Genomic DNA, 57,671 nt, shown 5'->3' with positions numbered 1-57,671 from the left:
AGTCGAGAAAAAAGTGTCGGTCAGCTTCATATTCACCAGGCCGTATAGAAATTTTCTTTTCTTGGGCTCCACCCGTTATTGTTTCTGTTTTGCCCTCCCCCTCTTGCTGTGAAAGTACCGACGTTAATTTCAGTGATCCTAGTTGAGCTATAGATTTAACTCCAAAAAGAGCATTTCCTCCCCGAATTAATGAATTTCCTGTTTGCATTGAAACGTTACCCAACTCCAGGCGCTGGATTATTTCATCATCGTATCCATCATACACAATGTTCAGACGGTTCATAAAATCAAAATCCCGTTCCGTATCCCAATCCGTTTGTATAGAAAGTTTGTCTCCTATAGTCCCTTGTATATTGAGCTTTAAACTCTGTTCAAAAGTAGGATCAATCTGGGTTCGCTGATCTTCAGGGATCTCTGTATTCTCTGTCTTTTGGATAGAGGCCCCCACATTCATATTTGCAGTCCCATTAATACTGAGGTTTACCTCAGGTTTTCCAAAAATAGTTGTGAATGCCGATTCTTCGGCCCCGGGGATATCAAGATTAAAATCCAATAATCCCCCTTTTCTGTCTGTCCTTGACTCTTGTTCAGCTATTAATTGTTGCCAATTTTTTTCTAAGGCATTCTTTTTATTACGAGCAGCATATTCTTCAAAATTCATTACATAGGGATGGGCCACCTGCATTTGATAAAGCAAGCGCTGGCTATAATAAACGCCGGACGAATCATATTGCACATATGTTTTCTCTTGGGGAATTGAGACGTAAAACAACTTGGGTGGCTGGTCTGGAAACGGATAGGAGACTTTGGGCAAACGAATTAGCTGTCCCAATGAATCACTTCTCACTGCCCCTAAAGAGTCTGCCTGCTGCGAATAACCCATTTGCGGATACAGCCACAGTACTCCAACGCAGAAAAAAGATAATATATAAATTGTCTTTGCTTTGAGCTGCACGAAACCGTTGTAGAATAAATTTACGTTACGTCAATAAATCAGTAGTAGCGTTTTCCTATAAACAGCTCCTCTTTACTTATAGATTTGGTCTATGCTGAATGTCGTCGCAATATTATAATGGATAAATACTTTTGATAAAAATATAAAAGCCCAAATTAGAACCTTTTAAATAATTTGTTTTGTAAAATAGGAGTATAGGCCTAATTTTAGGGTTCTTCAACAGAATAATACTATGAGATTTATACCAAATAAGCTACAACTCGACGTACTTAGACGGCATATAGGGCCATTTGTTTTTTGTTTCTTTACCCTGATGTTTTTACTACTGATGCAGTTCTTGATCTTATATATCGACATGCTTGTCGGTAAAGGACTTCCCTTGGGTATCATTCTCGACCTTATTGTAACCAACCTTGCCTCTATGGTAGTATTAGCCGTACCAATGGCTGTGCTTGTTGCCTGTCTAATGGCCTATGGCAAATTCACTGAACTCAATGAACTTACAGCTATTCGGGCAGCTGGTATTAATCCTTTCCACGTTATAACCCCGGTTTTAACCGCAGCAACCCTCCTCTCTATCTTTCTGATATGGTTCTCTAATGATGTACTACCTGATGCCAATCAAAGAGCTCGTTCATTATTTATAGATATCCGGCTTAAAAAACCCGGTTTTGATTTAAAACCCAATGAGTTTTATGAAGGGATAGATAATTATACATTTCTGGTCAAACGCATTACTCACGAATCAGATTCACTCCATGACGTCACGATTTATCAGCACCCCACTCAAAATCGAAAAGAAGCAATTATTAAGGCCCAAAAAGGACGTCTTGACAGTGAAGCCGACGGGCAAACGCTTACTCTTTACCTGAAAGATGGGACCATCCTTCGAAAAATGGATCGAAGAAAAAAATATAAATCCATTGATGTATTTGAAGAAACTGCTTTCGATCGTTACCGCATAAGCTTTGATCTTTCAGAACTTGCCTTTTCGAGGTCAAATCCGGAAGACCGTTCTCGAAACGACCGCACAATGGATATTGAAGCAATGATGACTGTCGTTGATTCCCTGCAAAAAGAAGTGGTTTCCCAAAAAAAATCCATTATCAATAATAAATCCTACATTATTCCATTCCAGGATACCACAAGCAATAAAAGACCAGATCGTATCACCACGACAGATACAACAAGTAAAGCTATGGAAAGCAAGTTTATTGCCCTGCAATACCTAGAAACAAAAAAAGAACAGAACCAACTTAAATCTATCACACTTTCTTTGCTTCGTAGTTATAAATCAACACTCAGCGATGTAGCTACAGACACAGAGTGGCGAATTGGGAAGATTGCACAATACCTAGTTGAAGTACATAAAAAGTTTTCTATACCTATTGCCTGTATCGTTTTTGTCCTGATTGGCGCACCTATTGGTATGTACACTAAAAAAGGTAATCTGGGGTATGCTGCCCTCATCGGAACTGTATTTCTAACTTTTTATTGGATCTCTATTATACAAGGTGAAAAGCTTGCGGACAGGCTCTTCATCACTCCTTTTACGGGAATGTGGTTTTCTAATATATTATTGGGGATAATAGGTCTTTACTTGACTATTCGATTCTGTACTTCCTTTAAATTTTCAAATCTTTGGAAAAATCGTGGCTAAAAAGATAGATAAATATATATTTTCCCGGTTATTGGTCATCACTCTTTTCGTGATCATTGCACTGGTGTTTATTTTTATTGTCATTGATTTCTCTGAAAACAGCGAAGATTTTACCGACAAAGGTGCCACCTTTGCCCAAATATTTGGTACTTATTACCTGAACTATATCCCAGAAATGGTCAGGCTTATTACTCCAGTTGCCGCTTTTATTGCATGCCTGTACCTAACCGGGCAAATGACCGAGCGACTAGAAATTATCGCCCTCAAGGCCGCAGGTATTAGTCTATATCGCCTATTAGTTCCCTACCTTGTTTTTGCTTTTATCGCCTCTATATCTATCAGTTACCTTGATGGTTATGTCATACCTGATGCCAATGAAAAACGGATCGCATTTGAAGCAGAATATCTGCAAGGTAAATCTAATCGGGTAGATCGAAACCAGATTTTTAGACAGGAAAACGAACAATCTATTTTTAAAATAAATTATTATAATCCCAATGACAGCGTAGGTCATCGTGTTGAGGTTACGAACTTCGAAGGAGACAGTATCAGCAGAACATTGTACATTCAAAAGATGATCTGGCAAGCTAAAAGCAACAGTTGGAAACTTGAACAGATCGACGAAAAAAAGTTTACCGCATTAGGTTATCAATCAACTCATATTGATTCGATAGATACAACCCTTAATATTTTGCCCCGTGACTTAGCTCGTAAAACATCTGATGTATATCAACTTACATATCCCGAGGCAGAAAATTACATCTCATCGATAGAACGCAGCGGGGCTGGCAATGTAGGGCTTCCAAAAGTACAGCTATATGGCCGCTATGCCTATCCGTTTTCTATTATAGTAGTGATGATCGTCGGTTTTGCCCTGGCATCAGTAAAAAGAAGTGGTGGCAAAGGATTCTATATAGCAGCCGGCCTTACCGTTAGCTTCCTCTATTTAGTAATGATGAAAGTAATAGAGCCCTTTGGAGGTAAAGGGGAAATAGATCCATTGCTGGCCGCAGTACTGCCTCACCTCATTTTCTTGGTTCTGGGTATTGGCATACTTCTCAATAGCCGTAAATAAAAAAGGTCTGTCTCTTAGCTGAGACAGACCTAGACCTGTATATATAAGCTTCCTTATCAGTAATAAACTAGCTTACTGAATAGTTTGGGGATTCTTTAGTAATTTGAACCGAATGCGGATGGCTTTCTTTATAAGCCGCTGCAGATATCTGTACAAACTCTGATTTCTGCAGTGATGCAATGTTTTCAGCGCCAACATATCCCATTGCTGCTCGTAATCCACCGGTCATTTGGTGAACAACCTCACTTAAATATCCCTTATACGGAACGCGCCCTTCAATACCTTCCGGCACCAGTTTATTAATATTATCTTCAACATCTTGGAAATAACGATCCTTAGAGCCCTGCTCCATTGCCCCAAGACTTCCCATGCCGCGATACGACTTGTACTTTCGTGACTCATAAATAATCGTCTCACCGGGACTTTCATCTACACCGGCAAACATTGATCCCATCATTACAGCATCTGCTCCACCGGCAATCGCTTTCGGGATATCTCCCGTTTGCTTAATGCCTCCATCAGCAATAAGACCAACTCCAGCATCTTGAGCAAACTCTGCCACCTCCATAACAGCACTCAGCTGCGGAACACCAACACCGGTTACCACTCGAGTGGTACAAATTGATCCTGGACCAACACCTACTTTAAGAATATCAGCTCCGGCTTCAACCAAGGCTTCTGCAGCAGATTTAGTTGCGATGTTCCCGGCAATAAGATTAAGATCCGAATATTCTTGACGAATTTTCTTAATCATCTCCAATACTCCAGAGGAATGACCGTGCGCGGTATCTACCGTAATTGCATCAACCCCTGAATCAACCAGTGCTTCAACACGATCCATCGTATCAGAGGTAACTCCTACTGCAGCTCCAACACGAAGGCGCCCCATCTCATCTTTACAAGCATGAGGAAAATTCATTTTCTTTTCAATATCCTTAAAGGTAATCAGCCCCACCAGCTTCATTTCATCATCAACAATGGGAAGCTTTTCAACCTTATGCTCCTGTAGTAACTTTTCTGCCTCCTCAAGCGTGGTTCCTTCTCGGGCGGTAACCAAATTATCGGTTGTCATAATCGTGCTGAGCTTTTTATCCACATAGTGCTCAAAGCGCAGATCGCGATTGGTCACAATACCAATAAGCGTGTTGTCCTTTTTCACAATGGGAATTCCGCCAATCTTGTGCTTTTTCATCAGCCCACGCGCCTCCCGAACTGTAGAGTCCTTACCAAGGGTTACAGGATCTACAATCATGCCGCTTTCACTACGTTTAACCATACGCACCTGGTCGGCCTGATCCTCAATAGACATATTTTTGTGCAGCATAGCAATACCACCTTCACGAGCTAAAGCAATAGCTAACCTATATTCTGACACGGTATCCATTGCCGCACTAATAACGGGCACATTTAATGTTAAATTATCAGTAAGCTGTACACTGGTGTCAACTTCACGAGGCAGTGTTTCTGAGTATGCGGGTACAAGGAGTACATCATCATAGGTAAGTCCTTGCCGAGTTATTCGATCGAAAGGGGAGGAATTTTGCATGATTGATAAAGTCTGCAAGTATTGAATTTCTGGTTTGGGCAAAGATAAAAAAAATGTGAGCGACCTGCTTAACCCTTTTTGAGATAATATCACTCCACAAGCCGGCTCACACTATCATTGTTTTTTCCAAGCAGCGCTCTCAAATACCCATATACAGCAGCACTTTTTACTACTCACAAAGGCTTTATCCGTAAGGCATCAATGGCCGTTCTTAGTGAACAAATGCCATCCATAAAGTTGCTTACCCAATATACGACCCGCTGACGACGACGCTCTACATGTGGATCACAACTGGAATACTGACCACGGAGCTCATCAGCCATAGCCGAAACATCATCTTTTATTTCCATTTTCAGTGCATCCGGCAGCTCGCCCCACCCCAATACTTCAAACATTTCCTGAAGTTCTTGATGTTCGCGTTCTGCCTCTTTTAATACTTTTCGAAGTACAGGTTCGAGATTTGTTATTGATTGTTGGTGCGTAAGTCTGCTCGCTGTATTCATAATAATTTCAGGTGTTTAATTAATGTTCAATCGTAGTATAATTACCACCACTGACACCCTTATGTCACCCCACTTTATAGAATTATTCATTCACTTTATGTACTCCTATTATCAATGATCGAAATAATATTAAACACTAGTTGTTTTTGTGCTTAAAACGATCAATTTTTAGGATCACAAAATATAATACCGGCATATAACTGTTTAAAAGCTTATGAAAGCGCTTACATCACTTTTATTTATTCTTGTCTTCTTTGGGGCCTGCAGTACCAATCCACAAAAAACTGTCACCTCTCCTAACCAACAGGTAGAGCTGGAGTTCTCTCTTTCCGATCAGGGCCAAGCTCAATATCATGTGACCTACCAAAACACTACGCTCATTGACACTTCGACACTGGGATTCGAATTTAGAAACCAACCAAGCCTTAAAAATGGACTCCAGATCACCAAGACAACAGGTAAGTCGGTTGATAAAAGCTGGAACCCGGTATGGGGTGAGCACGAAGAAATCTCTAATCATTACCGGGAACTTCTGGTAGAGTTAGAAGAACAGGAGGCCCCGCATCGCCAAGTCAAAATTCGATTCAGATTATATAATGACGGCCTAGGTTTTAGGTATGAATTTCCTAAACAAGAAGCACTTTCTGACAGCCTGTTCATTATGAATGAGCAAACTGAATTTGCTCTCACCAACGATCATAGGGCGTGGTGGATCCCGGCTGATTATGACAGCTATGAATATAACTACAAACAAAGTGTAGTAAGCAAAATCGATGCTTCTGTATTTGAGAGTGAAAATGATCGGGTAGATCGCCAAATAGATAATTTTAAAGCAGTAAATACCCCTGTTACCTTAAAAACAGATAATGATATTTACCTGAGTTTTCACGAGGCTAATCTCACTGACTATGCCGGTATGACCTTGGGGATTACAGAAGATCTAGAACTGAAAAGTGAATTGGTACCTTGGGCAGATGGCACCAAAGTTAAAGCCAAGGCACCCTTTCATACCCCCTGGCGAACAATTCAAATTGCAGAATCAGCCGGAGATTTAGTAGAATCGTCACTCATCCTCAATTTGAATAATCCCAATAAACTGGAAGATACAATTTGGATTACCCCTTTGAAGTATACCGGCGTTTGGTGGGAACTGCATATCGGAAAAACAGGATGGAATTATAGCAAACAGGCTGATGACTCGTTTGGTCAGCAAGGAGCCACAAAACACGGTGCCAACACAGAAAATGTCAAAGACTATGTTGACTTTAACAAACAAACTGGAATAAAGGGACTCTTAGTTGAGGGCTGGAATACCGGCTGGGAATATTGGGGAACCGACTCGCTGGGATTCTTCGATTTTACCACTCCCTATCCCGATTTTGATCTTAATGAAGTGGCTGAGTATGCTCGCAAAAATGATGTAGCCCTCATTGGCCATCATGAAACATCGGGGCAGGCTGCCCATTATGAAAGCCGTTTGGATACTGCATTTCAATTATATCAAAAACATGGTATTCATCATGTCAAAACAGGCTACGCGGGAGGCATTATCCCAAAAGGTGAATACCATCACGGCCAATGGATGGTGAGACATTATCGTAATGTCGTCAAAACTGCTGCCAAATATCAAATTGGTATTAATGCCCATGAACCCATTAAAGCTACAGGCATTCGCAGGACCTATCCCAATATGATGACCCGTGAGGGCGTGCGAGGTATGGAGTATAATGCCTGGAGTGACGGTATGCCCCCGGAGCATACTACTATCCTTCCCTTTACCCGCGTGTTAGGAGGTCCTATAGACTACACTCCCGGTATTTTTGACATTACATTTGATGAATTCAGAGATAAGGAACAGGTCCACTCTACTCTGGCAAATCAGCTAGCCCTCTACATTGTATTGTACAGTCCCATGCAGATGGCAGCGGATCTTCCGGAAAATTATAGAACTGAAGAAGGAGATATTCACCCGATGTTTCAGTTCATCCAAGAAGTACCTGTTGACTGGTCAAAATCTATCACTCCCATGGCAACCATTGGGGACTACGTGGTAACGGTACGAAAACAAAAAGGAACTGAGGATTGGTACCTAGGAGCAGTTACAGATGAACAAGAACGTACAATAAAGCTATCTCTGGACTTTTTGCAGGGTGCTAAAACATACAGTGCTTCAATCTACCGTGATGGGAAAGAAGCTCATTGGAAAGAAAATCCCACAGACTATGAAATTGAAACACAGGAAGTCACCAAAGAGACCATCCTAGATCTCAGGCTTGCACCCGGTGGAGGTACAGCGATCTCCTTTAAAATAAATAATTAAATAATAGTCAGCCAGGCTTGTGACTTCCGGTTATACCGGTTTTACAGGCCTGAGCTGAATTGAAACTATTTGGGGTAGATAGAGTTTTTGGCCGCGAGTAACGTATTCTTCATTAACATCGCTACCGTCATAGGGCCCACACCACCGGGGACCGGAGTAATCCAGCTGGCTTTTTCTTTTACACTATCAAAGTCACAGTCGCCTACTAAGCTATAACCTTTCTCTTTGGTTTCATCAGCCACACGATTAATCCCGACATCAACGACGACTACCCCTTCTTTCACCATTTCACCTTTAATGAGATTCGGTTGCCCTGCTGCTACAATGAGGATATCAGCAGAAATAGTATGTTGAGTCAAATCTTTAGTAAACTTGTGGCATACTGTAGTAGTAGCTTTTCCTTCTTTTCCTTTCTCTTTATTAAGCAAAATAGATATTGGCCGACCAACGATATTACTTGCTCCAACTACAACAGCATGTTTACCCTTCGTTTGAATGCTATAGTGCTTGAACAACTCAATAATACCGGCCGGTGTACAAGACCGAAAGCTGGGTTGACCTACTGTTAACCTTCCAACATTCATGGGATGAAATCCATCCACATCTTTTCGATAATCAATAGATTCAATCACGTTATGCGACGACAAATGGTTGGGTAACGGCAACTGCACCAAAATACCATCCACCGACTCATCATTATTCAATTCCTGTATCGTAGCTTCCAGTTCTTTAGCTGAAATAGTATCAGGAAGGCGCATGGTATCAGTTTCAATACCTACCTCTTTACACGCTCTGGTTTTTGCTCCTACATATACATCTGAAGCAGGATTATTTCCTACTAAAACCACTTGCAAGAAAGGGGCTCGGTTCCCCGCTTTTATCCAGTCATTTACATCTTTTCTAACTTCATCACGCGTTAATTGTGCAACTTTTTTACCGTCAATGATTTTGGCTGACATATTACCTGCTAAATTATTTTAGATTAATAACCCTAACTGAACAGCAAAACACTTTTGTGCAATCACCCAGTTAAAACAACACAAACCGGTGCTATCTTTGAATATCGTACTTCTTCATCTTGTTATACATATGGCTGCGCTGAATACCGATAGATTTAGCCGTCTGTGATATATTCCAATCGTGTTCTTCTAATTTTCGAAACAAAAATAAACGTTCTGCAGATTCTTTAAAATCCTTAAACTTGTTAATCTCTTCTACTAAATCATCAATCCCGCCTGATTTTTTATGCCCCGACAGTGTTAGATTTTGCACTTTTTCTTTTGAGATTTCCGTACCATCTGCCAGCAATCCCAATCGCTCAATAGCATTTTGAAGTTCTCTTACATTGCCCGACCAATCTTCTTTTGTTAGCGCTTCAAGAGCACCTTTCGAAAATGAAATTCCTGAAAACATAATATCTTTTTCGGCCAGCTGGTTGAGCCAGTTCTTGGCCAGCAATGGAATGTCTTTGCGCCGTTTTCGTAAGGGGGGCACATTGATGGGAATAACATTCAATCGATGATAGAGATCTTCACGAAAATTACCTTCTTCAATCTCATTCAACAACTCCTTATTTGTTGCCGCAATCACCCGTACATCTACAGATATTTTCTTACTACCCCCCACCCGTGTAATTACGTTTTCCTGTAAGGCACGAAGTACCTTTGCCTGAGCATCAGGACTCATATCCCCAACTTCATCAAGAAAAAGTGTACCACCATCAGCCTGTTCAAACTTACCAATACGTTGACTACTGGCACCTGTAAAAGCCCCTTTCTCGTGTCCAAACAGTTCACTTTCAAACAGGTCGGCAGGAATTGCAGCACAGTTAACCTCTACAAAAGGCCCATTACTACGATTACTTTTTTCATGAATCCATCGGGCTACCAATTCTTTACCGGTTCCATTTTCTCCGGTAACCATAACCCGCGAGTTTGTACGGGCCACCTTATCTATGGTTTTTTTTATTTTCTTAATAGCATCGCTCTGACCAATTATTTCCGGGACTTTGGGCAGTCGCGATTTCATAGTCTTATTTTCCTCAGAAAGCCGATATTGATCCAACGCATTTCGTACACTTACTAACAAACGATTTAGGTCCGGAGGCTTCTCAATAAAATCAAAAGCCCCCTTCTTAGTAGCTTCAACAGCAACTTCGATATTGCCATGGCCCGAAATCATAATAACCGGAAAATGATAGTTATTCTCCTTAAGCTTCGATAGAATTTCCATTCCATCCATGCCCTTCATCTTGATATCCAATAACATTAAATCTACGGTCTTCTCCCCCAGCACCTCAAAAACTTGTTTCCCATTCTCTGCTTCAAGAACTGTATAGTCCTCAAACTCTAGAATATCCCGGAGTGAATTCCGTATACTTTTTTCATCGTCAGTAACTAAAACCGTGGGTTGGGCCATTCCTTAAAATCGTTTATATAATTCCCTGATAATTTTATCTTGGACGTAATCAATATAAGAGGTCTTATCAACATAGTTATTTGTTACTACCGAAAAAGCCAAACTCTTACCCGACTTAGCATTCATATAGCCACTTAGTGAACGTACGCCCGACACATATCCCGTTTTGGCAAAAACATTTCCCTCCATGGGGGTATTAACAAAACGATGTTCCAGTGAACCATCTATTCCGGCTATTGAAAAACTATTCTTATAGGTTTTAAAATGAGGGTGCTTTTGCATCTCAATTAACATTTGGCTCAAATCATCCAATGTTACCAACGTACCGGCTGCCATTCCCGAACCATCACTCATTTCCAGTTTTGTTGTGTCCATCTTCATAGAAGCCGCAAAATCTTCTATTAAACTGAGTCCCAACTCGGTATTTCCGGCAGCATTATAATGTTCTGCTGCCATTGTTTTAAGCAACATTTCGGTATAAAAGTTATCACTTTTTTTATTAATCCGGGTTAATAACTTTTCCAGCGGCTTGGATTCATGCTCAGTAAGTTTCTTATATCTTTTAGAGTCCCAATTCACCTCTTGATTATCAATAATAATACGCCCATTCAAAGAAATATCCCCATCTTCGAGATATTTCTTAAAGGTATCCAAGAAAAAACGAGGAGCATCCAAAATAGACAAGGATTCTGTTTCCACGTACCCCTTAGGCAACTTGCTGCGCAATACAATGGTATTCGTGCCCAGAAGTCGGCGGTAATATTCATCGTACTCCGTACCACGAGGTGTAATAACCTGCTCATTAACAAAATCAACATAATCAGTATCAAAAGGGAACCACTCTATTTGAGGCTCCTCTCCTACCTGACCATCAGCATAAACACGCAGATCTACAGCATTATTATTAAATGACAAAGCACTAATTTCTACTCCATAGTAAAAAGATAGATCTTCCCAACTCCATCCCTTGGGATATGGTTGTTCATCAAAAAAAGAAGTATTCCCAATAAGATTCCCGTTTATTTTTTGAATCCCCATGGAATCAATAGCAGAAAAGAACTTATTAAATACATGAAAACGATTTTCATTATAAAACGTACCGCTTATAGAAGGATCACCGGTTCCTCTAATAATGATATCACCCTCCCAAGTGCTCCCTGCCTGGTAACCGATCCCATATACTTTTGTTTTAAATGTATAGTCAGGGCCCAGCTCATTTAAAACAGCAGCTGATGTTAGCAACTTTAAATTTGATGCCGGTTGAACTAATTTTTCTTTATTGTACTGCTCTAAAATCTGTCCCGAAGAATCACGAACAACAACAGACCAAAAAGCATCATTGGCATGACTCTGTTCAACAATTTGTGCAATTTCCGAATTTTCAGGTGTACTTTGGGCCAAGCCATATGCAGGAGCAACTAAAATTACCAGCACCACTAGTGCAATAGCTGAAATAATATTTTTAGCTTTAAACATACTGCATCATTTTTTGATTATCCCTTTTTCAACCACTGAAAGAGACATGTTCTTCATCTTGGAAGCGCTCAATTATATCCTCCGGAGTCTTACACTCTCTCAATGAATTCCGAAAATCACTGTTATTCATCAGTCGTGAAATCCTGCTCAATAACTTTATGTGTAAACTATTACTTGATTGTGGACCCACAAGTAAAAAAACCATATTTACCGGTTTATTATCAATAGCCTCATAATCTACCGGGTCTTTAAGAATCGCAAAAGCCGCATATGTCTCTTGTAGGCCTGCTGTTTTACCATGCGGTATTGCCAGACCTTTGCCTACCCCTGTAGACATTATTTTTTCTCGTTCTATAACTGCTTCTCGGACTCTTTCGATCTCCCCCTCTGATACTTTACCTTCCAGTGATGAAACGAGTTTAGTCAAAATTTCAGCCTTATCCTTAACTTCGAAATCAGGAAATACAGTTTGGGGATCCAATAAGCTGAAAATGTTCATGCGGCAAAAAACTAAATTATCTATTTCAATGCTGTTCAAATATACTCATCGTATAAGATGTGTTCCAACTATTTTAGCAAGTGATTAGCAACTATTTTTTTATAGAAAAAAAGAGCTTATGCTTACTACTTCATCACAAATTTTGTAAACTTCGTCGATGGATTATTTACAAGGAATAACGGCGGTACTTGCCAAAGATTTACAAACTGAACTTCGCTCACGATATGCCATCAATACCGTTCTGGCATTCGTAGGAGCCTCTTTACTGCTTATTCTCTTCGCATTAAACGCTCACCAGTTGTCTCCCACCCCCAAAAGTGCACTTGTCTGGATTATCATTCTCTTTGCTGCACTTTCTAGTTTGTCACGCTCATTTGTGATGGAAACAGATCGTAAAACCTTTAATCTACTACGGCTTCACAGCAAAGCGAGTGAAGTTTTTATAGGAAAATTGTGCTACAATTATCTTTTCACACTTTCAGTAAATATTGCAACATTTTTACTCTATCTTTTTCTTTTGGGGATGCCGATCGCTGATGGATGGGCACTCTTTCTTGTTTTGATGCTGGGAACAGCCGGACTTTCTGGTATAGCAACAATGCTCGCCGCTATTGTTTCACAAGCCGATCGGAAAGGAGCCATTTTTTCGGTACTAAGTATTCCTTTGTTATTTCCACTAATACTAATACTTGTTCGAACGACAAAAGCAGCCCTTATAGAAGGTTTTACTGAAAACTACCTAAACGATTTCTGGGCCCTTTTTGGCTATGCAGGAGTAACTATAACCGCTGGCATCTTACTTTTTGATTTTATTTGGGATGAATAACCAACTATGAAAAACTATAGTGACCTTATATATAATTTTGGTGATCAACGACTGGTAGGTCAAAATTTCGCCCGTGAACAAATTGAAAGAATTTTAGAATCGGGACGCATCAGTCACTCCTATTTATTTTCCGGTCCACCAGGAATTGGCAAAACTGCATTTGCCCTAGCATTTGCGGAGCTTATTAATGGCATCGACAACTTGACCAGCCTAGGCAAACAGGCATTTTCCAAAAAGTCATCGTGGTTTAATCACCCCGATATTCATGTTTTCTTACCAGTCCCTACCAATGTTTCTATTGAGGAGCTTCGCAGCCGACTCGAACTGCTTAAAGAAGATCCTTATGAAATTGTAGACTTTAGCCTTCGCCCCTCACTAACCAACGAAGACAGTACTAAAAACAAAAGGGCCTTTTACCCCATAGACTATTTTCGGGAAGAGATACGCCCAACAGCATATTATAAACCTAACGAGGGGCAAAAAACGGTCGTTATTATGACCGGGATCGAAAACATGCGTAAAGAAGCTGCCAATGCCTTCCTAAAGCTATTAGAAGAACCCTCCGAAGACCTGATGTTTCTGTTGACAACAGATCATACCGAGGCCTTATTACCAACTATTATATCTCGTTGCCAACACATTCAACTTTCAGCTTTAAAAACGGGGGAAATTGAACAAGCATTAATAAAGCAAGACAACTTGCCCAAAGACGATGCTGCCTACCTTGCCCGGGTATCGGGTGGTAATTACGCAATGACCCGTTTTTTTGATGTTGAAACCCTGAAACAAACAAGACAAGAAATTATCGAGTACCTTCGATATGCCTATGTACACGATGCTGTTAACATAACTGAAACTGCACAAGACTGGCAAAGCGGACAGAATCTTGAAGGGCAAATTGCCATACTCAATGTAATGGAAGTATTTCTTCGTGACCTGTTGGTTTATCGATCTACACAAAAGAAGGAACTGATCACTAATGCCGACCAAATTAATGTCATTCAAAAGTTTTGTGACACCCTCAGTGATGCCCGTCTTGAAGATATGATTGCACAAGTTAATAGCTGCAAACCCATGATTTATCAAAATGTGCAGCCTAAATTAGTATTCACTTCATTAGCGCTGCGATTTTCCAGTCTAATGCGAAATATGGATCCTGTCATCTCAGAAGATGATACCTGGAAGCACTTACCCGCATTTACCCAATAACATAAAATATGTCACACTCATCACTTCCCTTTGTAAAAATGCAAGGTGCCGGTAACGACTTTGTCGTGCTCGATAACAGAAATATTGATCTTTCGGAAGAGGATATTGCCTCCTTCGCTCCTAATATTTGTAACAGAAAATTTGGAGTGGGCTCAGATGGTATTTTAGCTCTGAATAACCCTCAAAACACAGAAGTAGACTATACCATGATCTACCGAAATCCTGACGGAAGTAATGCAGGAATGTGTGGAAATGGGGCCCGATGTATCGCCCTTTTTGCTCACTCTCTGGGCTTTGCAGATACCCATACCTTTAATGTTCACAACGAAATATACCGGGCTGAAATCATCACAAAAAATGATGTCCGTATCTCTTTTCCTATGAAAGCTACGGTCAGTGAACAAGTAATAGAAGAGCAACCCATATACCAGATACATACCGGAACTGAGCATATTGTTACTACCGTTGAACAATCCGATCTCAAAAGGGAAGATCACCTGAAAAAGAAGGGAGAATCACTTCGATATCATGAACTGTTTAAACCAAAAGGAACCAATGTTAACTTTATTTGTGGCAGTGGTTCGAAAAGCCTGGAGCTACAAACCTATGAACGGGGAGTCGAAGACTTAACACTTGCTTGTGGTACCGGTGCTATTGCCTCTGCCCTCGTATGGCACCATATACAACAGCAATATCAGTCTCCCGAAAAATACCAGGTCAAGACAGAAGGCGGAACACTTAGCGTTCATTTTTCCTTTGACCCAAATTCTGACACCTATTCAAATATTAAACTTGAAGGTCCTGCTCATTTTGTTTTCAAAGGCATATACTTACAGTAAATCACTTTTTATAACCTTAGTATTATTGGGTATAGGATGTGCCCCAGCAAAGGAAAACGGAGACAATAACAGCTATATTAAACCGTTTCCTAGTGATATAAATAACAGCCTTGCGCTACCCCAACAAAAAGCACCTCCCCGTGATATACAAAGTATACAACTGCATCCGAAGGGAAATCCAAGTGGGGCTCCAATACTGCAATTAAATTCTCAAGAAAAACTCGTTCTATCTTTTGATTACCTGGGAGAAGAAAGTCGTCAGTTTAGGCTACAAATTTCACATCGTACACAAAATTGGGAAAAAAGCTCCATTACCCCTTCTACTTACCTTGACAGTTTCTCACGATCCTATATCCAAAGTGCAAAAGAAAGTTTTAGCCAACATACCTCTTATTGGCATGTAGAGCATGAATTTCCAGGAAAACTTCGTCCGGTTGTGAGTGGTAATTATCTAATGGAAATTTACAGTTATAACAGTGGTGAACTACTTTTTTCAATTCCATTTTTTATTACCGAAAACAAAGGGAGCCTCAACACACGCATCGAAAGGTTATACAGCAAACGCGATGATGGACGCCCTATAGATCAACCTTTTGGCACTTTTCGCTATCCTGACTTTGTAGAATATCCGCAATTTGACCTTTCAATGTCATTTGTCCAAAACCGCTTTTGGGGGCGCATGAAAAAAGCCGGATTCCTCGATACCATAGATCCCGGTCAGCTTCATGGCCACCTTAGACGTAAACATGCTTACATCGGAAATTATGAGTTTAAAATTCTAAACCTGAAGAACCTTTCCCCGAACGGGCAAGAGATTATTGAATACAATCCCAGTCAAACCCCTCCTGCAATTTTGCTTCGGAGAGATTCGCAAAACCTGGATATTAGTACACAAAATCGTTCAGCCTCTTTTTATGGCAATCCTTTAGATACAAGAAACAGCGAATATGCTCGAGTAAAATTCTCATTAGAAACGAATTCTTCCATTACTCCTGCTTCAGATATTTATATCGTTGGGCACTTTAACAATTGGATGATTAATTCATTCAATAAGATGAGATATGATAACAAAGAAAGATTATGGAAAGGGGAAGCACTCATCAAACAGGGACAATATGCCTATAAATACGTGCTCATCAGATCAAACAGGGTAGATGACCTCAGCCTGGATCAAAGCTTTCTATCTACTCAACAAGAGTATTTAACTTTTATTTATTTCAAAGATCCTGACAAAAACTTTGATCGTATTCTGAAAATTAAACGGACAGTTCAGCAGTAAAACATCGATTAGAGCTAACTCCAGTATACAAAACCGGAACCAGCTCAATTTCGAGTAATTTAAAAATCTAAGCCGATCGTTATATAGTGAATAGGGTCATCACCAAAACCATTGCGGTAATATGGCCACCCCACATCATAACGGAGGGGAAATCCAAAGAGTATTGTTCGCAATCCAAATCCAGCCCCCATCAGTATGTCACCTTCAACTGCATCTACTGAGTAAAAGTCAGATGGATTGGATGGTGGCTCTTTTTGTAGGTCCAGAGAGGCCCGATTAACGTAATAGGTAACTTGTTCGCCAACTGCAAAATCGAGTTCCTTACTGTTTAACGTTGCAATTTTTTTATTTTGACCTTGAGGATTAAACGCTTCTAACGGAATATCTTTTCCCCAGGCCATCCCTGCATCAACAAAGGCAACCCCTGTCAAATTATAAAGCGGTAAAATAGGAATAGGGCCTGGTAAGAGTGCCGCAAATAACGGGAATCTAAACTCCGCATTTAGGAGCGTAAATTTATCTCCATACGTAGCATTATATGGGTGCCCGCGCAATGGTAAGGCGGGTTGTGTAAAGAATTGATCACTTAATTCATCAATTGGCAAACTCTGGTTAGAGTATTTTTGATTGATCCAACCTAACATCCCTCCCATGAAAAAGTTCTGTGAATCTTTTCCAAATGAGGCTGCCCCCGATCCTCTTACAGCAAAGGAATATCTTGATCCCAGGTTAAAATACTTTCTATAATCACCTAAGACAGAAACGAACTGAGAAGTATTTGCCGTCAGCGGTGGACTACCACTAATACTTACTGAATACCGCGAACCGCCCCTTGGGCTTAAAAAACCCCTTAATGTTTTATCACTGGTATAAATTACCTGTGGATAAAGAAAGGAAGACGTTCTATTCTGTGAGAAATCAGAAAAAGCAACAGTATAGTCCTGTGCTAATCCAATCATCGATAAACTCACATCGAGACGTCGAAATTTATCAAAGGGATATCGCATATTTACAGCCCCCCCGTAGGAACGAAACCGATATAATCGTCCGGAAAAATCCTGGAAGTTGCTAGAGTTGTGGAAAAAGCTAAAAAGCCAATTAGTACGTTCCTTTAGGTAACCATACTGTAAGAAGTATGTACTATTTCTTAGATCAAGGTTTAAGTTACTACCAAACGCAATTTGATGGTTCCCCAACAGATCACTAATCTGAATTTGAGTTATGCCGTAAGTGCCATAATTCGTTGAAAAATTTCCTCCTGCAAAAATAAGATCAGTAGTAAACTTTAAACGATAATGGCGAGGGGTATAACGGCCGTCTTCTGTTTTATTTCCTTCAAGGTCGAACTTGGCTGCATCTAGGTATTTTTCCTTAAATACCGAATCTTCTTCTACAGAAGATTCAAAAACATAATTTCTAAAATCTACCTCATCTGTTTCTTGCTGATCGTTTACACTCGTATCTTGCGCTGCAACATTTGTTTTTTTAAGAGTATCAACAATTGCTTCTTTCGGCTCTGGATCAACTTTCGAAGCTACCTTTTGTGTTAGACTTGTTGAACTCAGAGGGTTGGTGGTTAACATCTCACGCACATAAGCTGTGGCCGGTACCCGTTCAGCCTCGGTCTCTTGAGCTCTCCGATTTGCCCAGTGATTAGGTTCCAAAGGAGTATCTTTTTTACGTGATAACGGAGACCGGACCATAAAAATATCCAAGTCTCCTTCATTAATTGAGTTAACTGCTAATCGACTACCATCAGCACTTATTGACATCTGTAGTACTCCAGTCTGCAAGTTTGTCAAAGGCTCAGACGTACGATCACTTAGATCCATTTGATAAACATTGGGAATACCATTCTCATCCGAAACATAAAACAAACGTCCATCTCTGGTTGTGGCCGGTTGTTTTTCATTCCATTTAGGAGTTTTAGTTAACCGCTTTGCTTTGGCATCGCCCATTGTTACAGCATAAATATCAGTGCTATAAAGGTCATCATCTAACAACAACCGAGAGGAATTTTTTACTGAATTGAGTGTTACTTCATCACCTCGTGAAGAAGTAAAATAAATGGTCTTTGAATCGCCGCCCCAAGCAGGGTTATAATCGGAAATAACATCATTCGTCACATTATTAAACTCTTTAGTCTGTAGGTTATAGACGTAAATATCCTGATATGGACCAATATTACCGTCGAAAGCAATTTTATTTCCATCCGGCGCCCATGCTACTGAACCAATTGCATCTAGCTTTGGAAACTGAATCATTCGCACTTTACCAGTTTCATAATCTACAATGGCAAGATTATCCTCACCCTTCGATTTTGTAGACAGGGCAATCTTGCTACCATCTGGGGACCAAGTGAGGTTTGGATTTAAAATATTAAGTTCTTCAAAATTAATATTATCCTCTCCCTTGATTAGAGTTTTAATCTTCTTACCCGTTACTGCACTTATAACGACAACATCAAAATACCCGCGCGCATTAGTGATCATTGCAATTTTATCACCTTGGGGAGAAATTGCCGGACTTGTATCATATATCCCTCTCCTATCGCGATCAGTAAGGTTTTCAGAAAAATCCCCTATCTTTTCACGATTTGCCACTTCTGGTAAATATCGCTTGCGATAATAATCATTCCAACGCTCACTAAGTTCTTCGAGTGTTAGTCCTAAAGAACTTTCAAAGGCTCTTTCAAGGCTCCGGGTCCTCTTTAGCGAACCAATAATTTCAGTAATCTTTTGTCGGCCGTATTCTTCAGCAATATAATTCCAAACCGATTGACCACCTCGGTATGCGAAATAGCCACTTAAGCGAGATATGGGTGGTAAGTAATTATTAATAATTGCATCACGGATATACATATCCGTATTGGTATCCCAACCAAGTGAAGTATATTCAGCCATGCCTTCATTAAACCACAAAGGAATTTGAAGAGCATTTCCACTTAGTCGAGACTGTACAGACCCCCCATAAAACATATCATTAATGACAGCATGCTCGAGTTCGTGGTGCAGGGTACTTCTGAACTTCGTCCAATCACCCTCAAAAGGCATCGTAATACGATTTTTATAGGCATCGGTAACACCACCTATTCCTTCCGTATCTACCGGTAACGGAACTACATTCGTTTGGGAAAAATCATTATGTGAATCATAGATAATAACCTGAATACGATCAGAAATTTCGTGGTCGAAATCTTCCCGAAACTGCATAAGAGCCGCCTCGAGTGAATACGCTGTGAAATTTGCTAAATCGTAATTCTTCGAATCATAATAATAAATATCAAAATGTTCCGACTGAATATACTTCCAGTCAAAATCTTTGTATTGTACCCGATTCTTACCGAAGGAGAAATATTGGGCAGAGGCCTCTTGTAATACTCCTCCCCCGCAACCTATTATTAATAGGAATAATAGTGTTCGCCGTAAAATTTGAGATACGTTCATAGCAATATCTATTTATGATATAATAAATTACTCACCGTCATCTACGAGCTTTAGATCAATCTGTCGAGCGTCAATATCAGTTTTAACAACTTTTACTCGGATTTCTTTCCCCAGCTGGTACTTTTTACCTTTATTTCTGCCAACCAAACAATGCTGGTTTTCTTTATACTCATAGTAATCATCACTTAAATCACTTACACGAACCATTCCTTCACAGTGTAAGTCTTTCAAATCAACGAAAATACCACTGCTCATTACTCCGCTAATAACTCCATCAAAGTCTTCACCCAGATGCTGACTCAAGTATTCAACTTGCTTCAATTTAACTGAGTCGCGTTCAGCATCAATGGCCGATCGTTCCTGCTCACTACAATGCGAACCCATCTTTTTAAGTTCATTATATGAATAACTGGGTTTTCCGGTATTATAGCTTTTTAGCAAACGATGTACCAATACATCAGGATAACGACGAATAGGACTGGTAAAGTGTGCATAATTTTCAAAACCAAGTCCAAAGTGCCCGATATTGTCAGGACTGTACTCTGCTTTTGACATTGCCCGCAACATCAAATCATTAACGGTAAGTTCAAGCGAAGTATCCTTAATCTGTTCAAGCAACACATTAATTGCTTTGGAACTCACTGTTGGGCTATCAATATGGAAGTTAATTCCAATAGGTTTCACATTTTCTTCAATATTCTTGAGTTTATCAAGATCTGGTTGATCATGAATACGATATAAAAACGGATACAGGTCCTTATTATTTTTCTTATTAGATTGTTCGCGAATCTTATCTATATACTTTGCCACCGTTTGGTTTGCCATTAACATACATTCTTCGATAAGCCTATGAGCAAACAATCGTTCTTTAAGCTCCACATCAAGAGGCGTACCGTCATCATCTAAAATGAACTTTGGCTCAGGCGTCTCAAAATTGATACTGCCTTCAGCAAAACGCTTATCCAGCAAGGTATGGGCCAGTTTTGCAGCCGTCTTCAGTTGAACTGAAAACTCACTATCTGCCCCATCAATAACTTCTTGGGCCTGTTCATACGTAAACCGCTTATCGGAATGGATTACAGTCTCTTCTATCGAATAGTCTACCAATTTACCGTTCGGAGCAATCTCCATAAAACAGCTATAGGCCAACTTATCATCATGGGGACTCAAGCTACATACTCCATTACTCAGCTTCTCCGGTAACATTGGTATTACCCGGTCTACCAAATAGACACTGGTTGCTCTATTGTAGGCCTCGTCATCCAAAACGGTATTTCGCGGCATATAATGTGTTACGTCCGCAATATGTACTCCTAAGTAATAATTCCCATTATTCAAAACTTTGATACTTAATGCATCATCAAAATCTTTAGCTGTCTCAGGATCAATAGTAAAGACAGTCTCGTCACGAATATCCCGGCGACGATTGATCTCTTGCTGAGTAATGCCGGTTTCCATACTTTCGGCATATTCTAGTACTTCCTCAGGGAAGCCCGGCTTAATATCATTTTCTGCTAAAATAGATAGTACTTTAGCATCATTACTACCCTCTTTCCCTAGTATCTCAATAATATTTGCCTCGGGTAGTGATTTCGGATGAACCCAATCGACGAGTTCGAAAACGACTTTATCTCCCGGTTGAGCATAGCCAATATTATCAGAAAGAATGAAAAACTCTGTATGAGCCGATTTTTCATCGGGCTTTATTAGGTAGTTCTGTTTACCCTGTTTATTTAGAGTACCTACAAAAATACTCTTTCCTCTTTCCAGTACCTCAATCACCTTCCCTTCTTGGCGGTCTTTGCGCCCTTTACTAAACAGCTCTACCTTTACCTTATCATCTTGCAAAGCTGTTCCCAAATGTTTTGAAGGGATACGAACATCCTCATCAAAAGCATCAGTAATTAGGTATCCTGTTCCGCGTCTGCTAATATCAATTTTACCGGTTACAGTATTTGCTCTTGATTCTCTCCCATTATTGGCAAGTTGGATGGCTCCCCCTTTGCGCTTGGTAATGAGATTTCGATCAAAAAGGCTATTTATTACGCTCTTAAGACGTTTGTTATCTTTTCCACTGTTTATTTGCAATATATTTTGCAGAACCTCGAATGGTAGATGTGCATTCGGATTCTTCCGCAAAATCTTGAGGATAATTTCCTCAAATGTTTCTTTTTTACTATTACTCATTGAATATGATCTAAAATCTTTAAAATTCTTACTTCTCTTCTTCGCTTAATTCGCTCGTATTTAATAGTTTCTTTTTGTTTCCTTCGTCCTTGTCTTTCTTTGTTCCAAAAATGCTGTTAAAAAAATCTTTTATCCTTCCTACTAACTCTTTCCAACTATTAAATTGAACTTGGGATTCCAATCCAATACCATCAACACTGGGCGTTACATCTCCGGCTTGACTTCCACCTGTACTCAAACTGTTTAATACTTGGTCTTGGCGGTGAAAAGCAGTAAGCGATAAACCACGTTGAATTCGATAGGTTGCATTAATATCTCCTATACGATCACTGAGTGACTGTTGTGATCCCCCACCTGTAATTTGGCCTTCGCGACGTAAAATAAGTCGATCATTATATAATCGGAGCGCGATTCCCAAATCAACCTCATTATAGGCATTCAAATTAAAGTCTACATCCAGCCTATTTACATCACTGTTAAGTAACGCATTTATTTGGTTAGATAATAATGGACTTATCACCTGATTAGAAATTAACGGGTTCAACACTGTTGCTCCCCTGGTAAGATTTTGGCTTAACGATGCTGTGGCACTACCAGTCCCTTCCGTTGGAATAAACTGCCCGGAAAGCAAAATACTAGTAGCCTGAAACAATTTCTGTTCTTCATCACGATTAATTTGATTTATAGTATATTGCAACGTAGAATTTGAAGATAAATCAATAGAAGATGGTAAACGAAAATAATAGTTATTTTCAACACTATTGAGTGTGCCATTGATTTCCAAAATTAATTCAATGGGTACTCGCTGTCCATTACGTTGGTTTTGAGATTCTAACGTTGTCTCTGAGGTGAGGGTAGCAATATTGGGACGTGCACGATAAACAGCACTGATATCTAATCGTGCATTATCAGGAGGCCCTTCCCAAGCAATAGTACCTCCCGACTCAAGTTCCAAATTCCGACTGATAATTTCACCCGTAACAAACTGGTAATCTCCCCCATTAATATTATAACGTCCAAACATTTGAACATCTTGGTCTTGCATACTAATACGCATCTGCCCGGTACCTTCTGCCGTCAACACTTCGCCTAAGACCGGGTCAAAAATAAGATTTACCGTCACATTTTCCGGAGCATTAAATTGAAGATCCAGATCGAATCGTTCACTAAATGTCATATTCTCCAAGGCCCGCTCCAGCTGCTCATCATCCATCTGTGCCGGGCTAACAGTGGTGCCATTTTCAGCTGTTTCTTTAGGCTGATCAAAAGAATTTACAAATTGAATAAACTTACTATTCTCACTAAGCTCTGTCTCTTCCAATAAAGGAATGGAAACCTCAGAGTCGCTCGTCAAACGTACGGGATTCTCTGTACGCATAAACAAATCGGTATTAGAACCCGTAAGCCGAACTACCCCTGTTCCCGAGACATTACCGAAAAATGGCACATCCGGATCTATTGTATTATTCAAAAACTGTAGTCGCTGCATATCAAGTGTAAGATCCAAATAAGTGATGGGATCAAAGTCATTAAGATCTACAACTCCTGTAACTATTCCTGTCCCCCCTTTGGTATCCATAACTTGTAGTGAGTCAAGTACAACCCCTTTATGGCGATCAAATTCGACAGGCCCACTTACGAAATAGTTGGTATTAACAAAACGAGGTTTAGCAAAAACATTTTCGGTATCGAAATTAGCATTGAAATCGAAATCATCAAGATTTCCAGTGATATACCCATCTCCGAAAGCCTGTCCCTCCATATTTTTGAACACTTTATCCACAATAAGTGGGATAATCCACATATCTATCTGCTTGAAATCTGCATCAAAATAGAAAACTGTATCTTGTTTAATTTCGGGGTTGGGTGTCACGAAATAACCATCAAGGCGGATATTCTGGCCCACGCCGTCATTTGATGCCAGATAATCACTATATTTTAAACTGTCGGTCTCGATATCAATCTGTGTATCAAACTGATCCTTTGCTGAATTATACTCACTATCGAAAGCGAGATCACCCACCAAACGGTCATTCAAATGAAACTTCTCAACATCCAGATTACCCTGTATTGTAGGACTGCGTGTTAAAGAACGAGTTACAAGCGTCCCATTTAAAACCCCACTGAAATTAATTTTCCCATTAATTAATTCTGAAATACGCCCTAATTTTATGTCTCGCAAAATATAGGTTAGCGAATCGGTCCTGTTCTTGCTGAGCATCCCTTCTAGTCGGAAATATTCATTTCTATTCTGGAAACTAAAATCTTGAAACCTAATACCTCCATTCCGATGGTAGGAGAAAGCAGGTTGGTGTTCATTTGTCCATGCATACTTATTATTGCCTACATAGAACTCTGGTATTGAAACCGAAATTGTTGAATCGGATAGTGATGAGTTAAGAACCATATTAAACTCAGCATTATCTGAAATATTACCCACATACTGCTCATACTGGATGGAATCTTGCTTTACAGCTAAACTCACACCTAACGAGTCCATATCTAACGAAGGCGTTTTCAAAACCCCAACATTAGCCTGTAAGTCAACCGTTGAAAATTCTTTAAACGACCTGTCCCTTCTGAAACTTGCAGTCATCTGAGTGCGGGCATCACTGAAGTTAAATTGATTATACTGGAGCGTATCAGCTTGTATTTCAGCTGATAATAATAACCGTGTGCCATCGGTATTTGCACTAAACGAGATTTCTGAATCCGTATTAATTGTAGGAAAACTTGGGATATATCTTTTTATAAGTGTAAGATCTTTTGCTGTTATATTACCCTCCAGAACAATCGATTTGGCAGGCACCTCTTGCTGTGGTGTTTCGGTAACTATTGCAGTATCTAATAACACCTCTTTTTGGAACTGTCGTTGTATAAAGGGGACCCAAAGCTTGGTATGAGACAGTACAACCTTGGGTTCAATATCACCGGATAGATTCATGTCAAAAAGAGAACTTGTAAGCCTAAGAGACCTGTTCTCTTTATCAATATCATTTAAGTCCATATAAAACTGGTGAGCACGTATAGAATCAGCCCCAACCACAGAGGGACGTATATCAAGATTTGCTCTGCCATGTAACTGGTCTATCCTCAGATCTTCGACTTCAGCTTTGTAGTCAAAATTAAGCTGAGTTGATGCAACTGAAGAATTATTGAACAACTTAGCCAGATCAATATTGTCAGCACTACCATTCACAACCAATGAATGTAGTTTTTCACTGAAATCAACACTCCCGGATCCACTTAATTTTTCATCCTCATTGCGGTATTGAAAGTTGTGCTTCCAGATATTATTTGACAGTGATGACGTTACCTCTAACTCCTGAATAGGAACATGATCCACAAAACTATCACGAAAGGAAGCTGAAAAATCACTTTTCGCTTTTTTAAGAGTAATACCATGACCCTCAAGCGTTACGTTGAAGTTCAGCGATGTAGTATCAAACGTTGTCGGAACCAGTGGACTAATATCCAGATTGGACGCCTCCATAAAACCTGTGTATCCGTAGGGAGCTGTTAAATCACTTCGCCCTTTCATTGCCAACTTTCCTAAGGGACTTTCAAATTTCAAGTCTACCGCCACTGAATCTAACGTACCGGCCGCTTTGCCCGATGCACGTAAATTCTCTAAAGCTTGGTATTGTGGGGCAGAAAGAGAAGAGCTGAGCTTATTGATATCCCGTTTTCTCAGTTTTAATTCATCCAAAGAGATATCATAAGAAAACGCTTTCTTAGTCTCGAGCTCTTTAAATAACCCATTTAAACTAATCCGGCTCTCTCCCAAGCCGACTGAGGCATAGTTTACCCCTAGTGAATCTGTAGTTCCTTCAGCCTCAACATCCAAGGTAAAAAGGGCATCGGTCTTGGGAAGTTCAGGAATAATATCACGCAGATCTTTGGGATGTAAACGCTCTGAACGCACCCACAAATTATACCGAGATTGCAATAATTGATTAGTAAAATCCGGTTTCAATATGTTTACACCATCAATCTCACCATTTAAGATAATCCGAGAATCATCTAAATTGATGTAAAAAGAGTTGAACTCCAGGTATCGATCATCATTATACACCTGGCCTGAAAATGATATATCATTGACCCCCAACCCCTGTGGTTTAGCAGAGAAGGTCTCAATATCCAAGTAACGTTGGCGTTCGTTCCAATCAACAAAAAAGTTTGCGTTGATATCGGTTATAGCAAAGGATTGTGGCAGATTACCAATCTGATTTTTCGGTGTCACTGAATGCAGGTAGATCCCCCCATCTTTTACCTCCATTGTTGGGGCAAATACTTCTACTCTACCAAACCAAGAACTGCCAGAAGAACTATCCTTCCTTGTGGCTTTCTTCTTACGCGACTTTAAAAAACGGGTTCTCCCTTTCCGATCTGATTGGACCCAAACATTAGGCTGGTCCATTGAAAATCCAGTAATCGTAATACGATTCTGCAACAATCCCCACAAGTCAATTTTACTATTAAGTGTTTTTATCGTTGCCAGGGTGTCCACTCCCACCGTATCGGTGTTAGTTAATACTACATCTTGCATAGATAGTTGAAATGGCAAAAAACCGTCTAACTCTCCCACTGACAACTCAGCATGGTACGATTTTTCAATATTTGTTTCTATACGATCAACAATATATTCCTGTGTAATATCAAGCTGTAATAATCCCAGCAGGGTACTCACAACTATAACTATTACCAGCAACAGGGAGAGAATAATCCCCCAAAAATATTTCCAACTTTTATGTAACCAGCGAAAAAACACTTATAAATTTAATAAAATCGTTTTAATTGAACCGGGCTAAAGCATATTCCCAAGAATCTTCTAACAACGAATAGTTGGTACATTCGTGAATATAAGGGGAACCCCAGCCATTCAATAACACTAATCGAATGGTATTATTTTTAACTTTCTTATCTGATTTCATTGAATCTATCAACTTGTCTACGTTTCGGGGAAGCTCAGCCATCTGTTCTCGGAAGAATGAAACAAAAGGCGCAAAAGCGTTATCATCTACGGGATGCCCCAGCTGAGAGGAATAGTAGGTAGCGGCAATCATTCCAACAAACACAGCTTCGCCGTGTGATAACTTGCCATAACCTGTAAGATTTTCCAAGGCATGCCCAAAGGTGTGCCCAAAGTTAAGGTATGCTCTTTTGCCTGCTTCCAAAGCATCTTGCTGCACAATATCCACTTTAATACGTACACTTTCACGAATTACTTTTCCCCACTGTTCATTAGGGCTAAGTGATTTTCCAACCAACACTTCTAATTCTTCAAATATATCAGGATTGTCTATGGCAGCATATTTCAAGATTTCAGCCATCCCGGTAATCCATTCTGATTGTTCGAGTGTCTTTAAAAAAGAAACATCGGTAAATACCGCGTCGGGCTGGTAAAATGCGCCAATTAAATTCTTGCCTGTGTTATGATTGATTCCCGTTTTACCCCCAATAGAACTATCCACCATCGCAAGCAGAGAGGTAGGCATATGAAGCAGCGGAATGCCGCGCAAAACTGAGGCAGCAACATATCCACCGAGGTCACCAGTTACTCCTCCCCCCACAGCCATCAGCGGGGTGCTACGCTCAACTCCTTCTTCTAATAAAATATTAATATATTTATTCCATTCGGACAGCGACTTAGAAGTTTCCCCTTCAGGAACCGGTAGTATTCTTACGTTTTCGAAAACCTGTTTACACATTTCCTCAACTCGATTTCCGTGTAATTCGTTAACTTTTTCATCAATCATTACATATATCCGGTCTCCGAAAAAACGATCATTGCAAAAACTGACAAATGATGACGTTAACTGCCTACCAACTACTACTCCATATTCTTGTAACTGTGAAATTTGTACATCAATAGTATTCGACATGATTTTTAATCTTCTTTAATAAGGTCTGCACCAACTGATCCGGCTTCTTATGCCCATCATTACTTATTTTAATAACCGCTTGTTTATAAAGCGACAACCGTTCATTATAAAGCTTCTGTAATTCATTCTGGAGCCTCTCCCTGCTTTTGGGGTTCCCTTCCTCATTTAATAAAAGCGGGCGGTTTTCATCACCGGAAATGCGATCTAAAATAACAGAAATTGGGGTCTCTATAAAGACCAGCAAGCCATTTAATTTAAGATGATCAACCATATGCTGATTTTGTAGGCTCCCTCCACCTAACGCTACCACCCCCTTATAACCTCGCGCTACTTCCAAAAGAGCACGGCGTTCTGCTGTACGAAACCCAGCTTCACCCGATTGCTCAAAAATATCGGAAATAGTACAGCCAGCTTCTTCTTCAATTTTGTCATCAAGATCCAAAAAATTACGTTCCAGGCGTTCTGCCAACAGTCGACCTATCGTAGACTTCCCTGTCCCCATAAATCCGGATAGAAAAATGATATCTGGTAAATTCGAAATCATCCACATAATATCTACTTTTTAGGTTTCGTTGGTGGTACCATCTGTACCTGTTCACGTTCTACTACTACCGCTCCGGGAGCAGCACCTTTGGGTTTTCGCACATATTTGCGCTTGGTATACATGACCGGTGCCGATTTCATGCCCCGTGCTTTTGAAAAATAGGCAGCGTAACTGGCAGCTTTCAATATAACCTGTTTCGGTGGATACTCTTTTCTATTACCCATTCGAATAACCACATGAGAGCCTCCCACCCCACGTGCATGTAACCAGATATCCTCTTTGTGGGCATGGCTGGTAAGCTGATCATTGCTCTTGGCATTTTTCCCTATCCAAATCTCAAACTTCCCTTCTTGATATTTCCGAAATGGTGACTTGGCTTGTTTTTCATCATCTCCACCGTAACCAAATTCCTTAAGCGTTTTTTTATGCTTTTTTATCCAGTCATTCAAATCATATAGCCGATCAATTTTATCGATCTCTTTTAAAAGTTGTGTCACCTGCTCCAGGTCTTCTCTGACTTTTGGCAATCGCTTAAGAGCATTTTGGTAAGATTTCTTGGCGTCCTTTGCCTTTTCATAATAGTACTCAGCGTTTTCCGCAATATCCTTCTTTTCTTTTAACGGTATGGTAATAGGGTCATTGTCCTCATAAAAATCATCGAGCGTAAGTTCAGCTGTGCCTTCATTTATCTTTTCGTGGGCATGAGCCATTAACAGATGGCCATACTTTTCATATTTCTCAGACCGCTTCAAACTCTTATCAGCTTGTTCTAACTGTTTAACTAACGATTCTTTTTGTGCTTTACTGCGTTCAAGAAATTCGGTTACATCTTCCTTTTTATTGTGAAGTCTTCGAAGATGTACGGCATTTTTGTAGGCAAATGCGACACAATCATTAACTGTATCACACTCTTTCTCACTAGAGATATTAAGCCATTGTTTAGACCACAAACAAAAATCTCCGGTTTTCAACACCCTGGGATGTGGATCTTCCTTCAAAGCCTGTGATAGCTCGTTAGTAAATGTTTTAACATTCTCCGGAGCCATTTCAGCCACCTTATGTTCTTCAATAATATAAGGCAGTAAGTTTCTCGGTAATAACGGATTAATTTCCGTCATCTGGTTCTTGGCATTACGCCGTGGACTCACCTCATCTTTGAAAGTGGGAGCATGGGGTTCAATCGGTGGCTCTCCTTTTACATCTTCAGGATTTTTAAAAGCATCAATAATTTCATCATCACGGACCACAAAAACATTGGGATGACCACTAAAGAGTTTAAATTGCAGGTAGTCTCCATTTTCAAAATGAATATCCACTAACCGATCTTTATCTGCCAGCTTCATTCCAGTTATTTTTTTATCCTCTAGCATGGAAAAGAAATCAATCACATTACGTTTTTTGGGAGGACGATAATAGTCATGAAATAAAACAGTTTCTCGGGAGTTTGCACTAAAAATTAAACGTGAGGTATCACCATCTTTTTCCACATAAATATGCAGAACATCTTTATGTGGACTAATGGCAAAACGAAAAAATCCACCATTGATTTTTTCTTTTATCTCGCGGTTTAAATATATTAACGTATAAAAGTTGTTCATGCGTTTATGGAGACGTTCTTCAAAATTATTGAAAACACAAGGTTTAACGAATGACATACCCGATATTCAACTCGGTCGTGAACCGAATCGAAGCAGATCTTAAAAAGAGAGATATCACTATAAATTCATTTCGGACTTGGCATGAAGATAGAATAAATGCAACGGGACTGGAAATCGAAATTGATTTAAGTAAGAAAACTACTTACTTGAAATCATTATCAATTAATTTTGATTGGGATCGATTTCGCGAAACCGTTCTTGCCCAAGAACTTGAAGGAATGGAAGAACATCCTTTCTTACAAGACGATAACAAGGTAGAAACATCTATTTCTCCTGTTATTGATATTGAGGTTACATGGTTATTTGACCAGAAAGCTCCTCATCCAAAACTGGCTGCCCAAAATGGCAACCACCGACTAAGCGCAGCAAGTGAATGGATGGAAGAAATTAGCAAAGAAGTTAATGATCTGCTTTCTGATGATGATATCATTACCCGCTGGCATATTGAGGTTGAAGGTACAGAAAGTAGCAAATACTTGTCTGCCGTAAACCTAATCTCCTATTTTCAGTATACCTTGTCTGATCTGAATACGCTTAATCAAGTTCATGAATTTGTTAGTAAACGACTACAAGAATTGCTAGTCAAATCAAATCGTGTACTCAAAATTGCCGACCAGACATTGGAGTCTCAGGCTGCATAATACTTTTATAGATGCAAAAGCGAGTATAGTTTACTTTTTATCCAGTACAGACTTTTCTCAAACTCTTTATAATCTATTGAAGTGCAGAGTTCTGCCCTTATGGGATATTTCTACCAAGGTTAGCAATAGATTCTCTGGAAATCATATGAATTGAAGTAAACTATTCTTCATCTCCCATAATAGAATCATTAACAGCTTCCTTAAAATCCTTCGACATTTTTAGTACCGGCACATACTGTTCCGGAACAATAACTTCTTCATTTGTCTTCGGATTTCGGGCTACGCGCTGTGCTCGCTTCACTACCTTAAAAGTTCCGAAACCCCGCAGTTCAATATGTTCTCCTCTTTTCATGGCATCAATCACTGTTTCCATAAAGCCGTTTACCACAGCTTCAGTTTCAACTTTAGTTAACCCAGTGGATGATGCAATTACGTCAACAATATCAGCTTTTGTCATAGAACGTCACCTTTTAGAATTATCTTTTTAACATTTTCTCTCATAAAATATGAATAGAATAAGACGATAGCACCCTTCATTTTACACCATTTTAACGTTTTTTAATCGTTCCTACCAATAAGAATCGTAATTAAATCTAAAAAATTCGAAAATCTTTTTATACATTCAGCTTGATTCTCATTCAACATAAATAAGCAGACCATTACACATGGAGACATTTGATTGGATTATAAGCACCCTTGAGTATTACATCTGGAGCTATCCGGAGAACTTTCCTTTGATGGTAGCCCTCCTTCTTATATTTGGGCTATATATCACCGTTCGCATGGGATTCATCCAAATACGAAAATTCGGACACGGCCTTAAAGTTGTAACCGGCTTTTATGATGACCCAGAAGATGAAGGAGATATTAATCACTTTCAGGCACTAACTACTGCACTCTCGGCAACGGTAGGTACTGGTAATATTGTAGGTGTTGCTTTAGCCATTCACTATGGCGGACCCGGTGCCCTGTTTTGGATGTGGGTAACTGCAATCTTTGGAATGGCTATCAAGTTTACAGAGGTAACACTTGCCCAGGAATATCGTGGAACCAATCCCGATGGATCTGTTTCCGGTGGGCCAATGTATTATATCGAGCGGGGATTAGGCGATAATTGGAAATGGCTGGCCGTTGCTTTTGCCGGCTCTGCTGCCATCTGTGCTTTTTTGACCGGTAATGCGGTTCAAGCCAATTCTGTTGCCGATATGATGCAGACTGACTTTCAAATTCCATTGTGGGTTACCGGTTTCATAACGGCCAGCCTAGTTGCCGCTGTAATCCTTGGAGGCATTAAACGTATTGGAAAAGTCACCTCCAGACTCGTACCGTTTATGGGCGTGCTCTATGTTTTAGGCGCTTTAATAATTTTGTTTATCAACTATGATGCCATTATTCCATCACTGACAACAATCGTCAGTAATGCATTTAACCCACAAGCCGGAGCCTTTGGTGTCGGATCAGGTGCACTGATCTTCACACTCAGTTATGGTGTACAACGTGGTATTTTCTCGAACGAAGCCGGCCAAGGATCAGCTCCTATTGCTCACTCTGCAGCAAAAACAGATGAGCCCGTTCGCGAGGGAGTAGTAGCACTGCTTGAACCATTCATCGATACATTGGTTATCTGTACAATGACCGGACTCGTTATTATTTCTACCGGTGCATGGGATATGCAACATAAATCAGCTATTAGCCCTACGGGTGACAATGTAACATATGAACTTACCGAACAAGCAACCTCTTCTGCTGCTGATGGTGAAAAGGTTCTCTACTTCAGCGAAGGCGTGGCCGAAAATGGAAATATGAAACACTACGCGGCTCCTGTTGATACTATGTTTACAGATGAAGGGTATTCCGAGCCCTTTACCGGTCGCATTACTCTTTCAAAAAATGAGTCTGATGAAGTATACCAAGCCAATATGGTGGTAACTGAGGATGATAAAGAACTGTCAACATTATATGGAGGTGTTGTCCAAAATGGAGCTCCCCTTACCTCGGCCGCGTTTGAAAAAGGATTGTCTCCCCTCGTACCGGGCGGCGGATACTTGGTGACCTTTGCTATCTTACTATTCGCAGTTTCTACATCTATTAGCTGGAGTTATTACGGGGACCGTGCAGCTCAATACCTATTCGGTTTTGAATCCATATTCATGTACCGATTAGCATACGTGGGGATGCACTTCTTTGGGGCTGTAGTATCACTAGCTACCATTTGGGCTTTTGGTGATGTGATGCTTGGACTCATGGCATTCTTCAATATAATTGCCCTGTTTGCTCTCTCCGGCGTTGCATACAAGATTACACAGAAATACTTTAGTAAAGATCATGAATCTCCTGAATCTTAATATTAAGTCCCATGGCTTCTCAACAATTTGAGAATGTAACACTTATTGAACATCCCGTGATTAACAGAGATCTTACGATCTTGCGGGATGTTTCAACCGGGACAGCACAATTTCGTGCTGCCCTCAAACGTATTGCCGTCATCTTGGCCTATCATGCCCTTAAAGAGCTTCCACTCAAATCTTTTGAGGTAGAAACACCCATTGAGAATACAACCGGTTATGATATTGACCAAGATGTAATGGTTGTTCCTATATTAAGAGCAGGTCTCGGCCTTTCTGATGCTCTGCTTCAATTTATTCCAGACGCCAAAGTAGGGCATTTAGGCATGGAGCGTGATGAAACTACTCATGAACCGATCGATTATTACTCAAATATTCCAAATGGGGTTAGAGAAGATATGGTGTTAGTTGTCGACCCTATGCTGGCAACCGGTGGCAGTGCTCATGATGCGCTATCCTTTTTAGAAGAACAAGGTGCACAACATCTGCGTTTTGTTTCGTTAATATGTGCACCAGAAGGGTTACGCAAATTAGAACAAGAACATCCCAATGTGCATACTATCACTGCCGCTATTGATGAGAAACTCAATGATGATGCATTTATAGTGCCGGGCTTAGGTGATGCAGGTGACAGATACTTTGGTACCATATAACACATTTTCAGCTCTGGCAATTAGCTTATTGATAATTGCTGTTATATCTGCATGCGGAGATCTCTCCGAAAAGCAGTCAAAACAGGTAGACGAAGCTCTGCAAGACTCACTCACATCTACAACCGAAACATGGGGCGTGGATATGGACATAACAGAAGATGGGCTAAAAAAGATTCGCCTCCAGGGCTCTTATGCGGCAACATACAATACCAAAAACCGCAACGAAACCCACATTGACGGCCCTGTCACGATACACGTCTATGATTCCTCCGGTACCATTAAAACACGTGCTTTCTCAAACCGCGCCATCTATAAAACAGAAGAGGCCATCTTTGAACTTTATGGGGATGTTCGGGTTAACACCGAAGACAGCAGACACCTTGAATCAGAATATCTCGAGTGGGAGCAAGATAAAAATATGATCAATACATCAAAGTTCGTGATTATTACTACCCCTACCGACAGTATTGCTGGTACTGGTTTTGAAGGCACTACTGATCTCACAAACTATTCTATAAAAGAACCTAAAGGGCGGGTCACCGTTAACTAGATGAGGGACCAGCACTGCAAATTAACTTTAAATCACTCAAGACTCGCTGCAATATTCGTGGGATTGTTCCTGATATCACTTTTACCTGAATATGCTGATGCTCAGAATAAAGTCAACATTTTGAAAGCAGATAGCATTGTCGGCGGCAGCTACAACGGTGAACGTGTACAGAAAATATTGGGAGATGTTCGCCTTCGCAGCCAAAACATGGAGATGCTCTGCGACAGCGCCTACCAATTTGTAAATAAAAGCGAAATGCGAGCGTTCGGAAATATCCAAATCGATACCGAAGACGAAATGATATGGGCCGACTCTCTTAAATATTTCACAGATATCGATTTTAGTCAACTGCGCGGTCGCGTAGTTATTGAAACCGACAGTACTACCCTTTTTGGAAATAGCGTTGATTATCGCTTCACCACAAAAGTGGCACACTTTCTTGATGATATTCGCTTCGAAGATGAGCAAGGTATTTTGCTGGCAAATTCCGGATTTTACTACCGAAAAGCAGATAGTGCAGTTTTTAGAGGGCATGTCCAGTTAAAAGATTCTCTGAAATATCTTGAAGGCGATTCCCTGTTTACTAACCGAAGCAGTGAATATTATGAGATGTATGGTAATGTTTTTGGGGATGATCAAGAAAATAAAACGATGATTCAGGGCCGGTACCTTGAATCTGACTCTACCGGGAGAAGTTTATTAAAGGAAGAAGCCTGGCTCAAGAACTTTAAATCTGATACTACCGATTCAACACGTGCTGATACAACTCATATTCAAGCTCAAAAAATCCTCTCATCAGAACAACGCACAGAGCGTGATACCACAACTGTTATTCACGGCTATGAAAATGTACGAATATGGTCCCCCGATTTTTCGGCTCTAAGTGATACTACGCAATATACCGACAGTACTGATACTTTTGAACTATGGTCTAATGCCAAATCATGGCATAAACAGGTTCAACTTACCGGCCCCTACATCAAAGCAAAAATTATTGACGGAAATATTGATAGCTTAAAATCATATCCGCGACCGTTCTCTGTTCAACAAGACACCACTTTAGAACGATTAAACCAGATTACTGGAGATACCCTGCATGCTGATTTCAATGAAGGAGACCTTCGCCAAATATATGTTTTTGGCAACGCTCACCTGCTGCGATTCTCCAAAAATGAAGAAGGAGATCCCGATGGTGCCATAGACATGATAGCACCCGATATTCGGATATTTTTTCAGAAGGGAAAACTTGTTAAGATGAAAGGAATCGGAGCTATTAACGGCTCATACCTGCCGGAGAGTAAACAAACGGCTAACAAAAAGTTAGAAGGTTTCTCTTGGGATCCTAAAAAACGTCCCAAACGTCCCGAGACGCCTATGCAACGACGGTTTGCCCCAATATCCGAACAAGTATTCTTTGACCTTCCTCGCAGATATATCAAATACCTTAAAAAGACAGATCCCAAAAATTCCAAACTGAAGTCTGAGTCACCTAAAAAAGAACTAAATTCCAATTAAGGATATATATTGTCCCTGTCTGTAAAGACAGAGACAATAATACCACTATTACATATTTAAATTTAGTCAAGGGAACCTAAGCTTCCTGCAGCTCCATCGTTTTTTCCATCACCTGCTCTTGGATATTCTGAGGAACACGTTCATAGTGAGAAAAAGAACGACTATAACGAGCACTACCTTGAGTGATTGATTTTAAGCGGGTAGCATAATGATCCAGCTCTTCCAGCGGCACCTGCGCTTTAATCTTCTGAATAGATCCTTCAGAATCCATTCCCATAATTTGCCCACGCCGTGTACTAATATCACTCATCACATCTCCCATATGGTCTGCCGGAACGGTCACTTCGATATTATAAACAGGCTCAAGCAGTTTGGGATCTGCTTTCATAAAGCCAGACTTGAAAGCCATAAGAGCGGCCGTTCTAAAAGCAGCGTCATTGGAATCTACGGAGTGCATATCCCCATCGTAAATAGAAATGCGAATATCGCGAACTCGACAGTTACTTAAAGGTCCGCTTTCCATTTTTTCCATGATACCCTTTAAAATTGCCGGCATATAGCGATTATCGATCACTCCACCCACAATACAATTTCGAAATATGAGCTTACCGCCCCAATCCAATTCAATCTCTTGGGTATCACGCACTTTAAGATCGCCGTGCTCGGGCATATTCTCTTTTAGAGGCTCCAGCAGCATCGATACCGCCCCATACTGCCCGGCACCACCCGACTGCTTTTTATGCTTGTATTCTGCTCGGGCAGCCTTTGTAATAGTTTCCCTGTACGGAATACGAGGTTGCACAAAATTGAGCTCAAGATTAAAACGAGTCTTCAGTGCATGTTCGATAACAGCCAGATGCTCTTCGCCCTGCCCGTGAATAATAACCTGCTTTAATTCCTGGCTGTGTTCAACCTTTAGGGATGGATCTTCGCGCTGCAACTGATGAAGAGCCGTTCCCAGCTTATCCTCTTCTCCCTCATTTTTGAGTTCAATAGCTGTACGAATTATTGGTTCCGGAAAATGAATAGGTTCAATCTGAACCTCATTGCCCTTCGGATGCAGTGTATCGTTGACTCCCGTATTTTTAAGCTTTACCGCAGCCCCTATATCACCTGTTAAAATACGATTAGCTTCTTTACGCTCCTCACCATTCGGTAAATATAGACCCGAGATCCGCACTCCGTCATTCGTGGTATGATTTACAAGATCCAGCCCTGGCTCTACGCTTCCACCATAAACCTTGAAATAAAGCATATCTCCTACGTGCGATTCAGAACTATTTTTAAACATAAACATCAATGGATCGGCCTCCTCATCCAGCTCCAGTTTCTCACCTTCAATAGTAAGAGGGGGATTAGCCTCCAGCGGATTTGGAGCTACATTTCCTAAAAAACCCATCACCCGACCGGTACCCATATTGTGCTTAGCACAACAACAAAACAGGGGAAAAATATCTCTGTTTAACAACGATTGTTGCAGTCCCTGTTGCATTTGACTCTCTGTTAACTCCCCTTGCTCCAGGTATAAATCCAACAATGTCTCATCATTTTCTGCTACTGCTTCTACCAATTCATTGTGGAGCAGGTCAGCTTGGGACTGATGGGAATCGGGAATGGGAAGCTTATCGGGTTTGCCACCGTCTTCCGGAAACTCATACATTGTCATTTTTAGTACATCAATAATAGCATGAAAATCCTTCCCTTCACTATAAGGATACTGAACAACAACCACGCCTCGTCCAAATCGTTCTTTGGCCATATCTACGGTTCGTTGGAAATCGGAGTGTTCACTGTCGGGCTTATTAACAATAAATAATGACGGGATATTATATTTTTCAGTATATGACCAGTGTAATTCTGTTCCTACTTCTACTCCATAGTCGGCGTTCAAATTAAATATAGCCGTATCTGCAACCCGCAGTGCCCCTACTACTTCACCGATATAGTCAGCGGTGCCCGGGGTATCTATCAGGTTAATTTTATTCCCTCTCCAGTCAAGATTTAATAATGTACCAAATACCGATTTCTGTTTTTCATGCTCAATCTGGTGGTAGTCAGATGACGTTGTTTTTTCTTCTATAGAACCTCTGCGCTTTTTAGTGCCAGACTCATATAGCATAGTTTCAGACATTGTTGTTTTTCCAGAACCCGAGTGGCCCAGCATTACAACATTTCTTATTCTGGATGGCGAATAGACATTCATAGGCAACCTCCTTTTTGAGTGGAAAAGAGCATACCGAGATGGGCTGTTATTACACAATAACAGAAGTGGATCTTTTGAAAAGCGGATATGTAACTCAGGTTTGTAACCATTGCTCACCCCAGTACTTTTGGATAGTGTCTATACAAGTAAGCTAAAAAAAGGTTTGAACTCAATACTTTGTTATAAATTTGGTAACATTAGCAGGAGTTTTAACCAGAAATAATCCTATTTAATGAAAAAAATCCTGCTCATTCAAACCGGCGGTACCATTGCCATGGATATCAGCGAAGGTCAACAGCCCAAACTTAATTCTGAAAAATGGGCTGAACTGATGTATCAGGCAATTCCTGAATTATCAGAGATTGCTGAAATTCATATTGAGCGTCTCTTTTTTGAAGACAGCTCTGACATCAATAAAAAACATTGGGGTCAGCTGGCTGAATTTATTTATGACCAATATTCAAACTATGACGGATTTGTAATTCTTCATGGCACTGATACCATGGCGTATACTGCGTCAGCGCTCTCCTTTGCTCTTCAGGATCTTAATAAACCCATTATTCTTACCGGTAGCCAGGTTCCCATGAGTAATATTCGCAGTGATGCGCGCCGCAACCTGGTCAACGCCGTGGAGATGGCAACAATGGCACTGCCCGAAGTTGCAATCTGTTTTAATGATTTTGTATATCGCGGTAACAGAGCTACCAAAATAAGTATTGGAGATTTTGATGCTTTTGCCTCACCAAACTTTCCGCCACTGGCAGAAATTGGTCTTAATATTGAGATGTCGGATTATGTGCGGCCATCACAAAAGAACCTGCAGCTTGAAACTAATTTCTCTGATGACCTTTTCTTGCTAAAAATATATCCCAACCTAGCCCCTTCTTTTCTGGAACAGATCGACTTAACCAAAATTCGGGCGTTGGTGATTGAAGCATTTGGCAGTGGTAATTTCCCTATCCATGGAGAACAAAGTTTACTACCTTTTTTCAAAAAATGTATCGATCATAACATACTTCTTGTGATTGGATCGCAAGCAGCCTATGACGCAGTAGAACTGAGTAACTATGAAAGTGGGAATAAAGCTGACAAAATGGGTGCCTTAAGTGCTAAAGATATGACGACTGAAGCAACGCTCACAAAATTGATGTATCTTCTTGCCAAACATACCGATAATGACAATCTTGCTGCAGCATTTAATAAAAATTTAGTTGGAGAACTGACGGAGTAACCATGTTTTTTGTATTTGATGTAGAAACGATTCCCGATTTTGAATTTGTTCGTAATGTAATTGAAGATCCCGAAAAGGATGATGACGATCTTCTGATCCAGGCAAGTGAAAAATTAGCCCGTAATTCTTCAGGGTTTTTGCCTCCCATGTATCACCATATGATCTCTTGGGTTGGATTATGGATCGAAAACAATGGCGCTCCCAAAAAGAAAGTAGGCTGGCACGGTACCGATGAAAAAGAAGGATTGATCAAACTTTTTGACGCCCTGAGCACATACAAAGATTTTGGGTTGGTTCATCACAACGGCCGCGGATTTGATCTACCCCTGCTCACCTACAGAGCCCTTAAGCATGGACTTCAGATGCCTAAACGGCTCAATCACTACGACATCAAATATCGTTACAGCAACGATAATGTGGATCTGCTTGATGAGTTTAGCAACTATGGGGCTAGCTCGTGGCCCAAGCTGAAGCACCTGGGCTATCTCATTGATATTCCATTTAAACAAACCGGTGAAGGGAATGAAGTACTCAAAATGTTCCGAGAAGATAAACTGGCTGAAATTGAACACTACTGCTATGAGGACGTCATGGCGACTTATGTAGTATGGCTACATCTTAAGTACACCGTGGGGGATATCTCAAAAGAGCTGTTCGATAATCTAAATGAAAGGGCAATGAGCAAACTCAATGAAATACAAAGTGATGAATAGAGGCTTTTATAAGCAGTAAACCTCCCTCTGAGATGGCTCTGCCCTCATATCTGCCTTATTATTTTTAACAAGAGACAAACCCCTTGGAACTTATATTTGGGAGCTGTTAGCTGACATTTTTTTCAATAGCCCAACTGGCATATGCTTTCAACTTGTACCAGAACCAAGCCTAATTAAGCTACTTTGTGACACCTAACTTCGAAGGAAAATTGGCAGTATTCTTGTACAGCTTATATAAGGTTAAATGAATAATATCATTTCCTTTTTAAATTTTAGTACCTGCAGGAATAGCTTCACCTTTGGGAACAATTACAATACCATCTACAACGTGGTATTGCTCGTATTCCCCGTCTTCCAAGTGGTCTCCTCCGGCAATACGAACATCATCGCCTATACGTACATTTTTATCAATAATAGCATTACTAATAAAGCAACGTTCCCCTATCCCCATTACCGAAGGCTCCCTTTCACTCTCTTCCATCTCACTTTGAGACTGAAAATAGTCGTTACCCATGATAATAGAATTCTCAATGGTTGTGCCTTTACCAATGCGAGACCGTATACCTATAACAGAACGCTCAATTCTGCTGGCTTCTATCAAACAGCCCTCGGCAAGTACCGAGTGATCAAAAGTTGTTCCCGAAAGTTTTGATGCGGGGAGCAAACGGGCATGCGTATAGATAAAATCTTCGTTGTCATACAAATTAAATTTCGGCAGATCATCGGTGAGATCAAGATTGGCTTCAAAAAAAGATTCAATAGTTCCGATATCCGTCCAGTAGCCATCAAATTCAAAACTCTGCACTTTAAAATTATTATTAATGGCCTGTGGAATAATCTCTTTTCCAAAATCGGTGGCCTCTTCATGTTCATCTAATAGTTCATTCAGGGCCTCTTTTTTAAAGATATAGATTCCCATAGAAGCCAGGTACACACGACCATCCTTGCTAAATTTTTCTTCAGTATCAGACTGCCACTGATCAAGCTCATCAGTATCGGGCTTTTCTACAAAGCTTTCAATCTCTCCCTGTTTATTGGTTCTCATAATCCCAAAGCCGGTAGCATCTTCAGCTACCACGGGAATAGTTGCTACGGTCAAATCTGCATCAAAACGTTCATGCTTCTCCATTAAATCACGGTAGTCCATCTGGTAAAGCTGATCACCCGAAAGTACAAACACATGCTCATGCCGGTGGCTTTCCATGTGATGAATTGACTGGCGAACCGCATCTGCGGTACCTTGGTACCAAGTCTTACTTTTGGGAGTTTGTTCAGCAGCAAGAATATCTACAAACCCATCACTGAAAACATCAAAATTATAAGTATTTTTGATATGACGATTTAACGAGGCTGAATTGAACTGGGTAAGTACATAAATACGCCGGATATCCGAATTTAGACAGTTTGAGATAGGAATATCTACAAGTCGATATTTACCGGCTATCGGAACTGCGGGTTTTGAACGAAGCTTAGTGAGTGGAAATAATCGTGTTCCTTTTCCACCACCTAAAATAACTGCAATTGCTTTACTACGCATAAATAACTCTTTGTGTCCTTAGCTATTTTTCGGTCAATTTATTATACATTTTAATATACTCTTTGGCAGAAGCTTTCCAAGAAAAATCAAGACTCATTATTCGCCTGCGAGTATTCTTTATTTCTTTCTGGTCCTGATAAAAATCAAGTGCTCGTTGCAAAGCTTCACTTGCCGCATCATGCAAGAAGTCATAAAACGTAAGACCATATCCGTTGGGTTCCCCAATATCAATTACGGTATCTTTAAGACCCCCGATGTTACGTACAATTGGGATAGTTCCGTAACGCATTGAATACATCTGGTTTAACCCACAAGGCTCTACACGAGAGGGCATGATCATAAAATCACTTCCGGCATATATTTGGTGAGCCAATGGTTCATTAAAGTCCAGTGTTGCATCAAAGTATCCTACAAAACGTTCATTCATATTTGAAAACTCCCTGTGTAGCTCACGGCTTCCGGTTCCCAATACAATAAAATTCACCGACTGGGAATCCTCTAAATATTCGCGAAATAAGTCTGGCAACAGATCTGCTCCCTTTTCATAAGCTAGACGTCCGATATATGAGATTGTAGGTCGATTGGGATCTAAACTGAATTGCTCACAAAGAACTTCCTTGTTCTTTTGTTTGCCGGATGTAACATCCTCTTTGCTAAAATGATGAGCAATCATGGGATCAGTTTGGGGATCCCATACCGTAGTATCAATCCCATTTATTATACCCCGGGATTTCTGTTTCTCATTCCGAAATAACCATTCCAAGCCATTACTGTTATGAGCGAGCTCATCCATGTAAGACTCTGATACCGTTGTAATCTGCCAACAGGTTTTAAGGCCTGCTGCCAAACAGTTCAGTTTCCCATCCCAATCAGCCAATCCAATATGTTGCATATCAAATTCAGGGAGCTGATACACATTCTTCCTATCAAAAATACCGTGATACTCTCCATTATGAACCGTCAATACGGTGGGTAAATGCTTGATATCCCGATAGCGATAGCTCTGTGTAAGCATAAAAGGTATTAACCCGGTATGGTGATCATGGCAATGCAGCAGGTCTGGTTTGTGTTGCATCTGATTAATCCAATCAAGTATGGCAATCTGAAAACTGGCAAAACGCTCAAAATCATCAGCATAGCCACTTCCGGTATGGGGATCGGCATAGATACCGGGCCGGTCAAAGCGTTTGGGAATATCTACTACAAAGAGCGGAAACCCGAGAATATCCCCTTTCTGGCGCTGAATACGAAATTCAAATTTCCAATCCCCCAGTGGAGTTGTATCCTCAAAAACTGTCTCAAAAGCGTGGTTTCGAATCCATTTATTTCCATATTTTGGCATCACTACTGCAGCAGATACATCTTGCTTTAATAAATATTTTGGCAGGGCCCCAACAACATCAGCCAGGCCACCAACCTTGGCAACAGGGTAACACTCTGTACTGAAATGAATCACTTCCATTATAATATCGTAACTCTTATTAAAGGACTTCGTATGGGTAAATCTTTTTGGCAGAATAATGTATGTTCACTAGGTTACGCTGAATTAATCAAAACTTTAAATTTGTATCAAAAAGTTTTTTCATTTATTCACTTGAGAATCAAATAACTAAATAAAGAACTATGGCTGTAATTGAAGTACGTAATATCAATAAATCTTTTGGGGATACACAGGCCGTTCGGGATGTGAGCTTTGAAGTACCCAAAGGCCGTATATTTGGGTTATTGGGACCCAATGGAGCCGGTAAAACTACTGCAATACGTATAATAAATCACATTCTTATTGCCGATAGCGGCACAGTAACCATAAATGGTGAAGAGGTAAGCCCCAAAACACAGAGTATGATTGGGTATATGCCCGAAGAACGAGGACTCTACAAAAAAATGAAGGTGGGCGAACAGCTTATCTACCTGGCACAGCTTAAAGGGTTAAGTTACAGCAAAGCCAAAGAAGCCACTAAATACTGGCTTGACCGCTTTGAAGCCTCTGACTGGTACAACAAAGAGGTTGGAGAACTATCCAAAGGGATGTCTCAAAAGATACAGTTTATTGCTACTATTGCCCATGAACCAGATCTGTATATCTTTGATGAACCTTTTAGCGGACTTGACCCCATCAACAGTGAGATGCTCAAAGAGATTGTTATCGAACTACGTGAAAAAGGGAAAACGGTACTCTTTTCAACCCACCGCATGGAACAAGTAGAACAGATGTGTGACGAAATCTGCCTTTTCAATAATGGCAGAGCCGTTCTTAATGGTAATCTTCGCGATATCAAACAGAAGTTCGGAAAGAATACTGTCAATATTGAGTTTGAAGGAGACCATAGTTTCTTAGACAAACTGGATAATGTACGCATCAATAATCGGTCTACTAATTTTGCAGAAATCCGCGTACTCAATGGACAGCATATGCAGGATATACTTAAAACTGCAATGAACCATGCAGAAATCTATAAGTTCGAACGCGTCGAACCCTCTCTTACCGAAATTTTCATCTCTACTGTCGGAGAAGATAATATTAATGAAAAAGAATTAGTCTAATCTATGAGTCTGCAACAGATACTACTTGTATTGAAGCGGGAATATATGACCCGCATCCGTTCAAAAGCATTTATTATTGCTACCATTTTAATTCCCCTTGGGATGGTGGCTTTTATTGGAATTGTAATAGGAATCTCGGTTTGGGATTCTGATACTCAGCGAACAATCGGCATAAAAGATAATACTGAAGTACTCTACTCACGCCTTAATAGTCTTGATGAAGAACAATACCAAAATTTTAATGATGTTTCAGAAGATTCTTTGCGATCGCTGGTACAAGCCGAGAAGATCGATGGCTACCTATTGCTTGATGAAGCCCATATAGCCGGTGATGCAAATGCTGAATTTGTATCCAGCGGGGCAGGCGGTCTTAAGCTTCAGTCTTCAATTCGGTCTGATCTTCGTGAAGTTATCAGGGATGAACGTCTGGATCGGGCTAACGTATCAGAAGATGTAAAGGAGATCTATGCTAGTAGTGTAACTCTTGAAACCCGAAAGCTTACCCAAGAAGGCGAAGAAACCGAAGATGATACTGGCTTCCTGACTATTGTAGGAGTCATAATGGGGGTTATTATTTTTGGTGCTATCACCGGCTATGGCGGACTCATAACTCGCAGTGTTATTGAAGAAAAGACAAATCGCATTATTGAGGTAATTGCATCTTCAGTTAAACCTATTGAACTGCTATTGGGTAAGCTATGTGGTATTGGTGCTCTGGCACTATCACAAATGACATTCTGGATAGCCTCATTATTAGGGCTGGCTGCAGCCGCCGGACCTATTGCAGGTATGTTTTTAATGGATGAGATGAGTGGCATGTCAGAGGCTCAAAAAGCGGCCCAAGCCTCACAGGGTATTGACCCCTCTGTATTTTCTATTCCCACTATAGAGACTTCACTAATCATCTATTTTATTATCTTCTTCCTTTTAGGATATTTGATCTACAGTGCCCTTTTTGCTGCTATCGGTTCAGCTGTTGATTCAGAGACAGATACCCAACAGTATATGATACCGATTATGGTACCAATTATGGCTGCCTATATGATTATGTTTCAAACCATGGAAAACCCGGATGGTATGCTTTCTGTGGTAGGATCGCTCATCCCCTTCTGTACCCCTATTGTAATGATTACTCGCATTGCCATTACTGATGTACCCATATGGCAAATTGGTCTCTCTATTGTTCTGATGATTGCTACATTTGGCGGAACGATGTGGTTAAGTGCCAAAATTTATAGCGTAGGAATACTCAGTTATGGTAAAAGTGCCAATTTCAAAGAGCTGATAAAATGGATTAGAGAAGGATAAACTTTTCAAATAAGAGTAATGAGCGGAATATACCGCTCATTACATTACTCTTAATATTTCTACTTACTGTAAGAGCTGGTCAATTTTCGTATAAACCCTGGCATCATATTCGTCCTGAATATATTCTGATAAGAAATCCGTAATCTCTTTATTCCTATTTTTCTCTAATCCTTTAACAAGCAGAAACCGAATACGCGGATCAGGATCTTTTAATAACTCACTTGCCCTGCTAAGCCAGTCGCTTGGGGTATGGTCATGCTGTATAAGGCAGCGCATTGCCTGCATACGAATTTCATAATCATAGTCTCTCGAAATAAACAGCTCTGCTCTTTCAATAGCCTCTTTTATCGCTCCCATATTGGCTAATTCCTGTATTACAAATATAGCTCTTTTTCCGACCGAATCTTGTTGAACTACCGACTCGGCAAAACCAGTAAACTGAGCCTTGGATGTCAAACTCGTTAATACCTGGACAGCTTTTTTAAAGAACACAAAGTTATCAGTCCTTTGGGCTATATTCTCTACTCGGTCAATGATAGAGGTATTTCCTTTAAAATTTTGTAGAGCTGTCAATCCGGCTTCCCGAATAACTTGATGTTCACTCTTCAAGGCAGCTAAGAAAACTTGTTCTGTACCTGTAGCTCCATCGGTAATATCACCAAAAGAACGAAGAAGAGCAGCCTCTACTTTAGGTTCGATATCTCTTTTCATGAAATCCTTAATTGCTAGTTGGAGATCTGGATTATCGGTATGGATGCCCAGCTTCCCTGCTGCGGCTGCACGCTCATCTACAGTTTCTCCATTTCGAAGTTCATATATAAGGAAAGAAGCAGGCTTATATTCATCTAAAACTAAATTAGGATAGCCTGAAGTGATCAGTTGGATAGTGCCAATCATTGGCTCTACCTGAAGTACGATCGTATCTTCATTGCCCGTAAAGGTAACTTCCGATGACTTGTTTTTGTTAGGATATATTTCTGAAGCATTGATCGTAACAAGATCGGAATAGCTCCCCTTTTCTGCCTTAAATCGGAGTTTCAACTGACCTTCTGCTTCATTCAGTTCATAGCTAACCCTATATAAGATGGAATCTTGCGAACTTTTATCCATCATTTCTTTTTTAACTGTTAGTTTAGGCTTTTCAAACAGAGGTTGTCCAATATCTTGATACCATGCATCGGCATACTTTTGCCAAGATACAATAGCCTTTTGGTTAGCTAATATATTGGGAGCTTCTGTTTTGATAAATGAACGAACAGATGCATTTTGCCATCCTTCTACCCCTCTTTGCCACATATTCCAGCGACTAGTACCATAATTTTCATATACAGTGAAAGGAACATCCTCTGGGCTATCAGCGGTATCTAACTCTAGTGAGGATTCTACCATTTCATTTGCTATTAATGTCTGGTAAAGTGTTAAGGCATCGGCATCATCCCACTGCTGCACACGCTGATATTCACCAAACCACTGTCCTATAATACCCCGCAGTAACTGTATCTCTAGAGATCCCCTGTTCTCATATAGAAATACGGTGGACGCGCCCCACGATTTTGATTCCCAATTATGATCTTCTGCCACTATAATATTCAATTGGTTATAAGGATAATTGAGCTGTAACCTATCCGACAATTCAGTTAGGTATTTTTGGGCTTTTGCTAGTAAGTTCTCTGTTTCCACCCTTGCAGTAAGTGGCTGTTCAGTAGCAATATTTATCTTTTTAGATCGATATTTTGTAGAGTCGTGTTTAAAATCACCGATGGCAAAAGCAAGACTTGAAGCCGGTATGCTAGTGCCTGAGGAGAAATGATATCGCATAACATCTACTGATACGGTTTCTTCTTTTACCTTTTTACCGCTAGCCCAAAGTTGAAAACCGGAAGGCACTGCAATATTAAAGTTGGTCTTGAAATCTACATTGGGGTGATCCACAACAGGTACCCAATGGCGCTGGGTTTTGGGGAGCATTGAAGTCCAAACCGTACCATTCTGATTTTTTAGTAACCCAAATGTAGGATTACCCGAATATCGTATATTCACTGTATATTGCTGCCCCTTCTCCGTAGAATCAACCACCGGAACAAAAAGAGAATCGTTATGTAGGGAATAATCTGCCGATTCTTCATCTACTGAAACCGAACTTATGTCTAAATGAGAAGCTAATAATGTTAGAGTATCTGCCCCACTGATATTTGCTTCTATGGTATACTTTGCCGCCCCATCAATTCGCAAATTTTGCGGTTGTATACCCAAATCCAATGTTAGAGTTATGAAGTCAAAATCCAATTTGGGATAGGCATCATAATCAAATGATTGGGCATTGGTTTGTTGATGAATGCCAATAGAAAAGAATACAGTTGCCAAAATAATAATGAATCGAAAATATGGGAATAAAACACCAGTTTTGCGCATGAGCAAGATCAAATATTGATTTAATAATGTTACTTATTGCTATTGAATCATAAGAATATAAGAAGACTTGTCCTTACGAATAAATATAAACACAACTGATTATTTTTGTTCCACGACTGGTAAATGATTACTCAATTAAATCTGTTAATCGAAATGAGATCAAATATTAATTAAAACTATTTTTATGAGCAGTATGAAAGCGATGCAAATAACAGAGCCGGGATCCGACTTTATTGAGGTTGAAAAAGAGATACCTTCCCCGGATGCAAATGAAGTTTTAATACAAGTTCAGGCCTGTGGTATTTGCCACAGCGATGCCTTTGTAAAAGATGGTACTTTTCCAGGTATCAATTACCCGCGAGTGCCGGGACACGAAGTTATAGGCACTATTGAAGAAACAGGTAGCAATATTTCATCTTGGCATAAGGGGCAGCGGATAGGCGTTGGCTGGCACGGCGGACACTGCTTCCAATGTGAAGCTTGCCGGAACGGAGATTTCATTAACTGTGAAAATGCTCAGGTTACCGGCATCCACTTTGATGGCGGTTATGCCGAATATATGACTGCTCCAGAAAGTGCTCTTGCTTCCATCCCAAAAAGTCTTGATTCGGCCAAAGCTGCTCCTTTGCTTTGTGCCGGCATTACAACCTTCAATGCATTACGCAACAGTAATCTTGAGGCCGGTGATATCGTTGCCGTTCAGGGCATTGGCGGACTTGGTCATTTGGGAGTCCAATATGCTCAACACTTTGGATGTGAAGTTGTTGCTCTCTCTCGTGGTACAGAGAAAAAAGAACTAGCCCAAGAATTGGGAGCCGACCATTATATTGACACCACAACAACTGATCCTGTTGAGAAACTGCAATCCCTTGGTGGCGCGGATATAATTCTTGCTACGGCTCCCAGTAGTAAGGCTATCACCGAAATTGTTAATGGGCTAGCTCGCAACGGACAGCTTATGATTGTTGCGGCCACTGTAGACCCTGTAGAAGTATCACCTATGCAGCTTATTACCGGTCGAAAATCTATTACCGGATGGCCCAGTGGCAGTCCCAAAGCATCTGAAGATACCCTCGACTTCAGTGCACTTAAAAAGATAACTCCCAAAATTGAAACCTTTCCCCTTCAACAGGCAAATGAGGCCTATGAGCGCATGATTAACAATGAAGCACGATTTCGAGTTGTGCTTGATATAAACTAATTACCATCTCCCAGCTAGCATCAGACTAGCTGGGACTATCACCCCCCTTTATCAGGTAATGATTCGGTACTGGAAGGCCTAAAACGTATCATCACAGCAGAAACAAAAGCTCCCATGAAAACCAGCCCTGCAGCAATATACATTATCATCGAAAAGCTATACAAAAATGAATCTTTTACGCCTTTTTTCAGCTCCTTATTAACCTCTGCTGAAACCTCTTTCGGAATATCAGCCTTGGCTAAATTTGGAATCTCAGTCCTCATTTTTTGCTGTATTTCATTGGGAATCTTCTTTTGTTTCATATCTGAGGTAAGCTGCTGACCAAAAATAGTAATTGCTAACGCTCCTAAAAGAGCAACCGATAGCATCCCCGATAGACGTGAAACTGCTTTATTAACTCCAGATGCTTTACCTGCATCGGATCGGTCGACCGAACTCATAACCGTGGTATTAAGCGGTGCAAAACTAATAGCCATTCCCAGCCCCAAGAAAAAGATACCGGGGAAAAAGCTGTACCAATAGCTACTACCAGTGCCGTAAATCCCTAGCAATAAAAGTCCGAGGCTGCTTAAAATAGGTCCCACTACCAATAAAGGACGTGCCCCAAACCGTACAATTAACCCTCCCGACCAACGAGATAATCCGCCAATCAATAATGGAAACGGTATAAAGGCAGCTCCAGCTGCTGTTGCAGAATACCCCTGCACCTGTATCAGGTTAAAAGGTAAAAGAAAGAATACGCCTGCCAACGAAAAATAGAAGCATACCGTTACTAAATTGGCCCCCGTAAAAGTTTTGGACTGAAATAGTGAAGGGGGCATCATCGGGTCTTCGATATTTGTTTCTACCCATACAAAACACCAGAACACCAAAAGCCCAACTCCTAAAGTTGATAAAACTACAGCATTATCAATACCAAGCTTTGATGCTTCAATAAGGCCATAACAAATTAGTCCCAATCCTAAGGTAGCAAGTAATGCTCCTTTCCAGTCTGGTTTGCCCGATTCGTTTGCTGTTTTACTCTCGGGCATGCGTACAGCTAAAATGATAAGTACAGCAATTGCCATAGGCACACTAATCAAAAAGATAAACCGCCAAGAAAGCTGATCAACTAATATCCCGCCCAATAACGGTCCGGCAGCAGTAGCAAGTGCGGTAAATCCCGACCAAGTTCCAATAGCCTTACCGCGATTTTCCTTCTCATACAGATCAGTTAATATTGCTAAACTCCCGGGAATCATCAGTGCCCCACCTATTGCTTGGCCTCCTCTTGCTACTATCAGCTGGTAAACGTCGGGAGCCAGTCCACACCAGATAGTTGTCAAAAGGAAAATAAAAACGCCTGTTCCGAATACTCGTTTTCTGCCATAGTAATCACCCGCCGACCCTCCGGTTAAAATTAACGTGCCTAATATGAACGTATAAATACTAATAACCCATTGCATATCGGCAACAGTGGCATCCAAGGCATGCTGGATAGCCGGTAATGCTACGTTTACAACGGATCCATTAATAAAGGCCATACTTGAACCAATAATTGTAGCTGCAAGCGCCCAGCGTTTTTGTGTACTGCTAATTTTTGACATTAGGGTTAGAAGTTATTCTCAAATATTCTCTTGCAATAGGATTGGGAACCCTTTCGACCTATAGCTCCAATGGAGTTTAATTCCCCTCACCAAAAATAAACGGATGATGATACAACCAGTCCTGTCAGTGATTGAGGTTTTGCAAAATCCTTTGTACGAACTATGTAATTATTTTCGAAGTTGAAAGTACCAGTTAACTTATTTTATCACAATTAAAAAGCACAGCATTGTAAAAGCGCATAAAATGAGCTCTCAACTCTCTATATACCTAATCAGAAAAGTTGTAGATACTTCCAAGATATTATATTATTTAAGGAATCTATTTTTCTTCGCCGCTATATCCCATTGCATTTGGTATATCTAGTGTTTTGGTTTTCTGGCAAAGTAGAATTTCATTTCAAATCACAAGCAGTTTATGGAAAAAATTATTAGTGGTATCCAACAGATTGGTGTTGGTACTCCCAATGAAGAAAAAGCATTTGATTGGTATAGAAAGAATCTGGGTATGGATATCTGTGTATTTCAGGATACTGCCGAAGCTGATTTGATGACCGAGTATACCGGCGATAAAGTTCAAAGTCGCTCAGCAACCCTTGCCATGAACTTACAAGGCGGCGGTGGTCTGGAGGTCTGGCAATATACCAGCCGAGATCCCCAACCGGCCCCTTTTGAAATTAAGGTCGGTGACCTTGGGGTTTATGGAACACGAATAAAATGCAAGGATGTAAAGGCGACATTTGACTTTTTACAGTCGCAGGATGTTAATATTGTTACCGAAATTAAAGAAGACCCTGCCGGCTCTCATCATTTCTTTGTTAAAGATCCACACGGACTCATTTTTCAAATTGTCAGCGGTAATTCGTGGTTTTCGAACGGAAAATATCATACCGGGGGGATTGCCGGTTGTATGATTGGTGTTTCGGATATCGAACAGTCTTTAGAACTTTATCGAGATATCCTCGAATACGATCAGATAGAATATGATGAAACCGGTTCTTTTGAGGACCTTACCTCCCTTGACGGAGGGTCCCAAGAAATGCGACGTGTTCTATTAAGTCACGGTAAACCTCGGAAAGGGTCATTTTCTCAACTCTTAGGTCCGAGTAAAATAGAACTTGTAGAAGTTCAAAATCGGGAACCACGCAAAATATTCAGGGATCGATACTGGGGGGATCTTGGATTCATCCACCTCTGTTTTGATATCAAAGGGATGGACCAATTAAAAAAAGAATGTGAAGAAAAGGGATTTGAATTTACTGTAGATAGTAAAAACTCATTCGATATGGGAGAGGCTGCCGGACGATTTAGCTATATTGAAGATCATGACGGAACCCTTATTGAATTTGTTGAAACTCATAAATTGCCTATCTGGGAAAGCGTAGGCTGGTATATGGATGTGCAAAATAAAGCACCTGAGAAACCCATTCCTAAATGGATGCTCCAGTTTTTACGATTGAGCAGAGTCCGTTCATGATTCGTCAATAACCGTTTCATCAGTAGGATTACAGATCTTCGCAATTAGATCTGTAATCTTTTCTTTTACATCCTTTGGACAGCTTTTAAGTCGTAACTGCTGCTGCCAACACTTCCACTTTTCATACAAATTCAGACTTAACACTCCAGAAAATGGGAGAGAGAGTAAATATACAATAGCCCACCAAACGCTTTCGGTAATTTCCCAACAAAGAGCTCCTTGTCCAATATAAAAAACAGGAAATAAAATAAGTCCTAAAAGCATCCGAGCTGAACTGATAAATTGCTTTTCTTCAATTGCAGCTGTCAATTTATGAGCCAATTGCCAGGGGACAATATTATTGAGAGTCCCGTATAAAAAGATCGGGAATGCAATAATAAATCCTATACCCTCGCTAAATAGACGAGCAATCGAATATCTCTCTGTGAGTGAAGAATTAATATCCAACTTCTCTTTGTTCAGTTCACTATAAAGTTGCTCTATATTCTCCTCTACAACATTTACTAATTGGGGACTATTGGTCAGAGTATTAGTAATTTCTTTTGCCGTCTCTTTTTCTATCTCTACTTCCTCACGTCCATACGCTGTTACATTAGCCAATATATCGGTTGTTTGTTTTTTCAGCTGGACAATATGCTCAACAAGCTCATATTTATCGGGCTCAATATCTACGGTTACCTCCCGTACCCCTTGCTCTACTCTCCGAATTAATTCTGTGATTGCCGATGCCTGATGCTGACGGTATTGTTTCTCATACTCATCTACCGCAATAGGTTCACCAAACTGCACGTGAATGCCTTTTCGGGCCTCCGTTATCTTACTATAATTAATCCCAACCGGTATTATCGTCACATCGAGTTCAAATCCATGCCTCTCTTCTGCCCCCAATGCTATTCGGGCCAATCCCTTTTTAAAGCGTCTTAATTGTTTTTTAGGAATACAATTACCCTCCGGGTGGATGAGTAGATTTCTGTTTTTGGCCAAAATATCATAACAATCTTCGAAGACCGATTCATTCTGCTCCTTCAAGTTTACCTGGTCTCTCGGTCGATACACCGGCAGCATATGAAAAGCTGTTAAGATCCAATCTATTACTCTATTTGTTCCAAAAGCATCAGCTCGTATAAGGGGATATATAAACCGATTATTAGTGTATTGGGTTGGTAAGATCAGGCAAAGGGCATCCGAAAATGCATTTTGGTGGGATGGAGCAAAAATAATGGGTTTATCCCAATTAATATGTTCGGTTCCTGAATACGTAACAGATTTGTGATAGATCTCAAACCACACTTTTACAACCGGACGAACCCACCAGTGCGTCAAAGTCCATCCCCTGATATCAACGTTCATTCGAAGTCAATTTTTATAAATTCAATACCCAATTCGGTAGTATATCTTTTTTTGTTTATGATATTGCATTAATTACTGCTTTCCGAAAATGATGTTGGCAAGTTCATAAGAAAATATTTTTTTGTTAGTTCAGAAAAAAATAAATGGAATTACATAATAATCCATTGCAATGAAAGCACGAGAACATCCTGTACGAAATCTTACCAGCCAAATAAAAGCAAATAATGCATTCTCTCCAGATAATTTTGCTAAAATTTCTGTTTTTTATCTAAAACTTATTATTCAAGAACCGTTTCGAATTTATGAACGTCTCAGTTATACCAATGAAATTCAGGAACATAGGCTAAAAAAAGATCCGATTTTTATTATTGGGCATTGGCGCAGTGGGACTAGCTTTCTGCAATATCTACTGAGCCAAGACCCTCAGTTTGGGTTTATGAATAAATTTCAAGTTGTGTTTCCAGACATTTTTATTAGTTCAGAACATGCTCTAAAATCACTGGTTAACAAAATTCCCTCAAGTCTCAATCTCATTCGTGATGCTCAGAACATGTCTATAAATCTTGAGCTCGATAGTCCCAGTGAAATTGAGATTGCTCTAACGACTATGATCTCCCCTGCCAGTTTACACTGGGGACACATTTTTCCCAAAGATGCCGAACATTATTTTAACAAATACCTGTTTTTTGAAACTGCTACAGAACAGGAGATCCAGCAATGGAAAGATGACTACCGGTATTTAATAAAAAAAACATCCCTAGAAAATGACGGAAAACAACTGATCTTGAAAAGCCCGGCTAATAGCTGCCGAATCGATAAACTCCTAGAGTTATACCCCAAGGCACAATTTATTTTTATTCATCGCAACCCATATGATGTTTTTTATTCGAGCAAAAAATTATGGGATACGCTATTAGACAACCTTGCTCTACAAAAATACAGTGAAGAAAAGAGAGAAAATGCCATCATCGATGTATACAAAAAGTTGATGCTATGTTATATTGAACAAAAAAAGGCAGTCCCCCATAAACAATTAACTGAAATTCGATTTGACCATTTTATCAAAGATCCTGTAAATGAGTTATCAACAGTTTATGAGAAACTTGATATTACGGGTTTTGATGCTGCTAAATCCCATTTTAAAGAATTTTTAACCCAAAAGGAGAAAGGAAAATCATCTAATTATCACTATGAAGAATGCGACTTGACAAAAATCAATAAAGAGTGGAAATTTGCATTTGATTATTGGAATTATTCAATTAGGAAAGCTGGTGAAAAGGCCAAAAATGTTGGTCTTTCAGAAACTTGAAATAATTTAATTTTGTTTTTGGATGTTCATCAAGTAACGATACAAGAAAAAAGTATAAAGCTATGCACAAAGAAATAAAAGAAGAAGGCCAAGGTCATATTTTCGAAAATTCATTTTTAGAGCCCTTAACTAAGTCTCCACCTTATATCTCAGCTCTAATTTATTCATTAGCAGTTTTTATACTACTGGTTATCGGATGGCAAATGCAGGTTGTTGACTCTTTTTGGGTTGGTGCCCTCATATATATAGGAGCTATTTTTTTCTGGACCTTTTTTGAGTATTTTGCTCACCGTTACCTATTCCATATCGATGAATATTTTCCCAACTCAAAAATTGCCTCAAAACTAGCTTATACTTTTCATGGCATACATCATGAGTACCCAAGGGATAAAGATCGTATTATCATGCCTCCGGTGCCCGGACTTATGATCATAAGCATTCTATATGGGGTATTCTTGTTTCTCTTGGGCGATTATGCATATCTCTTCATGCCCGGTTTTGTTACAGGCTACTTGTTGTATACCCGTATTCATTATCTTACACATACGCCGCCTGTTCCTTCATATCTCAAATCACAATACAGACATCATTCTCTGCATCATTACAAATACCCTGAAAAAGCATTTGGCATATCGACTACCCTTTGGGACCGCATTTTTGGTACTATGCCGCCTGCTGATGCTTAAAAATTCTTGATTTGTTTTCGTCCTAATCGAAAGGAAAAACATTTAAAATAGAACAATGATGAAAAGGAATATCTCTGCATATAAAAAGTGATCAGGCGTGAACCAATAGTGTATACGGCCCTCAAAATTCACATCACCATAATCGCACAAACTTCTCGATTATGCGATTATACATTGGGCATCCGAAAAGAGCTATAAAATAGAAAAGGCCTTCCAATCCTATGCAAACTTCTTTCAATTTCTGTTCGTTTCCAAACAAACGATAACAATGTTATAAGTTTAAAAATATCGATTGACTTTCCTCTTTTTCAATTTGTAACAGGACCAAGTCAAAATATTATTTATTGTTTTCAAAAACCTCCAATACTTCTGGCAGCAGCTCTCGACTACAAGAAAAACCATTGCCAGATTGAATAGTCTCATTTCCAGCCGTGTCAGAAAAGATCCCACCAGCCTCTCTCATTACTGTCAACAGAGGAGCTGCATCCCAAATATTTAAAATGGGATCAAACATAAGATCGGCCCGACCAGTTGCTACCAGCATATGCCCATATGCATCACCCCAGGTGCGGTGAATACGCGTTTTATGAAGGAACTCATCAAAGGCATCCCCATAACCAAACTTAGCCGCCGTATAAGCATCGGTACTCATAAAGCTGGCCTCCGAGAGATTCTCACAACTACGTACCCTACACTCATTGCCATTAAGACGAGCACCTTCTCCCTTTGCTGCATCACAAAGCTCATTTAAAGCAGGAGCATAAATTACCCCCACAACCGGTTCTTCCTCAACTACAACTCCAATCAACGTAGTATAAAGCGGCACGCCATGGATAAATGATTTTGTACCGTCGATAGGATCTAAAATCCACTGTACAGCACTGTCTTCATTTTCTTTGCCATGCTCCTCCCCAACAATTCCGTGATCAGGAAATTTATTGACAATATTTTCTCTCATAATTGATTCCGCTTCCCGATCAGCAACAGTCACTGGAGAATCATCAGATTTACGCTCTATTTCAAAAGAATGATTAAAATAATTCAGAGTATGTTCTCCACCGTTTTTAGCAATCTCGATGGCTGCTTGATGAATGGAATTAAGATCAAAATTCATGTGTACATACTGGCTTTATGTGATTATTTTCTGAATGCAAAATATAGCCGTCAGTATGCAGAAATCAGAATAATTATTGCGTATTTTAATTGCTGACAAAAATATAATGACTAAAAGAATTTACTGAAGGGCTGAATAGCATATTCAATTATCTTATCCTATCCAGCCAAAAACCCCAAACTTCCAATCTCTAGAATGACAGAATCACAGATTTTTAGCAGTATTGCTTCGGAACTAGATCTTAAATCCAAACAAGTTAAATCCGTAGCCGATTTTTTGGATGACGGTGCCACTGTACCCTTTTTAGCCCGATACCGTCAAGAGGCAACAGGTGGACTTGATGAAGAGCAGATCCGTAGCGTACGTGACAAACTGGAATTCCATCGCACACTTGATGACCGAAAAAAGACGATCCTTCAAACTATTGATGAGCAGGATAAGTTAACCGAGGAGCTTGAAGAAAAAATTAAAGCCTGTTCAGATCTCAATACCCTTGAGGATCTATACTTACCCTATAAACCGAAGCGACGCACCAAAGGTGATATGGCTAAAGAGAAAGGCTTGGAGCCGCTTGCTGAACGAATTTGGGAGCAAGAGATTGAAAATGGTGAACCAATGGAGCACGCTACCAAGTTTGTGGATGAAGAAAAAGAGGTACAAACCGCAGAAGATGCCATGGACGGTGCTCTCGATATCGTAGCCGAATGGATTAATGAGTCTGCTGAAGTCCGAGAAAAGCTTCGAGATATCTTTCAAGAGCACGCCGTTATTAAAACCGAGAAAAACCCTGCCGTTGAAGATCGTACCAATTTTGAAGATTATTATGACTTTTCTCAAAAGGCGAAGTATTTAAAACCTTACCAGATTCTGGCTATAAACAGAGGAGAGCGTGAGAATATCCTCTTTGTCGATGTTGAACTTTGGGAAGATGTAACTCTTGAAAACATTGATGATATCGTAATTGAAAATAATAT

Annotated in this window: 42 protein-coding genes (2 of these 42 only partly in view); 21 read left to right on the top strand and 21 right to left on the bottom strand. The window is 40.2% G+C overall.

Going from position 1 to position 57,671, the window contains the following annotated elements; translation table 11 throughout:
* On the bottom strand, positions 1 to 883 hold the 5' portion of the coding sequence (gene sov, locus FCN14_RS01230; RefSeq protein ID WP_138429269.1) for a T9SS outer membrane translocon Sov/SprA. The gene continues 6,272 nt to the left of window position 1, outside the view; the window shows 883 of its 7,155 coding nt (coding positions 1-883); the start codon lies at positions 881 to 883; its stop codon lies off the left edge, out of view.
* A 304-nt stretch (positions 884 to 1,187) separates the two neighbouring features.
* Here sov and FCN14_RS01225 point away from each other — a divergent pair, with 304 nt between their 5' ends.
* Positions 1,188 to 2,615: an LptF/LptG family permease gene (locus FCN14_RS01225; RefSeq protein ID WP_138429268.1), complete on the top strand. Its 1,428-nt coding sequence runs from the start codon at positions 1,188 to 1,190 to the stop codon at positions 2,613 to 2,615.
* Positions 2,608 to 3,690, top strand: a complete 1,083-nt coding sequence (locus tag FCN14_RS01220; protein ID WP_138429267.1) for an LptF/LptG family permease — start codon at positions 2,608 to 2,610, stop codon at positions 3,688 to 3,690. The genes FCN14_RS01225 and FCN14_RS01220 overlap by 8 nt, the downstream gene beginning before the upstream one ends.
* A gap of 67 nt (positions 3,691 to 3,757) precedes the next feature.
* Here the strand turns inward: FCN14_RS01220 and guaB are convergent, their stop codons facing one another.
* Positions 3,758 to 5,236, bottom strand: coding sequence for an IMP dehydrogenase (gene guaB, locus FCN14_RS01215; protein WP_138429266.1), 1,479 nt, complete (start codon positions 5,234 to 5,236; stop codon positions 3,758 to 3,760).
* 173 nt (positions 5,237 to 5,409) lie between these two features.
* Entirely contained in the window at positions 5,410 to 5,739 is a 330-nt protein-coding gene (locus FCN14_RS01210) for a hypothetical protein (RefSeq protein ID WP_138429265.1), read from the bottom strand.
* A 214-nt stretch (positions 5,740 to 5,953) separates the two neighbouring features.
* Between FCN14_RS01210 and FCN14_RS01205 the strand changes: the two genes are divergently transcribed.
* Entirely contained in the window at positions 5,954 to 8,059 is a 2,106-nt protein-coding gene (locus FCN14_RS01205; RefSeq protein WP_138429264.1) for a glycoside hydrolase family 97 protein, read from the top strand.
* 65 nt (positions 8,060 to 8,124) lie between these two features.
* Here the strand turns inward: FCN14_RS01205 and folD are convergent, their stop codons facing one another.
* From folD to FCN14_RS01185, 4 genes are all read right to left on the bottom strand, one after another.
* The gene (gene folD / locus FCN14_RS01200; protein WP_138429263.1) at positions 8,125 to 9,018 is read right to left on the bottom strand and encodes a bifunctional methylenetetrahydrofolate dehydrogenase/methenyltetrahydrofolate cyclohydrolase FolD; all 894 of its coding nucleotides are present in this window, start codon (positions 9,016 to 9,018) and stop codon (positions 8,125 to 8,127) included.
* A 91-nt stretch (positions 9,019 to 9,109) separates the two neighbouring features.
* Positions 9,110 to 10,477: a sigma-54-dependent transcriptional regulator gene (locus FCN14_RS01195; RefSeq protein ID WP_138429262.1), complete on the bottom strand. Its 1,368-nt coding sequence runs from the start codon at positions 10,475 to 10,477 to the stop codon at positions 9,110 to 9,112.
* 3 nt (positions 10,478 to 10,480) lie between these two features.
* Positions 10,481 to 11,953, bottom strand: coding sequence for a D-alanyl-D-alanine carboxypeptidase/D-alanyl-D-alanine endopeptidase (dacB, locus tag FCN14_RS01190; RefSeq protein ID WP_138429261.1), 1,473 nt, complete (start codon positions 11,951 to 11,953; stop codon positions 10,481 to 10,483).
* A gap of 28 nt (positions 11,954 to 11,981) precedes the next feature.
* Positions 11,982 to 12,452: a PTS sugar transporter subunit IIA gene (locus FCN14_RS01185; RefSeq protein ID WP_138429260.1), complete on the bottom strand. Its 471-nt coding sequence runs from the start codon at positions 12,450 to 12,452 to the stop codon at positions 11,982 to 11,984.
* 157 nt (positions 12,453 to 12,609) lie between these two features.
* Here FCN14_RS01185 and FCN14_RS01180 point away from each other — a divergent pair, with 157 nt between their 5' ends.
* The 4 genes from FCN14_RS01180 to FCN14_RS01165 are packed head-to-tail and all read left to right on the top strand — an operon-like array spanning position 12,610 to position 16,605.
* Positions 12,610 to 13,278 (top strand): heme exporter protein CcmB, encoded by a 669-nt coding sequence (locus tag FCN14_RS01180; protein ID WP_138429259.1) that lies wholly within the window; start codon positions 12,610 to 12,612, stop codon positions 13,276 to 13,278.
* Between the two features lie 6 nt (positions 13,279 to 13,284).
* On the top strand, positions 13,285 to 14,487 hold the full coding sequence (locus FCN14_RS01175; RefSeq protein ID WP_138429258.1) for a DNA polymerase III subunit: 1,203 nt from the start codon (positions 13,285 to 13,287) through the stop codon (positions 14,485 to 14,487).
* 8 nt (positions 14,488 to 14,495) lie between these two features.
* Positions 14,496 to 15,326 carry a diaminopimelate epimerase gene (dapF, locus tag FCN14_RS01170; protein ID WP_138429257.1) on the top strand — a complete coding sequence of 277 codons (831 nt, stop codon included), beginning with the start codon at positions 14,496 to 14,498 and terminating at the stop codon, positions 15,324 to 15,326.
* A gap of 25 nt (positions 15,327 to 15,351) precedes the next feature.
* Positions 15,352 to 16,605 (top strand): type IX secretion system plug protein, encoded by a 1,254-nt coding sequence (locus FCN14_RS01165; protein WP_171032765.1) that lies wholly within the window; start codon positions 15,352 to 15,354, stop codon positions 16,603 to 16,605.
* A gap of 59 nt (positions 16,606 to 16,664) precedes the next feature.
* Here the strand turns inward: FCN14_RS01165 and FCN14_RS01160 are convergent, their stop codons facing one another.
* From FCN14_RS01160 to FCN14_RS01135, 6 genes are all read right to left on the bottom strand, one after another.
* Positions 16,665 to 20,051 carry a peptidase MA family metallohydrolase gene (locus tag FCN14_RS01160; RefSeq protein ID WP_138429255.1) on the bottom strand — a complete coding sequence of 1,129 codons (3,387 nt, stop codon included), beginning with the start codon at positions 20,049 to 20,051 and terminating at the stop codon, positions 16,665 to 16,667.
* A gap of 27 nt (positions 20,052 to 20,078) precedes the next feature.
* Positions 20,079 to 22,238: a ribonuclease R gene (rnr, locus tag FCN14_RS01155; RefSeq protein WP_138429254.1), complete on the bottom strand. Its 2,160-nt coding sequence runs from the start codon at positions 22,236 to 22,238 to the stop codon at positions 20,079 to 20,081.
* A gap of 28 nt (positions 22,239 to 22,266) precedes the next feature.
* Positions 22,267 to 26,928: a translocation/assembly module TamB domain-containing protein gene (locus FCN14_RS01150; RefSeq protein ID WP_138429253.1), complete on the bottom strand. Its 4,662-nt coding sequence runs from the start codon at positions 26,926 to 26,928 to the stop codon at positions 22,267 to 22,269.
* A 103-nt stretch (positions 26,929 to 27,031) separates the two neighbouring features.
* Positions 27,032 to 28,123 (bottom strand): 3-dehydroquinate synthase, encoded by a 1,092-nt coding sequence (gene aroB, locus FCN14_RS01145; RefSeq protein WP_138429252.1) that lies wholly within the window; start codon positions 28,121 to 28,123, stop codon positions 27,032 to 27,034.
* Entirely contained in the window at positions 28,107 to 28,673 is a 567-nt protein-coding gene (locus FCN14_RS01140; RefSeq protein WP_138429251.1) for a shikimate kinase, read from the bottom strand. The genes aroB and FCN14_RS01140 overlap by 17 nt, the downstream gene beginning before the upstream one ends.
* Before the next feature lie 5 nt (positions 28,674 to 28,678).
* A complete protein-coding gene (locus FCN14_RS01135; protein ID WP_138429250.1) occupies positions 28,679 to 30,322 on the bottom strand; it encodes an NFACT RNA binding domain-containing protein in 1,644 nt (547 codons plus the stop codon).
* Here FCN14_RS01135 and FCN14_RS01130 point away from each other — a divergent pair.
* Positions 30,316 to 30,966 carry a hypothetical protein gene (locus FCN14_RS01130; RefSeq protein WP_138429249.1) on the top strand — a complete coding sequence of 217 codons (651 nt, stop codon included), beginning with the start codon at positions 30,316 to 30,318 and terminating at the stop codon, positions 30,964 to 30,966. The genes FCN14_RS01135 and FCN14_RS01130 overlap by 7 nt on opposite strands.
* A gap of 160 nt (positions 30,967 to 31,126) precedes the next feature.
* Here the strand turns inward: FCN14_RS01130 and FCN14_RS01125 are convergent, their stop codons facing one another.
* On the bottom strand, positions 31,127 to 31,423 hold the full coding sequence (locus FCN14_RS01125; protein ID WP_138429248.1) for an HU family DNA-binding protein: 297 nt from the start codon (positions 31,421 to 31,423) through the stop codon (positions 31,127 to 31,129).
* A 208-nt stretch (positions 31,424 to 31,631) separates the two neighbouring features.
* Between FCN14_RS01125 and FCN14_RS01120 the strand changes: the two genes are divergently transcribed.
* The 4 genes from FCN14_RS01120 to FCN14_RS01105 are packed head-to-tail and all read left to right on the top strand — an operon-like array spanning position 31,632 to position 36,029.
* The gene (locus tag FCN14_RS01120; RefSeq protein ID WP_246043072.1) at positions 31,632 to 33,311 is read left to right on the top strand and encodes an alanine/glycine:cation symporter family protein; all 1,680 of its coding nucleotides are present in this window, start codon (positions 31,632 to 31,634) and stop codon (positions 33,309 to 33,311) included.
* 11 nt (positions 33,312 to 33,322) lie between these two features.
* Positions 33,323 to 33,964, top strand: coding sequence for a uracil phosphoribosyltransferase (upp, locus tag FCN14_RS01115; protein ID WP_138429247.1), 642 nt, complete (start codon positions 33,323 to 33,325; stop codon positions 33,962 to 33,964).
* The gene (gene lptC / locus FCN14_RS01110; RefSeq protein WP_171032764.1) at positions 33,939 to 34,514 is read left to right on the top strand and encodes an LPS export ABC transporter periplasmic protein LptC; all 576 of its coding nucleotides are present in this window, start codon (positions 33,939 to 33,941) and stop codon (positions 34,512 to 34,514) included. The genes upp and lptC overlap by 26 nt, the downstream gene beginning before the upstream one ends.
* Positions 34,515 to 36,029, top strand: a complete 1,515-nt coding sequence (locus tag FCN14_RS01105; RefSeq protein ID WP_138429245.1) for an OstA-like protein — start codon at positions 34,515 to 34,517, stop codon at positions 36,027 to 36,029.
* A 76-nt stretch (positions 36,030 to 36,105) separates the two neighbouring features.
* On the opposite strand, the gene FCN14_RS01100 is transcribed toward FCN14_RS01105, so the two are convergent.
* Positions 36,106 to 38,232 carry an elongation factor G gene (locus FCN14_RS01100; protein WP_138429244.1) on the bottom strand — a complete coding sequence of 709 codons (2,127 nt, stop codon included), beginning with the start codon at positions 38,230 to 38,232 and terminating at the stop codon, positions 36,106 to 36,108.
* A 232-nt stretch (positions 38,233 to 38,464) separates the two neighbouring features.
* On the opposite strand from FCN14_RS01100, the gene FCN14_RS01095 reads away from it, so the two are divergent.
* Both FCN14_RS01095 and FCN14_RS01090 read left to right on the top strand, forming a co-directional pair.
* Entirely contained in the window at positions 38,465 to 39,463 is a 999-nt protein-coding gene (locus FCN14_RS01095; RefSeq protein ID WP_138429243.1) for an asparaginase, read from the top strand.
* Between the two features lie 2 nt (positions 39,464 to 39,465).
* Positions 39,466 to 40,176: a 3'-5' exonuclease family protein gene (locus FCN14_RS01090; protein WP_138429242.1), complete on the top strand. Its 711-nt coding sequence runs from the start codon at positions 39,466 to 39,468 to the stop codon at positions 40,174 to 40,176.
* Between the two features lie 265 nt (positions 40,177 to 40,441).
* On the opposite strand, the gene FCN14_RS01085 is transcribed toward FCN14_RS01090, so the two are convergent.
* Entirely contained in the window at positions 40,442 to 41,713 is a 1,272-nt protein-coding gene (locus tag FCN14_RS01085) for a glucose-1-phosphate adenylyltransferase (RefSeq protein WP_138429241.1), read from the bottom strand.
* A 22-nt stretch (positions 41,714 to 41,735) separates the two neighbouring features.
* Positions 41,736 to 43,175, bottom strand: coding sequence for a glycogen synthase (locus FCN14_RS01080; RefSeq protein WP_138429240.1), 1,440 nt, complete (start codon positions 43,173 to 43,175; stop codon positions 41,736 to 41,738).
* Positions 43,176 to 43,336: 161 nt separating this feature from the next.
* On the opposite strand from FCN14_RS01080, the gene FCN14_RS01075 reads away from it, so the two are divergent.
* Positions 43,337 to 44,257 carry an ABC transporter ATP-binding protein gene (locus FCN14_RS01075; RefSeq protein ID WP_138429239.1) on the top strand — a complete coding sequence of 307 codons (921 nt, stop codon included), beginning with the start codon at positions 43,337 to 43,339 and terminating at the stop codon, positions 44,255 to 44,257.
* A gap of 3 nt (positions 44,258 to 44,260) precedes the next feature.
* Entirely contained in the window at positions 44,261 to 45,565 is a 1,305-nt protein-coding gene (locus FCN14_RS01070) for an ABC transporter permease (protein WP_138429238.1), read from the top strand.
* A gap of 63 nt (positions 45,566 to 45,628) precedes the next feature.
* Here the strand turns inward: FCN14_RS01070 and FCN14_RS01065 are convergent, their stop codons facing one another.
* Complete coding sequence (locus FCN14_RS01065) at positions 45,629 to 47,929, bottom strand: HEAT repeat domain-containing protein (protein WP_171032762.1); 2,301 nt, start codon at positions 47,927 to 47,929, stop codon at positions 45,629 to 45,631.
* Positions 47,930 to 48,161: 232 nt separating this feature from the next.
* Here FCN14_RS01065 and FCN14_RS01060 point away from each other — a divergent pair, with 232 nt between their 5' ends.
* The gene (locus FCN14_RS01060) at positions 48,162 to 49,178 is read left to right on the top strand and encodes an alcohol dehydrogenase (RefSeq protein WP_138429236.1); all 1,017 of its coding nucleotides are present in this window, start codon (positions 48,162 to 48,164) and stop codon (positions 49,176 to 49,178) included.
* 38 nt (positions 49,179 to 49,216) lie between these two features.
* Here FCN14_RS01060 and FCN14_RS01055 read toward each other — a convergent pair whose 3' ends face one another.
* Positions 49,217 to 50,764, bottom strand: coding sequence for an MFS transporter (locus FCN14_RS01055; protein ID WP_138429235.1), 1,548 nt, complete (start codon positions 50,762 to 50,764; stop codon positions 49,217 to 49,219).
* Positions 50,765 to 51,179: 415 nt separating this feature from the next.
* Here FCN14_RS01055 and FCN14_RS01050 point away from each other — a divergent pair, with 415 nt between their 5' ends.
* Positions 51,180 to 52,238, top strand: a complete 1,059-nt coding sequence (locus FCN14_RS01050) for a VOC family protein (RefSeq protein ID WP_138429234.1) — start codon at positions 51,180 to 51,182, stop codon at positions 52,236 to 52,238.
* On the opposite strand, the gene FCN14_RS01045 is transcribed toward FCN14_RS01050, so the two are convergent.
* A complete protein-coding gene (locus tag FCN14_RS01045; RefSeq protein ID WP_138429233.1) occupies positions 52,233 to 53,588 on the bottom strand; it encodes a 1-acyl-sn-glycerol-3-phosphate acyltransferase in 1,356 nt (451 codons plus the stop codon). The two genes, FCN14_RS01050 and FCN14_RS01045, sit on opposite strands and share 6 nt — an antisense overlap.
* Before the next feature lie 169 nt (positions 53,589 to 53,757).
* On the opposite strand from FCN14_RS01045, the gene FCN14_RS01040 reads away from it, so the two are divergent.
* Positions 53,758 to 54,897 carry a sulfotransferase family protein gene (locus tag FCN14_RS01040; RefSeq protein ID WP_138429232.1) on the top strand — a complete coding sequence of 380 codons (1,140 nt, stop codon included), beginning with the start codon at positions 53,758 to 53,760 and terminating at the stop codon, positions 54,895 to 54,897.
* A gap of 62 nt (positions 54,898 to 54,959) precedes the next feature.
* Positions 54,960 to 55,583, top strand: coding sequence for a sterol desaturase family protein (locus FCN14_RS01035; RefSeq protein ID WP_138429231.1), 624 nt, complete (start codon positions 54,960 to 54,962; stop codon positions 55,581 to 55,583).
* A gap of 337 nt (positions 55,584 to 55,920) precedes the next feature.
* Here FCN14_RS01035 and FCN14_RS01030 read toward each other — a convergent pair whose 3' ends face one another.
* A complete protein-coding gene (locus tag FCN14_RS01030; protein ID WP_138429230.1) occupies positions 55,921 to 56,697 on the bottom strand; it encodes an inositol monophosphatase family protein in 777 nt (258 codons plus the stop codon).
* A 195-nt stretch (positions 56,698 to 56,892) separates the two neighbouring features.
* Between FCN14_RS01030 and FCN14_RS01025 the strand changes: the two genes are divergently transcribed.
* Positions 56,893 to 57,671, top strand: partial view of a Tex family protein gene (locus tag FCN14_RS01025; protein ID WP_138429229.1) — the beginning only. Its footprint extends 1,396 nt past the window's final position; only the first 779 of its 2,175 coding nucleotides appear in the window; it begins with the start codon at positions 56,893 to 56,895; the stop codon falls past the right edge of the window.

It is taken from the genome of Fodinibius saliphilus (genome assembly GCF_005869845.1).
Taxonomy (GTDB): domain Bacteria; phylum Bacteroidota; class Rhodothermia; order Balneolales; family Balneolaceae; genus Fodinibius; species Fodinibius saliphilus.
Note: the sequence above shows the minus strand (reverse complement) of the source record. Positions and strands in the feature narration are given on the sequence as shown.

Coding starts and splice junctions, on each gene's coding strand:
- FCN14_RS01075 (WP_138429239.1), top strand. CDS start 43,337: ATGGCTGTAATTGAAGTACGTAATATCAATAAATCTTTTGGGGATACA.
- dacB (WP_138429261.1), bottom strand. CDS start 11,953: ATGTTTAAAGCTAAAAATATTATTTCAGCTATTGCACTAGTGGTGCTG.
- FCN14_RS01045 (WP_138429233.1), bottom strand. CDS start 53,588: ATGAACGTTGATATCAGGGGATGGACTTTGACGCACTGGTGGGTTCGT.
- aroB (WP_138429252.1), bottom strand. CDS start 28,123: ATGTCGAATACTATTGATGTACAAATTTCACAGTTACAAGAATATGGA.
- upp (WP_138429247.1), top strand. CDS start 33,323: ATGGCTTCTCAACAATTTGAGAATGTAACACTTATTGAACATCCCGTG.
- FCN14_RS01050 (WP_138429234.1), top strand. CDS start 51,180: ATGGAAAAAATTATTAGTGGTATCCAACAGATTGGTGTTGGTACTCCC.
- FCN14_RS01040 (WP_138429232.1), top strand. CDS start 53,758: ATGAAAGCACGAGAACATCCTGTACGAAATCTTACCAGCCAAATAAAA.
- FCN14_RS01100 (WP_138429244.1), bottom strand. CDS start 38,232: ATGAATGTCTATTCGCCATCCAGAATAAGAAATGTTGTAATGCTGGGC.
- FCN14_RS01160 (WP_138429255.1), bottom strand. CDS start 20,051: ATGAACGTATCTCAAATTTTACGGCGAACACTATTATTCCTATTAATA.
- FCN14_RS01225 (WP_138429268.1), top strand. CDS start 1,188: ATGAGATTTATACCAAATAAGCTACAACTCGACGTACTTAGACGGCAT.
- FCN14_RS01210 (WP_138429265.1), bottom strand. CDS start 5,739: ATGAATACAGCGAGCAGACTTACGCACCAACAATCAATAACAAATCTC.
- rnr (WP_138429254.1), bottom strand. CDS start 22,238: ATGAGTAATAGTAAAAAAGAAACATTTGAGGAAATTATCCTCAAGATT.
- FCN14_RS01125 (WP_138429248.1), bottom strand. CDS start 31,423: ATGACAAAAGCTGATATTGTTGACGTAATTGCATCATCCACTGGGTTA.
- FCN14_RS01195 (WP_138429262.1), bottom strand. CDS start 10,477: ATGGCCCAACCCACGGTTTTAGTTACTGACGATGAAAAAAGTATACGG.
- FCN14_RS01030 (WP_138429230.1), bottom strand. CDS start 56,697: ATGAATTTTGATCTTAATTCCATTCATCAAGCAGCCATCGAGATTGCT.
- FCN14_RS01175 (WP_138429258.1), top strand. CDS start 13,285: ATGAAAAACTATAGTGACCTTATATATAATTTTGGTGATCAACGACTG.
- FCN14_RS01135 (WP_138429250.1), bottom strand. CDS start 30,322: ATGTCATTCGTTAAACCTTGTGTTTTCAATAATTTTGAAGAACGTCTC.
- FCN14_RS01205 (WP_138429264.1), top strand. CDS start 5,954: ATGAAAGCGCTTACATCACTTTTATTTATTCTTGTCTTCTTTGGGGCC.
- FCN14_RS01085 (WP_138429241.1), bottom strand. CDS start 41,713: ATGCGTAGTAAAGCAATTGCAGTTATTTTAGGTGGTGGAAAAGGAACA.
- FCN14_RS01035 (WP_138429231.1), top strand. CDS start 54,960: ATGCACAAAGAAATAAAAGAAGAAGGCCAAGGTCATATTTTCGAAAAT.
- FCN14_RS01180 (WP_138429259.1), top strand. CDS start 12,610: ATGGATTATTTACAAGGAATAACGGCGGTACTTGCCAAAGATTTACAA.
- dapF (WP_138429257.1), top strand. CDS start 14,496: ATGTCACACTCATCACTTCCCTTTGTAAAAATGCAAGGTGCCGGTAAC.
- FCN14_RS01080 (WP_138429240.1), bottom strand. CDS start 43,175: ATGGAAGTGATTCATTTCAGTACAGAGTGTTACCCTGTTGCCAAGGTT.
- FCN14_RS01060 (WP_138429236.1), top strand. CDS start 48,162: ATGAGCAGTATGAAAGCGATGCAAATAACAGAGCCGGGATCCGACTTT.
- FCN14_RS01095 (WP_138429243.1), top strand. CDS start 38,465: ATGAAAAAAATCCTGCTCATTCAAACCGGCGGTACCATTGCCATGGAT.
- folD (WP_138429263.1), bottom strand. CDS start 9,018: ATGTCAGCCAAAATCATTGACGGTAAAAAAGTTGCACAATTAACGCGT.
- FCN14_RS01090 (WP_138429242.1), top strand. CDS start 39,466: ATGTTTTTTGTATTTGATGTAGAAACGATTCCCGATTTTGAATTTGTT.
- FCN14_RS01130 (WP_138429249.1), top strand. CDS start 30,316: ATGACATACCCGATATTCAACTCGGTCGTGAACCGAATCGAAGCAGAT.
- guaB (WP_138429266.1), bottom strand. CDS start 5,236: ATGCAAAATTCCTCCCCTTTCGATCGAATAACTCGGCAAGGACTTACC.
- FCN14_RS01140 (WP_138429251.1), bottom strand. CDS start 28,673: ATGTGGATGATTTCGAATTTACCAGATATCATTTTTCTATCCGGATTT.
- FCN14_RS01105 (WP_138429245.1), top strand. CDS start 34,515: ATGAGGGACCAGCACTGCAAATTAACTTTAAATCACTCAAGACTCGCT.
- FCN14_RS01070 (WP_138429238.1), top strand. CDS start 44,261: ATGAGTCTGCAACAGATACTACTTGTATTGAAGCGGGAATATATGACC.
- FCN14_RS01055 (WP_138429235.1), bottom strand. CDS start 50,764: ATGTCAAAAATTAGCAGTACACAAAAACGCTGGGCGCTTGCAGCTACA.
- FCN14_RS01185 (WP_138429260.1), bottom strand. CDS start 12,452: ATGAACATTTTCAGCTTATTGGATCCCCAAACTGTATTTCCTGATTTC.
- FCN14_RS01120 (WP_246043072.1), top strand. CDS start 31,632: ATGGAGACATTTGATTGGATTATAAGCACCCTTGAGTATTACATCTGG.